The sequence below is a fragment of the Serratia sp. Ser99 genome (assembly GCF_024519545.1).
GTDB lineage: Bacteria > Pseudomonadota > Gammaproteobacteria > Enterobacterales > Enterobacteriaceae > Serratia > Serratia liquefaciens.
Window position 1 is genome coordinate 227,847 of record NZ_JALJRT010000004.1, and the last position, 56,098, is coordinate 283,944.

The following is a 56,098-nucleotide window of genomic DNA, read 5'->3' on the forward strand; positions in this document are numbered from 1 at the left end:
GCCAAGATGCTCCGCCAGGGCGTTGGCGAAATCCACCTCGAAGCCGGTCAATTTACCGTCTTCCCCCTGGAAGCTGAACGGCGGATAAGTGCCTTCCAACCCGACAACTAGGGTCCCGTGATGCTTCACCTGCTCCAGCAGGTTATCGGCGGCATAGGTCTGCGTGCTCAAACCGGCGGTCAGCGCAACGCTCATCACGCCCAGCAGCAATTGACGACGAACTTTGGAAAAGATCATAAACACCCCATCTGTTGTTTATCTTTTTTGATATCAGCACTTTAACAGTGTGACCGCCTGCTTGAAGGAATATAACCTTATAAATATAGTTCAAAATGGAATAACAAAGTGCGCTTACACCTGTGGATGATAGGCGAACAGCGCCGGCGCACCGCCGGTATGGATAAACAGGACCGGGCCCTCGTCACGGAAGCGCTGCTGGGCTACGCCGTCGATCAGACCGGCCATCGCCTTGCCGCTGTAAACCGGATCCAACAACACCCCTTCCTGCTGCGCCAAAAGCTGTATCGCCGCCGTGCCTTCTTCGTTTGGCATACCGTACTGCGGCGCAAAATAGTCGTCCCACAGCGTAATCGGTGCCAGTTGGTCAATATCCAATGAACAGGCCAGCGCTTTTTGGATCAGCTCCACCTTGGGCAACTGGTCGATCACCTTGCGTGAAACAGTTACACCAATCAGTTGCGTTTCCGGCAGCAACTGCTGCAGGCCAACGGCCAGCCCGGCATGGGTCCCGGCGCTGCCGGAGGCCACCACTACTGAGCTGAATGCAACGTTGCTGCGCTGGCTCTGCTCGGCAATTTCCAACGCACACTGCACGTAACCCAGCGCCCCCAGCGCATTGGAGCCTCCTACCGGCACCACATAAGGCCGGAAGCCTTGCCCTTCAAGACGGGTCGCCAGATCGGCCAACTGCTGTTGCGGGTCATGCAGCGCGTCACACATCACCACTTCCGCGTTAAACAACCCGAGCAGCAAGCGGTTACCGTTGGTCAGGTAGTTTTCTGCCTGAGTGTCGATTGGGTTTTCCAGCAACGCTACGCAGTGCAGACCCAGCTTGGCCGCCACTGCAGCCGTTTGGCGCACATGGTTGGATTGGATGGCACCGGCGGTGACCAGCGTGTCCGCGCCTTGACGCAGCGCTTCTGCGGCAAGAAATTCCAGTTTTCTCAATTTGTTACCGCCCATCGCCATCGGCGTGACGTCGTCACGTTTGATGTAAATTTCGCGGCCAAGGTAGTCTGAAAGGCGAGACAGTTTTTCGAGCGGAGTGGCAGAGCCCACTAAATCGAGGCGCGGGAATTGCGCCAGTTTGTGTTGCAGATTCACAACTTCCCCCAGGGAATCAGGTATCAACATCTAAACGATAGATTTAGCAGATGTGAACCTAATAATCACTCTTTATTCGTGACGGGGAAAGGGTAAGATCCCCGGCTGGCGTGCCGGGGAAGCCAGATCAGTAGCTTTTTTGCCAGGCAAGGTACTGGTCATATTTGCGCAGCGCGATACGGTAATTGTTGTGCGCCGCAGAAGGCAAGTCTTCGATAATACGCTGATGGCTGGCGTTACTGGCGAATTTATCCGCCGGATAGTTGCGTTCCACCAGCATTTCATCCAGCCGACGCAGGCGCACCACGTATTCACGGATGGTGCTATGGCTCATTTCGGTTTGCTCAAACAGATATTGCTTGAACGACATAATATCGAAATAGCTCGGATGGCTATTGCAGGAGATCTCACTGCAAAAGCGGCACAGCGCCGTCAGCTCATTTTGCACATTCAGCCAAACGTGATCGTCAATCGGCTGATCCATGCGCGCAATGGCATCTTTGTTGATGATCTTGCCACGAAACACCAACGCCATGCGATCCAATAGCTTACCGCACTGAGAGCAATGGGTCTGGCTGTGTTTGTAATCTTTCAAATAACGACTCAGCGGCCGTTTTTTCAATAATATTCCTGGCATAGAAGCAGTCCGATTATCGCAATGGTGATCAGGTTGAAGGGTCAGAGTTGAGTGCATGTCAGTTCTCGTTCGCCAGGCGGGAGCGCAGGCGTTTTATTGCCTGGCTATGCAATTGGCTGACACGTGATTCCCCTACGTCCAGCACGGCGCCGATCTCTTTCAGGTTCAACTCTTCCTGGTAATACAGCGTCAGCACCATTTTTTCGCGTTCCGGCAACGCCTCAATGGCGTCAATCACCCGTTGGCGTAAATTGCCCTCCAGCAGATGATGTAACGGATTGGCCTCTTCGTGCCCTTCCAGCAGCGGTTCCGCGCTTTCGCCATGCTCTTCCCGCCATTCGTCGTAGGAAAAAAGCTGACTGTTATTGGTGTCCAACAGAATTTGACGGTACTCATCCAGTGGCAGGTTCAGCGTCTGCGCCACTTCCACTTCGCTGGCCGGTCTGCCGAGCCGCTGTTCCAACTGCCGCATCACCTGCGCCACTTCACGGGCATGGCGACGCACGCTGCGCGGTACCCAGTCACGGCTGCGCAACTCATCGAGCATGGCGCCGCGAATGCGTTGCACCGCATAGGTGGTAAAGGCGGTTCCCTGCAGGGCGTCATAACGCTCAACGGCGTTTAACAACCCAATTCCCCCGGCCTGCAGCAGATCGTCGAGCTCCACGCTGGCGGGCAGCCTGACCTGCAGGCGCAACGCCTCGTGGCGCACTAACGGAACGTAGCGCAGCCAGAGAGAATTTTTGTCCATCACGCCTTCGGCGGTATACAGATCGCTCACTATGTCTAAAACCTGCGGATAAGAGAGTCAGCGCTATTATCCGTAGGGGGCAAAATGCCAATCGGCTGAACAGTCGTACAAAACAGGCCTTATTTGCGCCATGCATTAGCTGAGCGGTGCGCGACCATAAAAAAACCCCGCCGAAGCGGGGTTCTTTTGCGACAGGTTAATCGGGGAGAGTCGATTAACGCAGCAGGGACAACACGTTCTGAGTAGACTGGTTAGCCTGTGCCAGAACAGAGGTGCCAGCCTGTTGCAGGATGTTGGCACGGCTCATGTTAGACACTTCGGTCGCGTAGTCAGCATCTTGAATACGAGACTGAGAAGCAGACAGGTTGTTCACGGTGCTGTTCAGGTTGTTGATAACAGAATCGAAACGGTTCTGTACCGCACCCAGGGAAGAACGCAGACCGTCAACCTGAGCCAATGCTTTGTCCAGGGTTGCCAGTGGATCGGCAGTTTTAGGCTCAGTGCTCAATTCTTCGCCACGTGTAACCTTGCCATCGTTAGCAACTGCCGCTTTAAAGAATTTGCCGCCGTCTTCGATTACAAAAGATTTGCCGCCATCGTAAGCTTTCAGGTTGTCGGTATCAGCTTTAGCGCCTGATACTGCGACTTTTTCCTGCACGCTGCTGATGCTTGCTGAACCATCCAGGCTGGTTTTCAGTGCGCCAGTTGCAACTTTGGTGGTATCGATAGAGGTAACTTTACCGTCCTTGTCTACGGAAGCCTTATAGAAGTCACCGGCAGTATCCGCAGCATAAATGTCGCCAGTTTTATCATCTTTAACATATTTAGCCGGGTCATCGGCACCCGCTTTCTTACCGTTAGTATCAATTGCAACGCTTTTGCCGGTAGGGGCTTCAGTCACAACTGCGCCAACTTTAGTTTTATCAATACCGCCGCTTACGCTGAAAGTTTCCAGACCCAGCTGCTTGGCATCGATTTTTTGCAGGTCGATATCGATGGTTTCGCCATCGTTAGCGCCAACCTGGATAGTCAGTTTCTGATCGCTGCTCAGCACTTTCACGCCGTTGAAGTCAGTTTGTTCGGAGATACGGTTGATCTCGGACAGACGCTGGGTGATTTCGTCCTGGATAGATTTCAGGTCGCTGGAAGAGTTAGAACCGTTCTGAGACTGTACGGTCAGACGACGGATGTTTTGCAGGTTGTCGTTAACTTCGTTCAGTGCGCCTTCAGTGGTCTGCGCCAGAGAGATACCGTCGTTGGCGTTACGGGAAGCCTGAGTCAGGCCTTTGATGTTAGCGGTGAAACGGTTAGAGATCGCCTGACCCGCGGCATCGTCCTTGGCGCTGTTGATACGCAGACCGGAAGACAGACGCTCGATCGCAGTACCCAAAGAAGACTGAGATTTGTTCAGGTTGTTCTGCGCCATCAGCGACAGGCTGTTGGTATTAATTACTTGTGCCATTGTATGCTTTCCTTACGTGTCAGTTGCGATCTTCGCAACGTAGTTAAAAGGTTCGGGCTGCTTTGCCCACGGCGTCAACCACCGTCCCATCAGGTATCGGCCCCCCCCCTGCAACCTTTAGAAATTTTTTGTTTTTTTTTCGCTTCGCCGCAATGGCAGAAATAACGCGATTTTTCCTTCCTCTATTGCGCCATCGGTTTTTAAACTTTTCGGTAAACTTTTTCTCCGCTGGGCCGATAAACGCGTAAAGCGAATAAAGTCATTATTAAGGAGAATTACGAATGGCATCGATCAGTTCATTAGGCATCGGCTCAGGACTCGACCTCAACGGCTTGCTGGACAAGCTGACCAAAGCGGAACAGCAGCGTCTGACCCCGTACACCACCCAGCAGACCAGCTACAACGCCCAGTTGACCGCCTACGGCACCCTGAAAGGCTCGCTGGAAAAGTTCGATAACCTCAGTAAAGAGCTGGCGAAACCGACGTTTTTCAATAACACCACCGCCAGCAAACACGATCAGTTCGCCATCACCACCACCGATAAGGCCGTGGCGGGTAACTACATTGTCGAGGTTCAAAAGCTGGCACAGCCGCAAACGTTGACCACTCAAGCTTCGATTACCAATCAGACGGAAAAACTCGGCACGCCCGGCAGCATTGACCGCTCAATCACCATCACCGCAGGAGACCCGCAGAAAGAAGTGAAGATCCCGCTGAGCGATGATCAAACCTCGCTGGTGGAAATGCGCGATGCGATTAACAATGCCAAAGCCGGCGTCAACGCCAGCATCATGCGGGTGGGTGACAACGACTATCAATTGGCGATCAGCTCCACGGCCACCGGCGAGAAAAACACAGTCTCGGTACAGGTCAGCAATGACGATAAGTTGGGCGCCATCCTCAACTACGACCCCGCGGCCAAAAGCAACGCAATGAAGCAAACCGTGGCCGGTCAGGATGCTGAAGTGCTGGTTAACGGCACGAAAATCAAACGTAGTACCAACTCAATTGCCGATGCCCTGCAGGGCGTGACCATCGATCTGAAAACCGTCACCAAGAAAGATGAGCCGCAGAACCTGGTGATCAGCACCGATAAAACCGGCACCGCCGACAAAATAAAAAGTTGGGTCGACAACTATAACTCGCTGCTGGATACCTTTAACTCGCTGACCAAATATACCCCGGTCAAAACCGGCGAGGCGCAGAATGCCAAAAACGGCGCGCTGCTGGGGGATAACACCCTGCGCGGTGTTCAGTCTTCGATTAAAAGTGCGCTCAGCGGCGCGCAGGACAACCCGGAACTGAAGGGGCTGGGTAATCTGGGGATCACCACCAACACCAAAACCGGCAAGCTGGAGATCGACAGCACTAAGCTCAACAAAGCCATCGATGAAAAACCGGAGCAGGTTGCCAACTTTTTCGCCGGCAACGGCAAAGATACCGGTATGGCTACCGAGATCCACAATGAGATCCAAAGCTACATCAAGGCCGGCGGCATCATTGAGAACTCGACAAAAAGTATCAATACCAGCCTTGACCGCCTGAACAGCAAGATCACCACCGTGACGGCCAGTATTCAAAGCACTATCGATCGTTATAAACAACAATTCGTCCAACTGGATACCATGATGTCCAAACTGAGTGGCACCGGTGATTATTTAAAACAACAGTTCAAGTAAGAACTTTTTAACCAGGTAAAAAATCACATGTATAACCGTAGCGGAACTCAGGCCTACGCCCAGGTCAGTCTGGAAAGTGGCGTAATGAGCGCCAGCCCGCACCAGTTAATCGTGATGTTGTTCGACGGGGCGCTTAGCGCCCTGTTACGCGCACGGATACTGATGAATCAGGGTGATATCGCCGGCAAAGGACTGGCACTGTCTAAAGCCATCAATATTATCGATAACGGCCTGAAAAGCGGTCTCGACCACCAACAGGGCGGTGAAATGGCCGATAACCTGGCAGCGCTGTATGACTATATGAAGCGACGCCTGATGCAAGCCAACCTGCACAATGACGAAGCGGCGATTACCGAAGTGGTGAAGCTGCTGGAAAATATTGCCGACGCCTGGCGCCAGATTGGCCCCAATTATCATCCCTCTCAGGACGCCGTATAATGGAACGTCAACAGCAACTGCTAGCCGCATATCAGCAAGTGTTTAGCCTGAGTAGCCAGATGATCGCCCTGGCGCAGACGGAAAGATGGGAGGATCTGGTTGAGCTGGAACTGTCCTACGTGACGGCGGTGGAAAGAACCGCCGCCTTTACCGGGCAGGCCGGTCCCTCAATGGCACTACAGGAATTGCTGCACCACAAGTTGCAGCAGATCCTGGATAATGAAACCGAACTGAAGCGCCTGCTGCAACAACGTATGAATCAACTGAAAGAATTAATCGGTCAGTCGACGCGGCAAAACGTGGTCAATAATACTTATGGCCAGTTTCACGATCGCGCCCTGTTGTTGGGAGACCCACAAGTCAGATGAGTTCGCAGCAATAACGACGAAGGCAGAATAGATAGCAGCATGTACTATTACTCCCTGGTTAAGTCAGGATATTAATCCATGGCATTTGAATTATTCAGATAATGGGTAATTAGAAAAAATGCACAATTCGAGCCTTGCTCTCACTTTAATGGATAAATACCATTCCGACACGGACGTTTTCTGTTCAGCAGGAAATTGATTTTTGATAGATAAAACACGTCGTTGTGTTTCACAACCTATGGAAAGATGTTGCTCCAACGCCAATCAAAGCGTAAAGATATTCATAGATAATGGCTGCGAAATGAATATCGATGGAACGTACAATTAATCTTTGTCCAGGAATTGGTGCATCGGCACACATCATTCAGCATACTGAATTATTATTTCCTTCAGTCTATTTTGAGCAACCGCATCTGTATCTGGTACAGCAAGGCCACAAACGCGTGCGTTGGCAACAGCATGAAGTGGTGGCACATGCGGGTGAGCTGTTGATTATCGACGGAGGGCAAACCGTGGATATTATCAACGAGCTTTCCGAGGAGGGGGTATTCAGCTGCCAGCTATTGGCCTGCGATCCGCAGTTACTCAGCATACCACCGACCCAGGCTGTAAGTGCGCCACTGAACCCCTTCGACGCGGTGATGGCGTTACGTAACCTGCCCTGCGCGCTGATACACAGTTTCGAGACCACCAGTTTGGCGCTGACGCTTAAGCATCGTTTCCCCACGGTCATCATTCGCCACAAAATGCTGGAAATATTGCTGTGGTTAAAACAATTCAATATCAACTTCATTCATAACGAGGCCAGAAATTTAACCCAGCGAGTACGCCGCTGTCTGGCAACCGATCCGCATAATATCTGGACCGCTGCCGAGGTGGCGGAAACCCTTTCGATGAGCGAAGTCATGCTGCGACGCAAACTGTCGGCGGAGAATACCGCGCTGCGTAATCTAATGATCGACGTGCGTATGAGCAGCGCACTGACCTTGCTGCAATCTACCGATTGGCCAATATCCGCCATCGCTCAGCACGTGGGCTATGAAAGTTCTTCGCGATTTGCCGAGCGCTTTCGCAAACGCTTCGGTTTTGCCCCCACCGCCATTCGTGGGCACCAGCGAGCCATGGAACCCCAGGCCATTCGCCCCGATCCTTTCAGCATGATGCAAGCCCAGGAGTGATGACCTTCGGGATAAATTAAATCGTTGAACAATGAAAGCGTCGTTTATACAGGCAATATTGGCGCAAAACAGGCGGGTGGGATAGCATCGGCGGGCATTCAGTCATCGGAAGAGAATAAACCATGCTCAACGAAAAACTGCTGTTTTCCCTGGTTGTGTTGTTGCTCGGCATGTGGCTGCTGGGTTTGGTGTATGAAGAAGACGCCATGCGGCTGCTGGCGGGAAAATAAAGCGGCAGGGCCACCCAACGTGGCCCGGGTTATTTTAGCTTTCTTTAATTAAAACGCTTATTAATACAACCAAAACGATCAGAATTAAAATACTGAACAACCGCCATCTGCGTTCACTTTTGCTACACATTATCTTATCCGGTAATTGAAACGACCTTAACCCGGAAATTATAACCCCGTGAATACCATGGCAATGTGAGTTTAACCGGGGTTTCTGCCCTGCTACTCCAGCGATTGATGTTCCCGGCCAGGCACTTGTCTCGGCTTTAGAGAAGCTCTACATCTCAGAATCCGGAACCGATACTTACCTTTCGCTAAAAAGCAAAAACCCACCGTCGGTGGGTTTAGGCCAGTTCTTAAGCTGACGTTGCCTGCCCAGCAGAGAATCCAGGCTTTCAATTCTGGCCGCGGGTATGAGGCCAGACTCATCACACCGGCATATTCATCACTTCTTGATAAGCCGAAACCAGCTTATTACGCACCTGCACCCCTAACTGCAGCGAGATGGACGATTTTTGCAGATCGACCATCACGTCATTCAGGCTGATGCCCGGCGCACCGACCTCGAAATCCTGTGCCTGCTTGCGCGCAGCCTGCTGGGTATCGCTGATCTTGCCGATCGCCGCCTTCAACTCACTGGCAAAACTGACGCCCTGCGCGGATGCGCCTTGCCCCATCTGCCCTGCCTGAATCGCCGTGGCCTGCAACTGCTGCAAAACCCCTTCAATACCCTGAATTGCCATTATGACCTCAATAAAAACGCTGCTGCCGGACGTTGTTGCATCAGGCACTACTTTGATGCTGAACACCCTAACACAGCATTTTCATCCTAAAGCGGCTAATTAACTGCAAAAAACCCGGCTTATCGGGCCATCGAAATGGGCCCTAAGGGCGAATAATAACATGCCCAGAAATGGGAGCGCCGCTATACCCGTCGCTTTTCAAGTTGCAGCGTTGTTGTCTGCCCGCGCTCATCCCAATCACTGTAGGGGGCGAATAAAATCGCCCCGATTAACTCAGGCGCAGCATGCCGCGCCCCTACAAGACCCCGGGATGAGCGAGCGGGTCGCCTGGCAGCAACTTGAAAGGCATAGGGTATATTTATATGTGTATCAGGGAGTCTGTTTTGTCACACAACGCTAACCACACCGTTCATCAGCCTGGCAGGGAGCTACGCCGTGGCCCGCACCGGATCCTGAGCGTCATTGAAGGACTCGGGCTAAAATGAATGCTTCAATCTCCGCTACCGAAAGCCGCGATAATGGCCTGCTGGCCATGTGGAACCGCCTGCGCGCCAACCCCAAAGTCCCGCTGCTGATTGCGGCCTCCGCGGCCATCGCCATCGTGGTCGCGCTGCTGTTATGGGTGAAAAGTCCAGACTACCGCGTGCTGTACAGCAACATTAACGATCGCGACGGCGGCGCCATCGTCACCCAGCTGACGCAGATGAACATCCCCTACCGCTTTGCCGAAAACGGCGCGGCGTTGTTGATCCCAGCCGAAAAAGTCCATGAAACCCGTCTGCGTTTGGCGCAGCTCGGCCTGCCTAAAGGCGGTGCCGTGGGCTTCGAACTGCTGGACCAGGAAAAATTCGGCATCAGCCAGTTCAGCGAGCAAATCAACTATCAGCGCGCGCTGGAAGGTGAATTGTCCCGTACCATCGAATCACTGGGGCCGGTACAAAACGCCCGGGTGCATTTGGCTCTGCCCAAGCCTTCGCTGTTTGTCCGCGAGCAAAAATCCCCTTCCGCTTCCGTGACCCTGACGTTGCAACCGGGTCGGGCCCTGGATGACGGCCAGATCAACGCCATCGTTTATATGGTCTCGAGCAGCGTAGCCGGTCTACCGCCGGGCAACGTGACGGTGGTCGATCAGGCCGGCCGCCTGTTAACGCAGTCCGACGGCACCGGACGCGATCTGAATGCCGCACAGCTTAAATACGCCAGCGAAGTGGAAAACCGCTACCAGCGCCGTATCGAAGCGATTTTGGCCCCGATGGTCGGCAGCGCTAACGTACGCGCTCAGGTCACCGCACAGATCGACTTCTCCACTCGCGAGCAAACTGACGAACAGTACCAACCTAACCAAGAGCCAAATAAGGCCGCCGTACGCTCACAGCAAATGAGTCAAAGCGACCAAATTGGCGGGCCATTGGTCGGCGGCGTGCCGGGCGCATTGTCCAATCAGCCGAGCGCACCGGCTGCTGCCCCGATTGAAACCGCCCAACCGGCCACCGCCGGCAATAATGCCGACGCAGCTAAAACCGATACGGCCACGGCGCGCAGTTCGGCAGCCAAGGGCAGCGGGCCGCAAAACTCCCGCCGCGATGAAACCATCAACTATGAGGTCGATCGCACCATTCGCCATACCCAGCATAAAGCCGGGACGGTACAGCGCCTGTCGGTCGCGGTGGTCATCAACTATCGCGGCACCGATAAGGACGGCAAACCACTGCCGATGAGCAAAGAGCAGCTGGCGCAGATCGAATCGCTGGCGCGTGAGTCCATGGGCTTCTCCAGCGCCCGTGGCGATACCCTCAACGTGGTCAACACGCCGTTTACCGATAACGAAATTACCGGCGGCGAGCTGCCGTTCTGGCAGAGCCAGTCGTTTATCGATCGTCTGATCGATGCCGGTCGCTACCTGCTGATCCTGCTGGTCGCCTGGGTGCTGTGGCGCAAACTGGTGCGTCCGCAACTGCAAAACCGTCAGGCGGTACAAAAGGCCGCGCTCGCCGCCGCCGCTACGCCAATGGCCAAGCCGGCTGACAGCAGCAAACCCAGCAATGAGGAGCTGGCGCAGCACAGGAAATCCCAGCAGCGCGTCAGTGCAGAAGTCCAGAGCCAGCGGATCCGCGATTTGGCTGATAAAGACCCACGCGTGGTCGCTCTGGTAATCCGCCAATGGATGAGTAACGAACTATGAGTCTGACCGGAACCGAAAAAAGCGCCATCCTGCTGATGACGCTGGGCGAAGATCGCGCCGCCGAGGTGTTCAAACACCTTTCCTCGCGTGAAGTGCAGCAGCTGAGTGGCACCATGGCCAGCATGAGCCAGGTGTCGCACAAGCAGCTCAATGAAATACTGCGCGAATTTGAAGACGACGCCGAACAGTATGCCGCGCTGAGCGTCAACGCCAGCGACTACCTGCGTTCGGTGCTGGTCAAGGCGCTGGGCGAAGAACGTGCCGCCAGCCTGCTGGAGGACATTCTCGAATCTCGCGAGACCACCACCGGCATGGAAACGCTCAACTTTATGGAACCAATGAGCGCGGCCGATCTGATCCGCGACGAACATCCGCAGATCATCGCCACCATCCTGGTTCACCTCAAGCGTGGCCAGGCAGCGGACATTCTGGCGCTGTTCGACGAACGCCTGCGCAACGACGTGATGCTGCGTATCGCTACCTTCGGCGGCGTGCAGCCAGCGGCGCTGGCGGAACTGACCGAAGTGCTGAACAACCTGCTCGACGGTCAGAACCTCAAGCGCAGCAAAATGGGCGGCGTACGCACCGCAGCCGAGATCATCAACCTGATGAAAACGCAGCAGGAAGAGGCGGTTATCGACGCCATGCGCGAATACGACGGCGAGCTGGCGCAGAAGATCATCGACGAGATGTTCCTGTTCGAGAATCTGGTGGAAGTCGACGATCGCAGCATCCAGCGCCTGTTGCAGGAAGTGGAAGGCGAATCCTTGCTGGTGGCGCTCAAAGGCGCGGAACAACCACTGCGCGAGAAGTTCCTCAAAAACATGTCGCAACGCGCCGCAGATATCCTGCGCGACGATCTGGCCAACCGTGGCCCGGTGCGCATGTCGCAGGTGGAGAACGAGCAGAAGGCTATCCTGCTGGTGGTCCGTCGTTTGGCCGAGAGTGGCGAAATGATTATCGGCGGTGGCGAGGACACCTATGTCTGATCGCATTAATACCCTGCCCTGGCAGCCCTGGTCGCTCAACGATCTCAACGAGCCCAAACCGGTGCTCGACCCGCTGCCGCTGCCGGTGGAAATCACCGACGGCGCACCGCTGGACGACAGCCTGGTTCGGGAACAACAGCTCACTCAGCTCCGCCTGCAGGCCGAGCAGCAGGGCCAGCAGTTGGGCTATGCGGACGGGCAGCAAAAAGGCTACGACGCCGGCTTCCAGGCCGGCATGGAAGAGGGTCGCCAGCAGGGCTTGCTGGAAGCTCAGCAACAGCAACAACCGCTGACCGCGCACTGGCAGCATCTGGTGACGGAATTCCAGCACACGCTGGACGCTCTCGACAGCGTGATTGCCTCGCGCCTGATGCAGTTGGCCCTGACTGCCGCCAAACAGGTGCTGGGCCAACCGCCGGTGTGCGACGGCACTGCCCTGCTGGCGCAGATCCAACAGTTGATTCAGCAAGAGCCGATGTTCAGCGGCAAGCCGCAATTGCGCGTGCACCCGGATGACTATCAGCGAATCGAGCAACAGTTGGGTGCCACGCTCAGCCTGCACGGCTGGCGGTTGCTGGCGGATGGTCAGTTGCATCCTGGTGGCTGCAAGGTCAGCGCCGACGAAGGCGATCTTGACGCCAGCCTGGCAACCCGTTGGCATGAACTCTGCCGTCTGGCCGCTCCGGGAGACGTGTAATGACCCTGCGCCTCGGCCGCTGGCTGACCTCACTGGATGCGCTGGAAAAACGCATCGCACACGCCCCGACGGTACGCCGCTACGGCCGCCTGACCCGCGCCACCGGTTTGGTGCTGGAAGCCACCGGGCTACAGCTGCCGATCGGTGCCACCTGCCTGATCGAGCGTCACGACGCCGGTGAGGTCCAGGAAGTAGAAAGCGAAGTGGTCGGCTTTAACGGCCAGCGGCTGTTTCTGATGCCGCTGGAAGAAGTGGAAGGCATCGTGCCCGGCGCCCGGGTTTACGCCCGCATCTCGCCGGAAGGCCAAAGCGCCAGTAAGCAGCTGCCGCTCGGTCCTGCCCTGCTGGGCCGGGTACTGGACGGCAGCGCCAAGCCGCTCGACGGCCTGCCCGCACCGGAAACTGGCTACCGTGCGCCGCTGATCACCGCCCCATTCAACCCGCTGCAACGAACGCCGATCGAACAGGTGCTGGACGTCGGCGTGCGCACCATCAACGGCCTGTTGACCGTCGGTCGCGGTCAGCGCATGGGGCTGTTTGCCGGTTCCGGCGTCGGTAAAAGCGTGCTGTTGGGCATGATGGCGCGCTACACCCAGGCCGACGTGATTGTCGTCGGTCTGATCGGCGAACGTGGCCGTGAGGTGAAAGACTTTATCGAAAACATCCTCGGCCCCGAAGGCCGGGCGCGTTCGGTGGTGATTGCCGCACCGGCGGACGTCTCGCCGCTGCTGCGCATGCAGGGTGCGGCCTACGCCACACGTATCGCTGAAGATTTCCGCGATCGCGGCCAGCACGTGCTGTTGATCATGGATTCACTGACGCGCTACGCCATGGCGCAACGTGAGATAGCCCTGGCCATCGGCGAGCCGCCGGCCACCAAAGGCTATCCGCCTTCCGTCTTCGCCAAGCTGCCGGCACTGGTCGAACGCGCGGGCAACGGCATCAGCGGCGGCGGGTCCATTACCGCCTTTTATACCGTGCTGACCGAAGGCGATGACCAACAGGATCCGATCGCCGACTCGGCACGCGCCATTCTCGACGGCCATGTGGTGCTGTCGCGACGCCTGGCGGAAGCCGGCCACTATCCGGCCATCGACATTGAAGCCTCCATCAGCCGCGCCATGACCTCGCTGATCGACGAAGAGCACTATCGTCGGGTGCGTAACTTCAAACAGATGCTGGCCAGCTACCAACGCAACCGCGATTTGATCAGCGTAGGCGCTTACGTCGCAGGCAGCGACCCGCTGCTGGATAAGGCCATGACGCTGTATCCGCAGATGGAAGCCTATCTGCAGCAAGGCATTTTCGAACGCAGCGGCTATCAGGACGCCTGCCAGCAGCTACAGCAGTTGATCGTTTAACGTCACCAAAGGCGCAAACCCGATGAAACCACAGTCCCCCCTGATTACCCTGCGCGATCTGGCGCAGGATGCAGTAGAACAGGCGACTCGCCAACTGGGCCAGGTGCGCAAAGCTCAGCAAGCCGCTGAACAGCAACTTTCCATGCTGCTCAACTATCAGGATGAGTACCGTCAGAAGCTGAATAATCAACTGAGCGGCGGTATGGAATCGTCCAACTGGCAGAACTACCAACAGTTTATCGGCACGCTGGAACAGGCGATCGCCCAGCACCGCCAGCAGTTGATGCAGTGGGGAGAGAAAGTAGACCACGCGATGAAACAATGGCAGGACAAACAGCAACGGTTGAACGCTTTCGAAACCCTGCATACCCGAGCCCAGAGCGCGGAGTTGCAGTTGGAGAACAAACGGGATCAAAAACTGATGGATGAGTTCGCTCAACGCAGTGCACAAAGGAATATACATCAATGAACCTGAACGCTTTGCCGGGCCTGTCGCTGCCGGGCGACTCCGGCCTGCTGCCGGACGCGCAGCTCCCGCTGGATGAGTCATCGCTCTCTTCCGCTTTTGCTCAACTGCTTGGCGCGCGCGTGCTGCCGGCCGACAAGTCCGCAGGCAAACTGTCACCGATAGCGTTGAGCGCAGAAGAAGACTCTGCGCCGCTGAGCCGCAACCAACTGACGCAATTACTGGCCGCATTCGGCGAACGCGATGGGCTGTTAGCGCCTTCGCTGTTAACGCAAGGCCAGCCAGCCGCCATCAGTAACGACGAAGAGCCGACGTTGAAGCAACCGTCGCACGACGCCGCGCTGCGGCCTGCCGGTGAGATCGACGCCGCTACGCTGCAAGCGCTGTTCGCCATGCTGCCAATCGCTATTCCCCCAGCAATGCCTGATGCAGGTACCGGCGCGGCGGAACTGAGCCTTGAAGGCGATCAAGATACCCCTCAGGCTGCAACGCTCCTCGGCGCTTCACTGGGGCGCCAGACTGAGGTAACCGGCACGCAAAAGGCACCAACGCCGGTAACCCCAGCTTCGCTCGACAGTGAAAGCCGTGCCGACATCCCACAGCAAATTGCAATTGCGCACGAAAAACCGGATGCAGCGGCGTTGAAGCTTGGCGCCGATAGCCAATCGCCAACGCCAAACGTCCCTCTGATGGCCCCACCGGTCTCCAGCCCAACGATCGCTGCAGCGCCAGGCGCTGCGTTGGTCACTGCCCCGCCTACGCCGCAGCTAAACGCCCAGTTGGGCAGCCCGGAGTGGCAGCAGGCGTTGAACCAACAGGTGCTGATGTTCCATCGCAACGGTCAGCAAAGCGCCGAGCTGCGTCTGCATCCGCAGGAGCTGGGGGCGCTGCAAATCACCCTCAAGCTGGATGACAACCAGGCACAGCTGCACATTGCCTCGGCACACGGACAGGTTCGTGCCGCCGTGGAGGCCGCGATGCCGCAACTGCGTCACGCGCTGGCTGAGAGTGGCATCAATTTGGGACAAAGCAGCGTGGGCGGCGACCAGATGCCGCAGTGGCAACAGGCGCAGCAGCACAATGGCGGGCAGCAGGGCCGCCCGGATTATCGCGAGCGTCAGGGTGACGGCGATTTGTCCGCCGATGCCCACAGCGCACCGCTGGAATTGCAGGCGATGGCCCGCGCCGTCAGCGGCGTTGATATTTTCGCCTGAGTGGCCGCAAACGCCCAAGCTGGCACGCTTTTCCCTGCCTATTCTGGCTATTGCGTGCCGGAATAGGCGCGATAATACCGCTATCCTTCATACTTGAAGCTGCATCATTGTTGGCTGCATTTGCGCGCCCCGGTCACATAGTTATCTATGCTGCTGAGGACTTACAAACTTGCCGTCGCGATGCAACTCCAAATATTTTGGGTAAATAATGTCATGCGTGCGGCTTTTACACGCGCTATATACCCGCGAGATCTTAGGTTGCAGCTTGAAAAATGAAGGGCATATACCCTATGGATTTCAAGTTGCAGCCAGGCGCCCAGCTCACTCATCCCCAGGGGCTTACTCAAGTAAGTGACTGGGGGGGTGAGTGCAGGGAACAACGCTGCAGCTTGAAAGACGACGGGTATAACAACAGGAATTTGATTTAGCTATGTCTCAAAATACCCTACCGGCAGCACCGAAACGCTCCCTTCTGGTCATACTGCTGGTGCTGATAACCCTCGTCGCCTGCGGCGCGGCCGGCTACAGCTGGTGGCAGCTCAAGCAGCACCAGGAGGGCGCGCAGCCCGTAGCCAAAGAACTCCCCCCGGCCGCACCGGTGTTTATGCCGCTGGACACCTTTACCGTCAATCTGCTGACGCCCGATAACAACCCGGATCGGGTGTTGTATATCGGCCTGACGTTACGCTTGCCGGATGAAAGTACCCGCCGCCAACTGAATGATTTCCTGCCGGAGGTGCGCAGCCGTCTGTTGATGCTGCTGTCTCGTCAGGAAGCGGGCCAGTTGAGCAGTGAACAAGGAAAGCAGCAACTGGTGGCGCAGATTAAGGACGTGCTTAGCCCGCCGCTGGTTAAGGGACAACCGAAGCAGGTGGTCAGCGACGTGCTGTTCACTGCCTTCATATTGCGGTAATCACTATGGGCGACAGCATTCTTTCACAGGCAGAGATCGACGCCTTGCTCAACGGCGACAGCGCGGGTGATGAACCCGAAGCGATTGCCCTCAACGAGAGCGAGGTCAAGCCGTACGATCCGACCACCCAGCGCCGAGTGGTGCGCGAACGGCTGCACGCGCTGGAAATCATCAACGAACGTTTTGCCCGGCAGTTCCGCATGGGGTTATTCAACCTGCTGCGCCGCAGCCCGGACATTACCGTTGGCCCGATCAAGATCCAGCCGTACCACGAATTTGCTCGCAACCTGCCGGTGCCCACCAACCTGAACCTGGTGCACCTGAACCCGCTGCGCGGTACTGCGCTGTTCGTGTTCGCACCGAGCCTGGTGTTTATCGCCGTCGATAACCTGTTCGGGGGCGACGGTCGCTTTCCCACCAAAGTGGAAGGCCGCGAATTTACGCCAACCGAACAGCGGGTGATCAAGCGCATGCTGCGGCTGGCGCTGGACGCCTACGGCGACGCCTGGAGCGCAATTTACAAGATTGACGTGGAATACGTGCGCGCTGAAATGCAGGTGAAGTTCACCAACATCACCACGTCGCCAAACGACATCGTGGTCACCACCCCTTTCCAGGTGGAAATTGGCGCGCTGAGCGGTGAGTTCAACATCTGCATTCCGTTTGCCATGATCGAACCGCTGCGCGAACTGCTGACCAACCCACCGCTGGAGAATTCGCGGCAGGAAGACAGCCACTGGCGTGAAACGCTGGTGAAGCAGGTGCAGCATTCCGAGCTGGAGCTGATTGCCAACTTCGTCGATATCCCGATGCGCCTGTCGAAGATCCTGAAGCTGCAGCCGGGCGATGTATTACCGATTGATAAACCGGATCGCCTCATCGCCCACGTCGACGGCGTGCCGGTTTTGACCAGCCAATACGGCACGTTAAACGGGCAGTACGCCCTGCGTGTTGAACATTTGATTAACCCTATTTTGAATGCTCTGAGTGAGGAACAGCCCAAATGAGTGATCCTAAGCAACCGTCTGGCGAAGGAAAGGAATCCGTGGACGATCTGTGGGCTGATGCGTTTAACGAACAGCAAGCAACCGAAAAGACGTCTGCCAGCGATGCGGTGTTCAAATCGCTGGAGCCGCAGGATACCAGCGGCAGCCTGCAGGATATCGATCTGATCCTCGACATCCCGGTCAAATTGACCGTTGAACTGGGCCGCACCAAGATGACCATCAAGGAACTGCTGCGCCTGTCGCAGGGCTCTGTCGTGGCGTTGGACGGGCTGGCGGGTGAACCGCTGGATATTATGATCAACGGTTATCTGATTGCCCAGGGCGAAGTGGTGGTGGTGGCCGACAAATTCGGCGTGCGCATTACCGATATCATCACCCCTTCCGAGCGCATGCGCCGCCTGAGCCGCTGATGAACCCAAGCGCCGCCGCGCCCACCGCGGGCACCTTGCAATCCACCGAGCCGGCACTGCCGGCCGGTTCAGTGCTGACGCAGGTCAGCAGCGCACTTGGCGGCATTTTGCTGCTGATCCTGCTGGCCGGCTGGCTGTTTCGTCGCCTGGGGTTTGCCCCGCAGGCACGCAACAGCAAACTGCTCAATCTGCGCGCCAGCTGTCAGGTTGGACAGCGCGAACGCGTGGTGGTGATCGAAGTGGATAACACCTTGCTGGTGTTGGGCGTCACCGCCCAGCAAATCACCCCGCTGCATAGCCTGCCCGCGCCGGTGCAGGACACCGACGCCGCCGAAGTGACCACGCCGGCGGATTTTCGCCAACTGATGCAAAAAGTTCTCAAACGTCCGGAAAAATCGGCATGAAATCCCTCGTTCAGTGTGTCGCCTTCTGTGGGCGAGGCAAAATACTTCTGCGCGTATTGGCAGCGGCTTTACTGTTGCTCAGCCCCACCGCCTTCGCACAACTTCCCGGTCTGATCAGCCAGCCATTAGCCAACGGTGGCCAAAGCTGGTCGCTGCCGGTGCAAACCCTGGTGTTGCTGACCTCGCTCAGTTTCTTGCCGGCCATGCTGCTGATGATGACCAGCTTCACGCGCATCATCATCGTACTGGGTCTGCTGCGCAATGCCCTCGGCACCCCCTCCGCCCCACCCAACCAGGTGATGCTGGGCCTGGCGCTGTTCCTGACCTTTTTCATTATGTCGCCGGTGTTCGACAAGGTTTATCAGGACGCTTATCTGCCGTTCAGCCAGGACAAAATCAGCCTGGATATCGCGCTGGATAAAGGTTCACAGCCGCTGCGCGAGTTTATGCTGCGCCAAACGCGTGAAACCGATCTGGCGCTGTATGCCAAGCTCGCCAACCAGCCGCCGCTGGCCGGGCCGGAAGCGGTGCCGATGCGCATCCTGCTGCCGGCCTACGTCACCAGCGAACTGAAAACCGCGTTCCAAATCGGCTTCACGGTGTTTATTCCGTTCCTGATTATCGATCTGGTGGTCGCCAGCGTGTTGATGGCGCTGGGGATGATGATGGTGCCACCGGCAACCATCTCGTTGCCCTTCAAGCTGATGCTGTTTGTTCTGGTGGACGGCTGGCAACTGCTGCTGGGCTCGCTGGCGCAAAGTTTCTATTCGTAATTCGCGGCATACCTGCCGCCACTGAGGGATCCATAATGACACCAGAATCGGTTATGGCGCTGGGCACCGAGGCGATGAAGGTGGCGTTGGCCTTGGCCGCGCCGCTGTTGCTCGCCGCGTTGGTCAGCGGCCTGGTGGTCAGCCTGCTGCAGGCCGCGACCCAGATCAACGAAATGACGCTGTCGTTCATTCCCAAAATCCTGGCGGTAGTCGCGACCATCGTGATTGCCGGACCGTGGATGCTGAACCTGCTGCTGGATTATATGCGCACGCTGTTCACTAACCTGCCCAACCTGATTGGTTAACCATGCTCACATTTGACAGCGCGCAGTTCGGCGTCTGGCTCAGCCAATATTTCTGGCCACTGCTGCGTATTTTGGCGCTGATCAGCACCGCGCCGGTATTCAGCGAAAAGCAGATCAGCAAGAAGGTGAAAATTGGCCTCGGCGGGCTGATCGTGATACTGATTGCCCCCGGGCTGCCCACCAGCACCGTGCCTATTTTCTCTGCGGCCGGTTTGTGGCTGGCGGCCCAGCAAATCCTGATCGGTGTCGCGCTGGGCCTGACCATGCAGTTCGCCTTCGCGGCGATACGGCTGGCCGGCGAAGTGATCGGCATGCAGATGGGTTTGTCGTTCGCCACCTTCTTCGATCCCAGCGGCGGGCCGAACATGCCGGTATTGGCACGGCTGCTCAACCTGCTGGCGATGCTGCTGTTTCTTAGCTTCAACGGCCATCTGTGGCTGATTTCTCTGTTGGTGGACAGCTTCCATACCCTGCCGATCCAGGCCGAGCCGCTTAACGGCAATGGCTTTCTCGCCTTGACCCAGGCCGGTTCGCTGATTTTCATCAACGGCATGATGCTGGCACTGCCGCTGATCTGCCTGTTGCTGACGCTGAACATGGCGCTCGGCCTGCTTAACCGCATGACACCGCAGCTGTCGGTGTTCGTCATCGGTTTCCCGGTGACCATGACCATTGGCATTATGACCATCGGCATGATGATGCCGATGCTGGCGCCGTTTTGTGAGCACCTGTTTGGCGAGTTCTTCGATCGCCTGGCCGATGTCGTCGGCAGCATGACCCCCTAGCGTTACCCTCACTGAGCGGTTTAACGGTCGCCTGACGCCGGATAAAGTGGCAACAAATTCCCTTTCTCAGTATAAAAAATTGGAAAAAGCAAATTATCACTATTTGCCTTCAATTACGCTTATTGGCTTGAATAATAAAATACCCACCCTAGAATGTCCTTATTAAATAAAAACATCAAAAAAATAAATTCAATAAATAAGGAGTGGGACACACTGTAAAAAACAGAGGCGTGATAATAAAAGCATCCATTTAACGCTCGTTATAATTAAAAAAACATCACCGGCATGCCCGGCGAAGCTGGCACATTTATTTTCTACGGAATTATTACTTACCCTACAAAAGGAATATAAAAATGAAAGCTAAAACCAACCGAAGAGCACGCAGAGCCTTAGGCCTTGCACACTGGGCCACCAACCGTTCTCAGATTGCCTTGTCACCCAGTGGTGAAAAATGGCTTGTGGTAAAAAAGAAAAAATAACCACGGGGCCACCCCAAAAATATATAATTTGCGTTCTTATCTCTGCACTCACCCTTGAATATTCTAACGCTTCCCGCCGTTAAATTCAGGCAGATATAAGTGCACATAATTTCGGGTAGCCGAAAAAAAGGCACGTCACGCCAAACCTGTGTGGGGGAAGCGTGACGTGCCAAACAAGTGCGCCCGGTTTCAAGAATTCCCTACCGCTGCTACGCAGCAATAACGTCTTCTAAGCACACCCAAAGAGATTGCCCGCCGTGACTTCACGGCAGGCTAAGAGCTATTTATTACCCTGTACTATGGATTTCGAGTTGCAGCCAGGCTCCCGCGCCCCACCCCAGCTAGCGTAGGGGCGCGGTATGCTGCGCCCGTATCAACGAACCCGGAGTGAATTTATCGGCCCCGCACAGCAAAGGGGATTAGCGATTCAACTGGAACAGCGACATCCCCTGCATATCCCCGAAGGTTTTGTATGACGCCTGCAAGGCCGCCTGCTGCATGAAATAACTGGAAATCGACTCGGCCAGATCGGCATCAACCAGCGCGCTCATTTGCGTTTTGTTGATCATGTCGCGGTCCTTGCCGATACTGTCCAGCGTATCCATTTCCTGCAGTTGGCTGCCCAGCTCCGCGCGCACGCTAAGCACTCTGTTATAAGAGTTGTCCAGGCCGCGGTTGGCTTTGGCCAGCGCATCGTTCACCTGCTGCTTGGTGGCATCATCCGCATCTTTCTGCGGTGTTTTCAACGCCTTCAGCGCGATATCAATGCTTTCAAACACGTTAGCGACAGAGGCGCTGCCATCCGGTTCCGGCTTCGGGTTGCTGGTCAATGCCATGAAGACCTTATCGCCGGTATGCCCAATGGTCATGGTGCGGTTGGCATCCACTTTCTGCTCGACCGGCGTGTTACCGCCGACATAGCTGACCGATCCGCCCTTGTCTTCAAAGGGAGGCTTGTCGTTCACAAAACCGCCAAACATATAGCGGCCGTTGCCGTCGGTGCTGTTGGCCTGGTTGAGCAACTGATCTTTCAGCCCCTGCAGCTGGGTCGCCAGCGAATCGCGGTCGTCGTCGCTTTTGGTGCCGCCGGCGCTGACGATCAGCGCTTTCATATCGGAGATGGTGCTGGTCACCCCGGACAGCACAGTCTCTTCCATCGACACGCTTTGACGGGCAAAGGTCCGCGCCAAGGCATATTGGGTGTTTTCCGACTGTGATTGAGCCAGCATCACCGCCTGCGAAGCCGCCAGAGGATCGTCGGACGGATTGCTGACTTTTTTGCCGGTGGAAAGCTGCTCGGCGGCTTTCATAAACAGCGACTGATTGCCGGTAATGCCGGACATGTTCTGTTGGTACATCATGCTGGTGGACATGCGCATGGTGCGGGTTCCTCAAAATCAGCGACCGGAACCGCCAAGGCTCCGGTCAAAGTGGAAATCAACGGATATTCAGCAGTGCGTCAAACATTGAGCTGGCGGTTTGAATGACCTGTGCATTGGCCATGTAATATTGCTGAAAACGCAGCAATTCACCGTACTCTTCGTCCAGGTTGACGCCGGAGATCGACTGCTGCTGAATGGTCAGCTGCTTGACGATATTGGCCTGAGAAGTCGCCGAAATCTTGGCCGATGCCGTCTGGTTACCAACGCTGCTCACCATGCTGGCGTATGCGCCGCTGAAGGTGGCTTTGCCGTCGACCAACTTTTTGGTCTGCAGATCGAGCAGCTTTTTGGCGTTTTCGTTATCGCCGCGGCCACTGTCGTCTTTGCCGGCGGCTGCGATGTTCGCCGAATCGGTAATCGCGACTTTCAAGCTGCCCGCCACGTCGCTGACCGGCTTCACGGTAAAGCTGTCGTTCTTTTGTGCCGTGCCGTCGATGTCGACCTTCAGGCCGTCAAAGCTCAGCGTCGGTTTGCCGGTGGTGGCATCGACGCTCGCCGTGGCGTTGACCTTCACGTTGTCCGGCAGGCGGCTGACCTGCCAGTTGCTGCCATCGAACTCCACCCGGTAATCGTTGGCCTTCACCTTGCTGGTATCGGTGTAGGACACCGACAGCGCCGCATCGCCGGCATTGCGGCTGTTATCCACCACGCGCCCACCACCGAAGCTGAAGAAATCGGTGCCTGCGTCGCCGTTGAGATCGAACCCGGCACGGTGCTGCTGGTTAAAGCTGTCCGCCATCGCCAGCGCCAATTGCCCCAACTGGTTGCGTGCGCTATCCAGCGATTCGCTGCGGAACTTCAGTACGCCGCTAACGCTGCCGCTGGTAATTTGCCCTTCCGGCACTTCGCTGACGCCGTTGCCGCGGTTATAGCCGATGGTCAGGCGAGAAGGATCGCCGCTGGAAGGCACTGCCTCCACCTGGTAGGCATTGCTCCCCTGCACCAGCGTCAGGCCGTTGGCGAAAGACACGGTATAAGCGTCGCCGTCTTGCTGCATCACCTGCACGCCCACCACCTGGTTTAACTCAGTCACCAGTTGGTCGCGCTGATCGAGCAAGGCATTCGGCTCACCGCCGCTGCCGCGCAGGCGGGTAATTTCATCGTTCAGTTTGGCGATTTGCTGGCTGTAGCTGTTGATCTGGTTAGCGCTGTCGCTGAGCTGTTGGTTAACGCCGCTGTCCATATCGCGCAGGTATTTGTCGGTGTTATTGAACTGATTGACCAACCCATTGGCCTTGCCCAGCACCGTTTGGCGCGCGGCGTCATCGCCGGCGTTGCTGACCAGGTTCTCTAGGTTGCTAAAGAAATCCTGCATATTGGTCGACAAGGTATTGGTTTTGCTCGCCAGCAGGTTATCGATCTGCGAGATTTTCTCGAAGTAGGCGTTCTGTGCCCCGGCCTGGCTCTGTGCTCCGCGCAACTGATTGGTGATGAACTGGTTGTACTCGCGGTTAACGCTGGTCACGGTGACCCCGTTGCCAATGAAGCCACTCATGGTACTCATACCGCCGTTCTGCGCCAGGATCGCAGTCTGTCGGTTATAGCCCGCCACGTTGTAGTTAGAGATGTTGTTACTGACGGTGCTGAGCGCCACCTGAGCCGCATTCAGCCCGCTCATCGCGGTATTGATTAAGCTGTTGGACATAGAAGTTCCTTTTGCTGCGGCGCCGGTGGCCCACAGGAGTCAATTAATCTGCTGAGCCGTTCACTCAGCCTGTCTTGGTTATCGGCAAAAACGGGGGAAACTTGAGGGAAAAATCCGGGTCCAGCATGCTGGCCCCCTACATTTAAATTCGGCCTATTGCGTAGGGGCGCTGCATGCTGCGCCCAGTGGCTAAAAAAGATCCTTCAGGTCGTGGGTATACGCCTTCACCACCTGCTCGCCGGCGTTTTTCATCTGCTGTATCACGCTGACCAACTTGCTGGCATATTGCGGATCGGTGGCATAACCGGCCTGTTGCAGCGCCTGCGCCGCCTGCTCCGGGCTGCGGGCGTTGGCCACCCCGGCGTAGCGTGGGTTATTGGTCAACAGCTTGACGTAGTCGGCCATCGCCTCGACGTAAGAACCGTAAACCCGGAACTTCGCCTTGATCTTCTTCGCCGCACCCTGCTCGAACTCGGTGGTGGTGATCTCGGTCACCGGCCCGTCCCAGCTGCCGCCCGCCTTGATGCCAAACAGGTTGTAGCTCGGCGAACCGTCGGCGGCCGGGATCTCACGCTGACCCCAGCCGGATTCCAGTGCGGCCTGTGCCACAATCAGCTGATGCGGAATGCCGCTCTGCTGGCTGACGACGCGCGCAGGAGTAGACAGCCGGGCAACAAAGTTGCCGTTGTTGAGCGACAGCGGGGCCGCGCTCGGCGCTTTTGGCACCGCGCGGCGGATCATCTGCTCCAGCGCCTGATTCGGCAGCGTTCGCAACACCTCATCGTCCAGCGCCATCGGCGACGTGCCCGCCGTTTCGCTCGGCACCGCGTTGGCGTTGCTCATCTGCTTCACCATCATGTCGGCCAACCCCAGGCCTTTCTGCGACATCTGCTGGGCAATTTGCTGGTCATACATTGAGGTGTAGAGCCGAGACTGATCGCTGCTCAAGATCCCATCCTGCGGCAGCGCGGCACGCATGCTTTTCAGCATCATCTGCACGAACATGCCTTCAACCTGCTGCGCCACCTGTTTCAGGTTGCCCTGCGGATCGCTCGCCGCATCGCGTTTCAGTCCATTAAGCGCCTGCGCATCATAGGCGGCGCCCGACATTGCCATCAGATCGCCGGCCATCAGATAATTTCCAGCTTGGCGCGCAGACAGCCGGCGCTTTGCATCGCCTGCAGGATAGACATCAGATCGATCGGCGTTGCCCCCAACGCGTTAAGCGCGCGGATCACGTTGTTCAGATTGGCGCTGGCGTTAACCTTCTGCAGCGAGCCGCCCTGCTGTTGCACCGAAATCTGGGTGTTCGGCGTCACCACCGTTTGCCCGCCGCCAAACGGGGTATTTGGCTGGCTGACGGTATTTTGCCGATCGACCACCACCGACAGGTTGCCTTGCGCCACCGCGCAGGAATCCAGGATCACGTCGCGGTTCATTACAACTGAACCGGTGCGTGAGTTGATGATCACCTTGGCGTCGATCGCCCCGACGCTAACGTTAATGTTCTGGATCTCCGCCAGGAAGCGCACCTGCGAACTGTTGCCCTGTGGCACCAGCACCTGAATGGTACGGGCGTCCAACGGTGAAGCCGTGCCACCGCCGCGTTGACGGTTGATGGCGTCGCTGATCTGTTGTGCCAGCGTAAAGTCCTCATCGTTGAGCTGCAGGTTAATCACTCCGCCGGCCCCGAAGGTGGTCGGCAGCTCGCGCTCAATGGTGGCGCCGTTGCTGATGCGCCCGCCGGCCAGTTGGTTAACCTGTACGCTGCTGCCACCGGCCGAAGCGCCGGCTCCGCCGACCAGCACGTTGCCCTGCGCCAGCGCGTAAACCTGATTATCTACCCCTTTCAGCGGCGTCATCAGCAAAGTACCGCCACGCAGGCTCTTGGCGTTACCCATGGAGGACACCACCACGTCGATATTCTGCCCGGTGCGCGAAAACGGCGGCAGCTTGGCGGTGACCATGACCGCCGCCACGTTTTTCAACTGCATGTTGGTGCCCGGTGGCACGGTGATACCCAACTGCGACAGCATGTTGCTCAGGCTCTGGGTGGTGAACGGGGTCTGCATGGTCTGGTCACCGGAACCGTCCAGCCCCACCACCAGTCCGTAACCGATCAGCGCGTTATCGCGTACGCCCTGCACCGTGACCAGATCGCGAATGCGCTCCGCCGCGGCCGGCAGGCTCAGCGCACTAATCACCAGCGCCATTAGAAATTTCTTTAACATTGGAACCTCATTCGCCTTACCCACAAGGCGTTATTGTCGCAGGCAGCTCGGGGGCGGGCGGCGCACAGGGAATGGAGCGTACACGCAGTACGTGACTGCCCCGAGCACTGCCCAACCTCAAAATGGCAAGTAAAATAGCCTGTACTCAAAACGGTGAGACATTTAAGAAGAAGCGCTGTAACCACCCCATGGTCTGCGCTTCGTTGATATAGCCGTTGCCGACATATTCAATGCGCGCATCCGCCACCTGGGTGGAGGTAACCGAGTTGCTGCCGCTGATGGTGCGCGGGTTGACGACCCCGGAGAAACGGATGAATTCGGTGCCCTGATTAATGGCGATCTGTTTTTCCCCCACCACGTGCAGGTTTCCGTTCACCAGCACCTGATTGACCGTCACGGTAATGGTGCCGTTAAAGGTGTTGTTGGCGTTGGCCCCGCCCTTGCCGCCGAAGGTGCTGTCACCGGAGATATCCATGTCGGCACGCGCATTGCCCAGCAAGCCATCGAGGTAGCGTGGCGAGGTGGCTACGCCGAACTTGCTGGCCCCGTTGCGGCTAGCGTTGGCAGAAGAGCTTTTGCTGGCGCTGACGTTTTCCTGCAGCACGATCGTCAGGGTATCGCCGACGTTGCGCGGACGACGGTCTTCAAACAGCGGCTGATAACCGTAGTTCATCGGCTGCACCGTCTGGAAAATGGAACCGTTCGGCACGGGCGCGCCCGCCGGCGCCGGCTGTGCCGTGGTAGCCCCGTCAACCAGGGGTTTATGTGGAATGTAAGCGCAGCCGCTCAGCGTCAGCATCACCATTGCCGCCAGCCAGCGTTTTCCTTGCGGCGGATTTTCCATCAGAGTTGTGGTTACCACGGGTATCGCCTTTGTTTCACAAAATAGGGTTACGGGCGCTGCAGCGCCCGTCAATTACAGTTGCGTCAGCTTTTGCAGCATCTGATCGGACGTCGATACCGCTTTGCTGTTGATTTCGTAAGCACGTTGGGTCTGGATCATGTTGACCAGCTCTTCCGCCACGTTGACGTTGGAGGTTTCCACATAGCCCTGATACAGCAGACCTGCACCGTTTAGCCCAGGCGTGCTCTCGTTCGGCGCGCCGGAACTCTCGGTTTCCTGGTACAGGTTCTCGCCCATGCTTTCCAGGCCGCTGTCATTGATAAAGGTGGTCAGCGTCAGTTGGCCCACCTGCTGGGCGGCGGTCTGCCCCTGCAGGGTGGCGCTGACGATGCCGTCGCGGCCGACGGTGATGCTCAGGGCATTGGCCGGAATGGTGATCGCCGGTTGCACCTGGAAGCCGCTGGCGGTCACCAGTTGGCCGTTCTGATCTCTCTGGAACGAGCCGTCGCGGGTATAGGCCAGGGTGCCGTCCGGCATCATCACCTGGAAAAAGCCCTGCCCCTTGATGGCGATGTCCTTGCTGTTGTTGGTCTGCGACAGGTTGCCCTGGCTGTGCAGACGCTCGGTCGCCACCGGCCGCACACCGGTACCGATCTGCAGCCCGGACGGCAGCGTCGTCTGCTCGGAGGACTGCGCCCCCGGCTGACGCATGGTCTGGTACAGCAGATCTTCGAACACTGCACGCTGGCGTTTAAAACCGTTAGTGCTGACGTTGGCCAGGTTGTTGGCGATCACGTCCATATTGGTCTGCTGCGCATCCAGACCGGTTTTGGCAATCCATAAAGATGGGATCATGGGTTATTTCCTTGCTAATTAACTCATTGATAACAATGAATTGGCGCGCTGTTCATTTTCATCCACGCTGTGGATGACCTTCATCTGCATTTCAAAGCGGCGGGCGTTGGCAATCATGTCGACCATGGTTTCCATCGGTTTGACGTTGCTGCCTTCCAGCACGCCCGGCATCACCTGCACCAGCGGATCGTTCGGCAACTGATTGCCGCGCTGCCGTTGGGTTTCCGGCGTCAGGCGGAACAACCCGTCATCGCCACGCATCACTTCGCGCGCGTCGGCCTTCACCAGTTTCAGCCTGCCGATCTGTGCAATGCTGTTCGGTGGATCGCCCGCATTAAGCGCCGAGATGGTCCCGTCGGCGGCAATGGTGATCTCTGCCGACGGGGGTACCTCAATCGGTCCGCCGTCGCCCATCAGCGGCACGCCCTGCACCGTCAACTGCCCGGTGGAGGAGATCTGGATGTTACCGTTACGGGTGTAGGCTTCGCCGCCGTCCGGCAGGCTGACGGCCAGAAAGCCGTCCTGCTGCAGCGCCACGTCCAGCGGGCGTGCGGTGTAATTCAGCGCCCCCTGACTCATGTCCGCGCCCGGCGTTGACGCGGTAACCAGCGTTCGCGTCGGCAAGCTTGGCCCATCCACCGGCACGGCACGCAGCGCCGACAGCTGGGCGCGAAAGCCCGGTGTCGATGCGTTGGCCAGATTATTAGCGGTGACAGACTGCTGCTCCAGCGTCTGTCGCGCTGCGCCCATCGCGGTATAAATCGCGTGATCCATAAATCAGTCCTATTAGCGCAGGCTAACCAGCGTTTGCAGGATCGAGTCCTGCGTTTTGATGGTTTGGGCGTTCGACTGGTAGTTACGTTGTGCGACGATCATGTTCACCAGTTCCTGGCTCAGATCGACGTTGGAGGCTTCCAGCGCGCCGCTGGTCAGTTTGCCCAAACCGCCGTTGCCCGCCAGGCCTACGCGTGGCTGACCGGATGCGCCGGTTTCCTGCCAAACGTTATCGCCCTGAGAAGACAGGCCTTCCGGGTTGGAGAAGTTGGCCATGACGATCTGACCCAGCACCTGAGTCTGCTGGTTGGAATAGATGCCCATCACCGTGCCATCGTTGTTGATCTGGAAGTTGGTGTATTCACCTGCGCCATAGCCATCCTGCGACACTTTGCTGACGGAGTCGGCGCTGACGCTCTGCTGCATGCTCTTGGCGAAGTTCAGGGTGAAGTTCTGTGCCGGCGCGCCATCTTTGGCTTCCATCGGGATCAGCATGCTGAATTCGCCGACGGTGCCTTGTTTGCTGGTGGTGCTGGCCAGATTGCCGCTGGTGTCGAACGTCATGGTACCGGCATCTACCGGAGCAGCCGTTCCATCCTGGGTATAAACCTGCCACTTGTTCTCGTCGGTTTTTACAAAGTAGGCGTTGATGTTGTGCGCGTTCCCTAACGAGTCATAAGTGGTGATGGTGTTGACGTAGTTGTAAGAATCCTTCTTGGCGGGATCGAAGGTGTGGTTATCCGGAACCTTATGCGTGGATTTAAGGTTGGCGACCATGTTGCCGGAGGTTGACGCCTTGGCGTTCATCATGCCTTCCGGAATGCTCAGCGGCACCGGGTTCGCGCCCTGTTGAATGGTCGGCGGCGTACCGGCAGCCGGGTAGCCGGTCAGTTGCAGGCCCTGCATGTTGGTCAGGTTACGGTTTTCATCCAGCTTGAACTGGCCGTTACGGCTGTAGAAAATGCCGCCGTCCTGATCCTGCAGACGGAAGAAACCGTTGCCGGAAATCGCCACGTCCAGCGCACGGCTGGTGCCGGTGGTGGTGCCGCCTTTAAAGTTCTGGGTGATCCCCGCCACCTTAACGCCCAGGCCAACCTGTGAACCGGCGAACATGTCAGCAAAGGAAACGCTGCCTGATTTAAAACCGGAAGTGGCGGAGTTAGCGATGTTGTTACCGATCACGTCCAGATTGGTTGCTGCCGCGTTTAAGCCGCTTACTGCCTGAGAAAAGGCCATGTCATTCTCCGAATAGTGGTCAGGCTATCGTCCGATAACGCCTGATAGTGTTTTGAGATACCCAATGGCTTTCATGTTGCAGCAGGGCGGCAAGCGCAGGAGTCCCCAGGAGCTTACTCACGTAAGTGACTGGGGTGAGTGCGCACAGCCAACAACGCTGCAGCCTGAAGGATGAAGGGTATTGGGTTAAAGGATCTGCCGGACATCCTCCAGCGTGGCGCTGCCCGCCAGGCCCAGATCCAGCTTCGCGCCGTTCGCGTCGCGGATGACGCCGTTGACCATGCCAAAATGCAGGTTGCGCGCCACCAGCTGTTCGCCGTTGGCTTTGGCGTTGATCGTAAAGCTGTAGGCACCGTCCGGTGCGGTGGTGCCGTCCGTCATCGATCCGTCCCAACTGAACGAATGCACGCCAGCGGTCAGGCCGCCGAGATCAATGGTGCGTACCGCTTTGCCGGTGGCGTCGGTGATGGTGGCGGTCACCGAGTCGGCCGCACGCTCCAGTTCCAGACCAAACGGCGTAGTGCTGACCTTGCCGTCTTTGCTGCCAGCCAGAATATTGCTGCCCGGGACCATCACGCCGTGGCCGATCAAAGCGGTAGCCTGCAGCGATTGATTGCTGTTGATCTGCCCGGAGATCGACCCCAGCGTGGTGTTGAGTTTCTCGATGCCCTGAACGGTATTGATCTGCGCCAATTGGCTGGTCAGTTCATTGTTCTGCATCGGGTTGGTCGGATCCTGATTCTTCAACTGCGCCACCAGCAGCGTCAGGAAGCTGTTGTTCAGATCCTGGCTGGTGTTCTTTTTTGCGTTGGCACCGATGACGCTGTTATCCAGCGATTCAGTGGTGGTTGCGGCAATCGCCATGGCAAGCTCCGGTTATTGACCCAGCGTCAGGGTTTTCATCATCATCGACTTGGTGGTGTTGAGCACCTCGACGTTGGCCTGATAGCTGCGGGAGGCGGAAATGGTGTTGACCATCTCACCCACCACATCCACGTTAGGCATGCGCACATAGCCCTTGCCGTCCGCCAGCGGGTTACCCGGTTGGTAAACCAGACGCTCCGGCGCCGGGTCGTCAACCACCTGCGCTACGCGTACGCCGCCGGTGGGTTGTCCGGCCGCGGCGGCAACTTCAAACACCACCTGCTTGGCGCGGTAGGGTTGGCCGTCCGGCCCGGTGACGCTGTCGGCATTGGCCATGTTGCTGGCGCTGACGTTCATGCGTTGCGACTGGGCAGACAGCGCCGAGCCGGAGATATCAAAAATATTCAGTAGCGACATGCGCCTTATCCTTGTTGTAACACTGACATCATCCCTTTGATCTGACCGTTGATCAGCGTCAGGTCGGTCTGATACTTCAGGCTGTTATCGGCGAAGTTGGTGCGTTCGCGATCCATGTCAACCGTGTTGCCGTCCATGGAGGGCTGATCCGGCACGCGGAACAGCAAGTCGAGCTGTGGCGGCTGCATGTTCTGCGCCGGAATATGGCGCGATGACGTCATGTTCAGCGCAATGCCGCTGCCGCTGGCGCGACCTTGTTCCAGCACCTTGTTCAGTTGGCCGGCGAAATCGATATCCCGCGCCTGATAACCCGGGGTGTCTGCGTTGGCGATGTTGGCGGCCAGAATTTCCTGCCGCTGGGCGCGCAGGTTCAGCGCCTCTTGACCAAAGCGCAGAGCAGCGTCCAGTTTGTCGATCATGCTCCCTCCGCGAGGTTAGAATTTGGAGCCGACAGCATAAACGTCCCTTCCGCCAGCCTATCGTGGGAATAAGGGCAAAATGCGTCGCTATTTATCTGCTTAGCCTGCGCGCACTCCGGGTACACTTACGCGCACCCTGAGGCTTTTTGAGGAAGAAACGGAGATGAAAGCGAAAATGCTGTTGTTGGCAGCCCTGCTGTGCAGCCTGAACGCACGGGCCGAAGATCTGGCGGCGCAGATCGATCGCTTCATCAGCAGCCAGTTCAGCGGTAGTCCGGTGCAGGTTAAAGTGCTGGTGCGCACGCCCGCCACCCAATGGCCACAGTGCGAATTCCCGCAGCTCTCTTTGCCGCAGAATGCGCGGCGTTGGGGTAATATCAGCGTTTCGGCACGCTGCGGCCAGGAACGGCGCTTTATCCAGACCCAGGTTCAGGTGATCGGCCAGTATCTGGTGTCGGCCCGCGGCATCAGCGCCGGCAGCAAGCTGACGGCGGCGGACATCAGGTTCAAAAGTGGCCGGCTCGACACCTTGCCACCGCGCACGCTAAGCGAAACCGGCAAAGCGCTGGGAGCCGTCAGCCTGCGCAATATCAGTCCCGGTCAGCCACTGACCTTCGCCATGCTGCGTCGCGCCTGGGTGATCAAGGCCGGTCAGGCGGTACAGGTGACCGCGCAGGGAAGTGGATTTAACATCAGCGGTACGGGCAAAGCCATGAACAATGCCGCCGCCGAAGACAACGTCCGCGTGCGTATGGCTTCCGGACAAATCGTCAGCGGTATAGCCAGTGATGACGGTACGATCCGTATTGGGTTAAATACCCTATAGCTTTCAAGTTGCAGCTAGGCGCCCAGCTCACTCATCCCCAGGCGCTTACTTTAGTAAGTAACTGGGGTGAGCGAGTGCAGGTAACAACGCTGCAGCTTGAAAGATGACGGGTATAAAAGGGTAAAGGTTTATCAAACCTTGCCGATAAGAAAATCATAAGCAGACTTTTATTGGCCGCCAGGGCCACAAAATATCAGCCATTGCCTTCGCGGCGACGGCATCGATGGAGATTGACCATGAGTATCGATCGCACCCAGCGGCTGCAACCCGTTCCAACGGTGCAACCTCGTGAAACCGCGACTGAAAGCCCACTTCAGCCGCGCAAAGCTGCCCAGACGGAAAGCACCGTCAGCGGCACCCAGGTAAAATTGAGCGACGCGCAAGCGCGCCTGATGCAGCCGGGTACGCAAGATATTGATATGAATCGGGTGGACGCCATCAAGCAGGCGATCCGCAACGGCGAACTGAAAATGGATGCCGGGAAAATTGCCGATGCGCTACTGAAAGACGCGCAAAGCGATGCCCTGTGGATGGCTAACGGCCAGCAAACGCCGGAGGCTTAACCCTCGGGTTAAACACCAAGGAATTCTTTGACAGGTGGTTATTCGTAATGGAAAGTCTGGCGCAACTGATTGATAAGCTGTTGGAAACCCTGAATGCGCTGAGTACGGTGCTGACGGAAGAACATCATCTTCTCTGTTCGGGACAATTACCGGGCGTGGCGCTGCAACGCGCTACCGATGCCAAGAGCCAATTGCTGGCCACGGTAAACTATCTGGAGCAGCAGCGGCTGAACCTGGAGCGCGCACAGGGGCAACAGGCACCCTATTCCGCGCACCCGCGCCTGGCGGACGGCTGGCAACGAGTACAAACGCTCAGCCAGCAGCTGCGGGAAAAAAACCAGCATAACGGCATGCTGCTCAATCAACAGATCGATCACAACACTCAGGCGTTGGCGATCCTGAGCAAGCAAAACAAATCGCTCTACGGCCCGGATGGCCAGTCGCGCAATGCCAGCCTGCTGGGGCGAAAAATCGGCGTTTAATCAAAGAATGATTGTTGATCCACCTGAGCGGCTCAACCGGTGGATGATAAGACCCCAGGGCTATTTGACGAACGGCAGATCCGAGTACCTTGTGGTATAGCTGGGGGACAGCATTTCGCGTTTCATCGCCCAGCTTTTTTGGATCCCCTGCCCGGCAAACCACACCGTGCCCCGACCGGACTGATTAAGCCGATCAAGGGTCTGCATTAACTCACTGCTGTTAGGCCTGGGCTGGTGTTCATCAAACAAATTAAGCTGCGCCACCCCCTGGCTAAAGAAATCACTCAGCATCACACCGGCTTTCATATAGCGAAAATCGTCTTTCCAGATACGGTCAAGCGCACTGACAGCAACGCGAATAATGTCACGCGTATCGTTGGAAGGGATCGCCAGGCGCCCGCTGGCCTGAGGGCCGTAAAATGTTTCATTTTCGGCATGGGGACTGGTCCGCATAAAGACGCTGATCACACAGCAGAACTGCTTCTCTGCCCTGAGCTTTTCGGCTGCGCGTTCCGCATAGGTACAAATGGCCTGGCGCATATCTTGATAAGCCGTGATGCGGCGACCAAATGAGCGGCTACAGATGATCTGCTGTTTGGTGGGCGCAAACTCATCCAAGGCCAAACAGGATTCGCCGCGCAATTCACGAACCGTACGTTCGAGTACCACATTAAAGTGTTTACGGATCACCCAGGTTGAACAGTCAGCAAGCTGTAGCGCCGTTTCGATCCCCATAAAGCTGAGCTTCTTGCCGATGCGGCGGCCCACGCCCCACACCTCGTCCACCGGCACTAACGCCAGCAGTTTTCGCAGACGCTCAGGATCGGACAACTCAACAACGCCCCCCGTTTGACGCCACTTCTTTGCCGCAAAATTGGCGATCTTCGCCAGTGTCTTGGTTTGCGCGATCCCCACGCCAACGGTTAACCCGGTATTCTTTAACACCCGATCGCGCATTTGATGGCCAAAGGTGCTCAGCGGAAGGCTGCTACTCAGGCCAGACACATCGATAAAAGCTTCATCGATGGAGTATATCTCTACGACAGGGGCCATCTCGATTAGCGTCAGCATCACCCGATGGCTGAGATCGGCATAAAGCGTATAATTCGAGCTGAAAACGCTGACCTGCTGGCGCCGTAATTGCTCTTTGATTTTGAAGTAAGGCGCCCCCATTTTGATGCCCAGCGCTTTGGCTTCCGCCGAAAGTGAAATAACGCATCCGTCATTGTTTGAAACGACGACGATCGGTTTGCCCTTAAGATCTGGCCGAAAAACAGTCTCGCAGGACGTGTAGAAGCTATTAACGTCAACAAGTGCGAACATGTCGGTTTGATTTCAAGGTAAATGTCACAACGCCAAAGATTTCCAGCTCTTCTTCGGCCTGGAAAACGATCGGAGAATAATCCGTATTATGAGGCACCAGCTGAATACGTGGATGGGTTTGCAGCTCCTTCACGGTAAATTCGCCGGCCACTGCCGCTATGACGATGTCGCCATGAACGGCGGTCAAGGAACGATCAACCACCAGTAAGTCACCGTGGCTGATACCTGCGCCGATCATCGAATCACCACTGACCCGGACAAAGTACGTCGCACTGGGGTGTTTCACCACCAGCTTATTCAGGTCGAGACTGTCTTCGACATAGTCCTGAGCCGGGCTGGGAAAACCGCAGGGGACTCGCTCCATAAAGAGGGGAAGTAATAAACCGGGAGTGAGCTGACTGGGGTGAATAAACTGCATAATGGCCGATCCGAATAACTGTATTTATATACAGTATCCATGATCGGCAGCAACGATCAAGCGGCGTATAATAAAATTCCTGAAAGCAGTTGAAGCATCAGGCAATTTAAATTGGCTTACCTGCCCCGTGGCTAAACACGCTTTGGGGCAACGGAATACAACCAGGTCGAAGGCAACGGCCTGAGGAGCCTGGCTTGTGTCGTTTTAGTTTTACTCGTAATTCACAATCACCTGATTGCTGATCACGCGCAGCGGCGGATTCAGGCTGCCGCGCGCCTGCACGTAATAAACAAAGCGCAGCTCGGCGTTCGCCGGTTCCCCTTTCAGCCCGGTGCTGCTACCGCTGCCGCCGCCCAACACAATGCAGCGCGTCAGGGTGCAAAGCTGCGCCTGCATGCCCGCCGGCTCATCGGCCAGCAGCCGGTAACGCCAGCTTACGCTGGTGATGCGAGCATTGGCGTCCGGCAACGCATTGGGGGCGCGTAACCCCGGCGATTCTCCCCGCTCACCACCATATTCCAGCGTTGCGCCGACGCTGTCGGCTACCCAAGAACCGGATGCTGCCTGCACGCTCAACGGCGCTAACAGGCAAATTAACGCCAGACGGTGTTTCATTATGCGGCCCCAATGGTGGAGGTCATGCGGATTTGGCGGTCGTCATTGATCTCCAGATTCGACAACACCACCATCTGCGGCAGGCTGCGACGCAGGAAACGCGCCAGCAAGGCCCGCAGTGCGTGATTCACTAACAGTACTGGCGGCGCGCTGAGCATTTCCTGCCGCTGCAACGCCTGTTTGGCCTGATCCAACAAACGATCCGCCAGGCCCGGTTCCAAACCGCCGCCGCCCTGCAGCGCTTGCAGTAACAGACGCTCGAGCTGGGTATCCAGGCCAATCACCTGAATTTCACCGTTGCCCGGGAACCACTGTTGGGTGATCGCCCTTCCCAGCGCCACGCGCACCACGGTGGTCAGCTCATAAGGGTCGGTTTGTGATGGAGCATGCTCCGCCAGCGTTTCAATAATGGTGCGCATATCGCGGATGGAAACCCGTTCCGCCAGCAGGTTCTGCAACACCTTGTGCAGCGTGGTCAGGCTTACCACGCCCGGCACGAAATCTTCGGTCAGCTTCGGCATGTCCTGTGCGACGCGATCCAGTAATTGCTGCGCTTCCTGTCGGCCAAACAGCTCACTGGCAAACTGGCCAATCAAATGATTAAGGTGCGTCGCGACCACCGTGCTGGCTTCCACTACGGTGAAGCCCTGGATCTGCGCCTGCTCGCGTAGCGCGCTGTCAATCCATACCGCTTCCAGCCCAAACGCCGGATCGGTGGTTTTATCCCCCGCCAACTCGCCCACCGCATTGCCTGGGTTAATTGCCAGCCAGCGGCCCGGTTGCGCTTCGCCACTGCCGATTTCTACGCCCTTCATCAAAATACGGTAGCTGGCCGGCGGCAGTTCCAGGTTGTCGCGGATATGCACCACCGGTGGCAAATAGCCCATCTCCTGCGCGAATTTTTTACGGATGCCGCGGATACGGCCCAGCAATTCACCATTCTGTTGGAAATCCACCATCGGGATCAGCCGGTAACCGACCTCCATCCCCAACGGATCTTCCAGCTGCACGTCAGACCAACTGGCTTCCACCGCCTGCGGATTATCCTGCGTGACCGGCACTTCCTGCACTTTGGGCGCTTGCTGATCGCGCCCGCGCAGCCACCAGGCCAACCCTAACAGAGCGGCGGTAAACAGCAGGAATACCAGGTTCGGCATCCCCGGGACCAGCCCAAGCAGGCCGAGCACCGCGGCGCTGAGTAGCATAACCCGTGGGTTGTTGAACAGTTGGCCAACCATCTGTTCGCCAACGTCCTGATCGGTCGCCACGCGAGTCACGATCACGCCGGCGGCGGTCGAAATCACCAACGCCGGGATCTGCGCCACCAGGCCGTCACCGATGGTCAGCAAGGTGTAAGTTTCCGCCGCCGTGCCCAGTTCCATTCCGTGCTGGAGCACGCCGACCAACAGACCACCGACCACGTTTAGCATCATGATCATCAGACCGGCGACCGCATCGCCACGGACGAACTTACTGGCACCGTCCATCGAACCGTAGAAGTCCGCTTCCTGCGTGACCTCAGAGCGACGTTTTTTCGCCTCTTCTTCACCGATCAAACCGGCGTTGAGATCGGCATCGATCGCCATCTGCTTGCCCGGCATGCCATCCAGCACAAAGCGTGCGCCCACTTCGGCAATACGCCCGGCACCCTTGGTGATAACCATAAAGTTGATCAGCACCAAAATGATAAACACCACGATACCGATGGCGAAGTTACCGCCCACCAGAAAGTGACCGAAGGCCTCTACCACGCGACCTGCGGCGGCAGATCCGGTATGCCCTTCCATCAGGATGATGCGCGTCGAAGCTACGTTGAGCGACAGGCGCAGCAAGGTTGAGAACAGCAAAATGGTGGGGAATGCGGCAAATTCAAGCGTACGCTGGGTAAACATCGCTACCAGCAACACCATGATCGACAAGGCAATATTGAAGGTGAACAGCAGATCGAGGATAAATGCCGGCAACGGCAGCACCATCATCGACAGGATCATCAGGATCAGTATCGGGCCGGCCAGCACCTGCCACTGCGTATCTTTAAAACTGCCCGGCAAACGAAGCAAGGCGGCCAAATTAGCCATTTGTATTACTTTCTCCAGCAAAATCCAGTGCTTCCGGCACCGGTAAACGTTCAGGTTTTTTCGGGATCAGCCCCCCTTCGCGCCGCCAGCGTCGCAGCTGGTAAACCCAGGCCAATACTTCGGCCACGGCGGCATACAGGGTGGCGGGAATGTGTTGCCCAATCTCGCTGTGTCGATATAGAGCACGTGCCAGCGGCGGTGCTTCGAGCATGGGAATACGGTGTTCCGCCCCCAGTTCACGAATGCGCAGCGCAATTTCGCCGGCCCCCTTGGCCAGCACCTTCGGCGCACTCATGTTTTTATCGTTGTACTGCAGCGCGACGGCGTAATGCGTCGGGTTGGTCACAATGACGTCGGCCTTGGGGACGTCGGCCATCATTCGCCGCCGTGCAACGGCACGCTGTTGCTGTCGGATGCGCCCTTTAACGTGCGGGTCACCCTCCTGCTCCTTGAACTCGTCGCGGATGTCCTGCTTGGTCATCTTCAGCTTTTTGAAGTGGCTCCACAGTTGGTAAAACACGTCAAACGCCACCATCGGCGTCAGCCCGAGTACCACCAGCAGGCCGCAAAAGATGATCATTCGCAGCGCGTTACCCAGCGCATCGAGCGGCTGTTGCGTCACCAGATGCAGCATCGCCGCCCAGTTGTGCCACAGGTATAAACCGGTAATCCACCCTACCAGCGTCGCCTTCAGGATGCCCTTCAACAGCTCCGCCAGCACCTGGCTGGAAAAGATGCGTTTCAGCCCGGACAGCGGGTTCATGCGCTTGAGATCGAACTTGAGCGATTTACCGCTCAGCAGCAGGCCGCCCAGCAGCATCGGCGCCGTCAGCGCGACCAGCGCCAACCCGGCCATGATCGGCAGCAGCGCCCATACCGCCTGGCGTAACAACATCGCCAACTGGCGCAGCATCTGCTTGTCGTTACTGACCATGCCGTGGTCGAAATTCAGGCCCTGGGTCAGCATCGCCGCCAACTGTTGCGCCATGTTGCCGCCGGAAACCCAGATGATCGACAAGCCTGCCACCAGCATCAGCACCGACGTCAGCTCGCGGGAACGCGGGATCTGGCCATCTTCACGCGCCTTCTCCACCCTATGGGGCGTGGGGGCCTCGCTCTTTTCCAGATCGCTGTCTTCAGCCACGGGGCGGTTCCTGTGCCGGAGGGAATAAAATTGCGGTCAGCATGCCAAAAAAATGCTGATTTCATTGGTGGAACAACGGGAGAAAAGGACGGTTATTTGCGGGATGGGGAAGATTGGGGACGCAGGAGCAGTGCTGCCTGTCTGGGGCGCAACAAAATGCGCCCCAGGAGCTATCAGAAACCCAGGCTGTCCAGAAGATCGTCCACCTGCGCCTGATTGGCGATAACGCCGGCGCCATTCTGGTCGAGCTGCGGGCCATTGAGCAGGCTGTCGTTCGGTTTTTTCTCTTTCGCCGGTTGCTCAGGAATATTTTCCATCAGCACCATCAGCAGCTGCTTTTCAATCTCCTGCACCACGTCCATCATGCGTTTGATCACCTGGCCGGTCAGATCCTGGAAATCCTGCGCCATCATGATTTCCAGCAGTTGGGCATTGGTGAACGCCGTATGTTCCGGCACCTGATCCAGGTACTGACGGGTATCGGTAACCAATTCACGGGCGTCGTCCAACTCTATCGGGTTGGCGAACCACTCGTCCCAACGGCCTTTCAATCCTTTGGCTTCGGACTCCAGCTGTGCCTGGCGCGGCTGCGCCGCTTCCACACAGTTCAACGCCCGTTCCGCCGCCTGCGCCGTCATGGTGACCACGTAATCAAGACGATCGCGTGCATCCGGGATTGCCTCTGCCGCCTGGGCGATCGCCTGATCGAGCCCCAGTTCGCGCATGCTGTCGCGCAGCATCCGCGTCAGTTGGCCAATGCGCGAGATGATCTCCCCCGCGGTTGCCGCATCGCTGGCAGGCATTGGAATGTCTCTCATCGCCCTCTCTCCTTACATGCCCAGTTTTTCAAAAATCTTATTGAGCTTTTCTTCCAGCGTCGCCGCCGTAAAAGGTTTCACCACGTAACCGCTGGCACCGGCCTGCGCCGCCGCGATAATGTTTTCTTTCTTGGCTTCCGCCGTCACCATCAGCACTGGCATCGCCGCCAATGCGCCATCGGCACGAATGGTTTGCAACAGTTCCAGGCCGTCCATATTCGGCATGTTCCAGTCGGACACCACGAAATCGAAGCCGCCGGCACGCAGTTTGTTCAGCGCATCCGCACCGTCCTCGGCCTCTTCTACGTTGTTGAATCCCAACTCTTTCAGCAAGTTTCTGACGATGCGACGCATAGTGGAAAAGTCATCCACCACCAGAAATCTGAGACTCTTATCTGCCATATATACTCCCAAGGTTTACCTAATCCAAACAACAGCCAGCCTCACGGCAGCTGTTCGCTATAACCCCCTATATACCCTATGAATTTCGAGTTGCAGCCAGGCGACCAGCTCGCTCATCCTCAGGAACTTACTCAAGTAAGTGACTGGGGTGAGCGACAAATCTGTCGGGAACAGATTTGAACGCTGCTTGCAGCGGCCCTGAAAGGGCAAGGACCATGGATGGGCCTTGTAAGCAGGTAACAACGCTGCGGCTCGAAAGGCGACGGGTATAATTAAGGGTAAAAATCAAATACGCAGCGCCTGGCCACCGGCAATTTGCGCCAGCATGCGTTGGCTCATGCGCTCCAGTTCGACAACTTCATTCACCCCACCGGTGGCGATCGCCTCACGCGGCATGCCGAACACCACACAGCTGGCCTCGTTTTGCGCCAGGGTATAGGCACCGGCACGATGCATTTCCAACATGCCCGCCGCGCCGTCATTGCCCATGCCGGTCAGGATCACGCCAACTGCATTTCGGCCGGCGTACTGCGCAACCGAGCGGAAAAGCACGTCTACCGATGGCCGGTGACGGTTGACCGCCGGGCCGTCGTGCAGCTTCACCTGATAGTTGGCACCGCTGCGTGACAGTTCCATATGGCGATCGCCCGGTGCGATGTAGGCATGGCCCGGCAGCACGCGTTCGCCGTCCTCGGCCTCTTTCACCGTAATCTGGCACAGCTTGTTCAGCCGCTCGGCGAACGAGCGCGTAAACCCCGGCGGCATATGCTGGGTGATCAACAACGCCGGGCTGGTGGCCGGTAGCGGTTGCAGCACCTGCCGAATGGCTTCGGTGCCGCCGGTAGAGGCCCCGATGGCAATCAGTTTTTCGCTGCTCAACAGCGGCGTATGGCTGAGGATCGCCGGTGCCGGGCTGCTAGAGCGTTGCGGCAAGCGCGCCTTGGCCGCGGTGCGAATTTTTTCGGCTATCAGCTCGCTGTAGGCCAACATGCCTTCGCGGATGCCAAGCTGCGGTTTGGTGACAAAATCCACCGCCCCCAGCTCCAGCGCGCGCAGCGTGATTTCCGACCCCTGGCCTGTCAGCGACGACACCATCACCACCGGCATCGGCCGCAGACGCATCAGTTTTTCGAGGAAGTCGAGGCCGTCCATGCGCGGCATTTCGACGTCCAGCGTCAGCACCTGCGGGTTAAACTTTTTGATCAGATCGCGCGCGACCAGAGGGTCGGGCGCGCTCGCCACCATCTCCATATCGGGATGGCTGTTGACAATTTCGGTCATCAGCTGCCGCATCAGGGCCGAATCGTCTACGCTCAATACTCTGATTTTATTCATTACCTCTCCTTGGTCAGGCCATACACGGTCTGCCCACGCAAGTAGAAATCCCGGCTGATCTGGCTGAAATTCTCGGAGTGGCCGGCAAACATCAGGCCCCCCGGTTTAAGCAAGGGCACGAAGCGGCGCAGAATGCGCTCCTGTGTCGCCTTATCGAAATAGATCATCACGTTGCGGCAGAAAATAGCGTCGAATTGCCCCGGCAACGCCCACTCTGGCGCCAGCAGGTTGAGCGCCTGAAAATTCACCCGCCCCGCCAGCTCCGGCCGCACCCGCACCAACCCCTGATGCGGACCGGTGCCGCGCAGGAAATAACGCTGCATTTGCGCCGGCGTCAGGGTACGCAAATCTTCCTGGCGATAAACGCCCGCTTCCGCTTTCTCCAGCACCTGGGTATCGATATCGCTGGCCCATACCTGGCAGCCGGTGGCGCGCTGCCCGAGCACCTCACTTAAGGTGATGGCAATCGAATAAGGCTCTTCGCCGGTCGAGGCCGCCGTGCTCCACACGCTGTAGCCGTTCGGCCGCTGACGCGCGTGCTCCGCCAGGATCGGGAAGTGATGCGCTTCGCGGAAAAACGCCGTCAGGTTGGTGGTCAGGGCATTGATAAACGCCTGCCATTCGGCGCTGTTAGGATCGCTTTCCAGCAGCGCCAAATAATCGCCAAAGTCGTTCAGGCCCAGCAGCCGCAGGCGTCGCACCAGGCGGTTATAAACCATCTCGCGCTTGTGCTCTGCCAGCACGATGCCGGCACGCTGATAAATCAGTTGGCTGATGCGACGAAAATGCACGTCCAGCAACGGCAGGCGCTGCACCATCTGCGTCAACAATGTCGCAGGGTCTCTGTTAGGGTTCGACGGCGCCGGCTTCATGCCATATCACTCAAAAAAAACGGGCTGCTTATGCGGTTTGACAATCTGGGGCTTCCTTTACCACGGGTGAAACTGCGTCTTGATGGTTGGCCTGCGCGGTGAAGTTATCGTCCGCCAGGCGGAATACCGATACCGCATCGGCCAGGGTAATCGCCTGATCCTCCAGTGCGGTGGCCGCCGAGGCGGCTTCTTCTACCAGCGCGGCGTTCTGCTGGGTTACCTGATCCATTTGGGTCACGGCCTGCGTGACCTGTTCAATGCCGCGGCTTTGTTCGTCGGACGCCGAGGCGATTTCGCCCATGATGTCGGTAACCCGGGTGACCGAACGGACGATGTCCTGCATGGTGGCACCGGAGTTTTCCACCAGCACCGAACCTTGCTTGACCCGGCTGACCGATTCGTCGATCAGGCCTTTGATTTCTTTTGCCGCCTGGGCGCTGCGCTGTGCCAGATTACGCACTTCACCCGCCACCACCGCAAAACCTCGCCCCTGCTCACCGGCACGCGCCGCTTCGACCGCCGCGTTCAATGCCAGGATATTGGTCTGGAAGGCAATGCCATCGATCACGCTGGTAATAGCGCCAATCTTCTGCGAACTGTTGGCAATGTCATGCATGGTGGTCACCACGTCGCCCGCCAGTTCGCCGCCCTTGGCTGCGGTGGTAGAGGCGTCACGCGCCAGCTGAGAGGCCTGACGTGCGTTATCGGCGTTCTGTTTCACCGTCGCGGTCAACTGCTCCATGCTGGCGGCCGTCTCTTCCAGCGAGGCGGCCTGCTGCTCGGTGCGGGAAGAGAGATCGTTGTTGCCTTCAGAGATTTCCTGCAGGCCAATCAGGATCGACTCTGCACCGTCACGCACCGCACCAACGGTGCCGATCAGCGACTGCTGCATGCGCTGTAAACTGGCGAACAGCTGGCTGATCTCATTGCGGCCATACACCTGAATCGGCGTGGCCAGATCGCCGGCTGCAATGCGGTCAAAATGACTGCGCATAATGTTCAGCGGCTGCACCAGCATATTGCGTAACCACCACATGGCGCTGCCGGTCACCACCAGCAACATCAGTACCGCACCGGCCACCAGCCAACCGGACAGGGTGAAGGATTGCTGATTCGCCGCATTGGCTTCGCTCACGTTGGCGTTTACCAACTGCAGGTACTGGACAAAATCCGCTTCAAACAGATCCTGAGTTTTCTGCGTCGGCTGGTCCATAAAGGCCTGCAGCCGATCGTTTTCCAGGAAACCGATCAGCTCACGTAACGCGCTGCGCAACCGGTCGTAACTGGCTTTGGTGGTTTCGGTCAGCTGCTGTTCCTGCTCGCTGTTACGCGGCACGGCCAGGAACTGGTTGAAATAGAGGTCGGCTTTCTGCAGCGAACTGCGCGCGTTGCCCATCAAGGCATTGACCTGATCCTGCGGCAGTTTGAGCGCCGCACGGGTCCCGGCACGGTTCAGCGTATTGCGGGCCTGCAGCAGGGAAACCCAGCTCAGGCTGAGGGCGTCGCGCTGTTGGCTGCCGAGGGTGATCAGGTTCAGATTGTGGTTATCGGAACGGAAAGCGGTGTACGACAAGCCGCTGGTGGCCAACTGCATAACACAAAAAGTCATCAACAACAGAAACAAGCTGGTAGAGACGCGGATTCGGTTAAACACTATGAACCTCCTTGCAGCCGGCCGAGGGCCAGCTTACGACGGGGAATCGGCCTCCCCCGGGAATGCAGGGAGGCCCAATGCCGGTTAGAACGTTTCCCAGTTATCCTGCGGATCGCTGGCGTTCATTTTTTTATGATTGAGTACCGGTGTTACTGCCGCCTTGCTGCTGACGGGCATTTTGAACTCTTCCTGACCTGCCGCTTTCAAGCGGAATACCGCCACGGACTGGGTCAGCATGCTGGCCTGTTCTTCCAGCGCCGCTGCCGCAGACGCGGACTCTTCTACCAACGAGGCGTTCTGCTGAGTGACGCGGTCCATTTCCGCCACCGCCTGGCCGACCTGATCGATACCGCGGCTCTGTTCGTCCGACGCCGAAGCGATTTCACCCATGATGTCGGTAACGCGGGTCACGGCATTGACGATATCGCCCATGGTTTCCCCGGCGCTTTCTACCAGTACCGAGCCCATATCGACGCGATTGACGGAGTCTTCGATCAGGCCTTTGATTTCTTTCGCCGCCTGGGCACTGCGCTGCGCCAGGTTACGCACTTCACCGGCCACCACCGCAAAGCCACGGCCCTGTTCACCGGCACGCGCCGCTTCGACCGCCGCGTTCAGCGCCAGGATATTGGTCTGGAAGGCAATGCCGTCGATCACGCCGGTAATGTCGGCAATTTTCTGCGAACTGCCGGCGATGTCGTGCATGGTCTGCACCACGTTAGCCACCACCTTGCCGCCTTTCTGCGCGGTTTCGGAGGCGCTCAATGCCAGTTGGCTGGCCTGACGGGCATTTTCGGCGTTCTGTTTCACCGTCGCGGTCAGCTGCTCCATGCTGGCGGCGGTTTCTTCCAGCGAGGCAGCCTGTTGTTCGGTACGTGAAGAGAGATCGTTGTTGCCGGCGGCAATTTCGGAAGCGCCGCTGTAGATGGCGTCGGCACCCTGACGCACGCCGCTGACGGTGTCGATCAATTCGCTCTGCATATGCTTGAGGCTGGCTGCCAGCACGCCCATTTCATTGCGGCTGGTCACGGCGATCGGCTGAGTCAAATCGCCGGCGGCAATCATCTTGATGTGTTCGATCATTCGGTTCAGCGGGCGCACCAGAATGTGGTGAATACCGCTCCACACCAGCACAATCACGGCCAGTACCACCAGCAGCACCACCACCAGCGTCCAGATGGCGAAGCTGAATGACTTATTGCTGTCTTCAACCGCGGTCTGGTAAAGCTTGTCGTTTTGCGCCAGATAGATGTTGTAGATGTCTTCGAACGCGTCCTGATAGCTTTGCGTCGGCTGATCAAAGAATGCGTTGATTTTGCCTTCACCCAGCAGTTGGGTCAGTTCGGTCAGCGCGCCCTGCAAGATGCCGTATTGCTGTTTCAGCTTTTCGGCCGATTGCGCGTCCTGGCGGGCGTCGAGAGGAATTTTGTCATAGGCGGCATAGTGCTGTTCCGCAACCACCAGGTTGCTCTTGGCGCGAGCCAACAGTTCGGTGACGCTGGCGCCGCTGCCGATGTTATTGGCGTCCATCATGTGACGAATACCGGCACGGTTCAGCGTGTTGCGAGCCTGCAGCAGGTTGACCCAGCTTTCGTTCAGCTCGGACTGCTGCTGGCGAATGGTCTGCAAAACGGCGAAGTTTTCTTTGTCATTCTTCAGTGAGGAGAAAAAGAGCCCGCCTGAAACCAGCTGCAAGGCGCCAAATAACACCAGCACCAGTAACAGGCTGGTGACCACCTTCATACGATTAAACATGTTTTCCCTTGTTGAACGCCCGCGCGGACAGGCCCTGATTACGTTGATTGACAGAGTTATCGGCGCGGCGGGGAAGAACTTTATGAGAAGAGGTAACTATTTTGTGCAGAGTTTGGGTTTGTCCGGTTTTCGAATCAGGGCGCGGCATGCCGCGCCCCTACGGGGAGCTGATCAGGCGCTTTTCGCTACGCTGTCGACCAGTGACATCTCTTCGCTGCTCAGCAGCTTTTCGATATCGACCAGGATCAGCATGCGTTCCCCCAACGAGCCCAGCCCGGTGAGGTATTCGGTGGCCAGCGTCACGGCAAACTCCGGCGCCGGGCGGATCTGTTCGGTGGTCAGCGACAGCACGTCAGACACGCCGTCAACCACAATACCCACCACCCGCTGACCAAAGTTCAACACGATCACCACGGTGTTTTCATCGTAGGACACGTCCTGCTGGGCGAACTTCACCCGCAAATCGATAATCGGCACAATCACGCCGCGCAGGTTGGTGACGCCCTTGATAAAGGCCGGAGTATTGGCAATGCGCGTAACCTGATCGTAACCGCGGATCTCCTGCACCTTGAGGATATCAATGCCGTATTCCTCGTTACCCAAGGTAAAAATCAGGAACTCCTGCCCTACCGTTTCGCCAGCCAGTTTGCTGACGGTTGCCAGTCCTGCCATGTCATTCACCCTTTAAATCAATAGATTAATTATTATGCAGCCGCGTCCGTCTGACGCTGCTCGCGGTTCAGGGTTTGCAGCGCCGAGACATCGACAATCAGCGCCACGCTGCCGTCACCGAGAATGGTGGCGGCGGAAATGCCCGGCACCTTGCGATAGTTGCTTTCCAGATTCTTCACCACCACCTGATGCTGGCCGATCAGTTGATCCACCAACAGCGCATAGCGGCGGCCGGCGCTTTGCAGGATCACCACAATGCCCTGGGTGGCGTCGGTTTTGGCCCCCGCCACGTCGAACACTCGGAACAGCTCCACCAGCGGCAAATATTCCCCGCGCACCTGCAACACCCGCTCGCCACCGGCCAACGGATGCAGATCTTCAGCCTGCGGCTGCAGCGATTCCATTACCGCGTTGAGCGGCAGGATAAACACTTCATTGTTCACCTTGACCGACATACCATCGAGGATCGCCAGCGTTAACGGCAGCAAGATCCGGATAGAGGTCCCCTTGCCCGCCTGGGAATGGATTTCGACGTGCCCACCCATTTCCTGAATATTTCGCTTCACCACGTCCATGCCGACGCCACGGCCGGAAACGTCGGTCACCTGCTCGGCGGTAGAAAAGCCCGGCGCGAAAATCAGCATGCCGACGTCTTCGTCGCTCATGCTGTCGCTGACCGCCAGCCCTTGTGAAGCCGCTTTGGCGAGAATTTTCTCGCGGTTCAGGCCGGCGCCGTCGTCGGTGACTTCGATACAGATATTGCCGCCCTGATGCTCTGCCGACAGGATCAGGTTCCCCACCTCCGACTTGCCCGCCGCGAGGCGCGTGGCCGGATCTTCAATGCCGTGATCCAGGCTGTTGCGCACCAGGTGCGTCAGAGGATCGATAATGCGTTCAATCAGGCTCTTATCCAGTTCGGTAGAACTGCCCTGCAGCTGCAATTCCACCTGCTTGTTCAGCTTGCTGGCCAGATCGCGCACCAGACGAGGGAAGCGGCTGAATACGTATTCCATCGGCATCATACGGATCGACATCACCGACTCTTGCAGGTCGCGTGCGTTGCGTTCCAACTGGCTCATGCTGTTGAGCAGATCGCCGTGATTCACCGGATCCAGACTGCCGGAGCGCTGCGCCAGCATCGACTGGGTGATCACCAACTCCCCCACCAGGTTGATCAATTGGTCCACTTTTTCTACCGCTACGCGGATGCTGGTGGATTCGCTGGCCTTGGCGCGCGGTTTGGGCGTTTCCGCCACCGTCGGCGCCGGTTTGGCGGCCACGGGCGCAACGGCAACGGCAGCGACCGGCTCGATCGCTACCGGCGGCAGCTCAGCCTGAGGCGGCGTGGTGAAACTGATTTGCTCCGGCTCCAGTACAAAACACAGCACCGCGCTGATGTCATCTTCGCTGGCGGAGGTCAGCAGCGTCACTTCCAGGCTGTTTTCGGTCTGATGCGGGTTTTTCACCTCACCCAGGTTGCCCAACTCTTCCAGCATCAACGGGACTTCGTTCGGCTTCAGACCACACAGGCAAACCCGCATGCCGCCTTCGATGGCCGCCGGTGCTGCGACGGCGTGTTGCGCGACGGCAGGTGCTGCGGGGGCATCTTGCTGCTGTGCGTCCAACGCAAGCTGCCGCAACGCCTGACAGATGTATTCAAAGCTGTCGACGTCAGGCTTTTGCGAAGTTTTATAAGCGTCCAGTTGCTCCTGCATAATGTCTTTGGTTTCCAGAAACAGGTTTATAATCTCGGTGCTCAGGCTCATTTCCTGACGCCGCGCACCGTCCAACAGGTTCTCCAGCAGGTGGGTGGTTTCCTGCAGCACCGAAAAGCCAAAGGTCGCCGCACCGCCCTTGATCGAGTGCGCTGCGCGAAAAATGGCGTTCAGCGGCTCAATGTCCGGAGCCAGCGGATCCAGCTCCAGCAGGTGTTGCTCCATGTCGGCCAGCAACTCGTCTGCTTCATCAAAAAAGGTCTGATAAAACGCACTAATATCCATGCTCACGGGGTCACCTCTGCTGTGAGTCGCTGTTAGTCGGTGCAGGGACAGCCGCCGGCTGCTCCGGTGCAATGAGGGTGGCCGGAGCCGTCGCCGACGGGGCCAACGGTTTTAAATCGACCGGCTGGGCAATCTCCATCGCGTTGCTTTCGCCATTTTCATGTTCAATGCCCTGCTGGGTTTGTTTGTTGAGCACCAGAACGGTAATGCGACGGTTGATGGCATCGTCGGCGCCGTGTTGTTTCAGGCTCATGGTGGCGGCCATGCCGACCACCCGCAGGACCTTCCCTTCCGACAGCCCGCCGGCAATCAGCTCGCGCCGCGACGCGTTGGCACGATCGGCCGAAAGCTCCCAGTTGCTGTAACCGCGCTCGCCGGTGGCGTAGGGAATATCGTCGGTGTGGCCGGACAGGCTGATTTTGTTCGGCAGGTCATTGAGGATCGGCGCAATCGCCCGCAGGATGTCGCGCATGTAGCTTTCTACCTGCGCGCTGCCGGTTTTGAACATCGGACGGTTTTGACTGTCGATGATCTGAATGCGCAAGCCTTCATCCATCATGTTGATCAACAGATGCGGCCGCAGCGCTTTCAGGCGCGGATCGGACTCAATCAGTTCGTCCAGTTTTTCCCGCAGCTTGTTCAGCCGCAGCTCTTCGTCACGCTTCTCGAGCGTATCAATCTGCTTTTTCACCAACCCGTCTTGCTGGGTAGGATCGTCGCCGCCGCCGGGGATCGGGCTGCTTTCAGAGCTGCTCTTGTCGCCGGAAGTCAGCGCCACCTTCAGCGGCGTGCGGAAGTATTCGGCGATTTGCGTCAGTTCCTGCGGGCTGGCGATTGCCAGCAGCCACATCACCAGGAAGAAAGCCATCATTGCCGTCATAAAATCGGCGTAGGCAATCTTCCAGGAACCCCCATGATGGCTGGCGTGATGCGACTTGCGTTTTCTGACCAAAACAACCGGGTGATTCTGTTTCATGCCTGTTCTTCTTCCGTCGCCTGCTGTGCCGGCGCCTTCACGCGACGCACATGTTCTTCCAGCTCAACAAAGGAGGGACGTTCGGTGGTGTACAGCGTTTTACGGCCGAATTCGACCGCAATCTGCGGCGCGTAGCCATTCAAACTGGACAACAAAGTGACCTTGATGCACTGCATCATTTTGACGTTTTCGGCACTCTTTTGTCGCAACAGGGTCGCCAGCGGTGAGATAAAGCCGTAAGCCAGCAAAATGCCCAGGAAGGTGCCGACCATCGCGTTGGCGATCAACGCCCCCAGTTCGGCTGCCGGGCGGTCGGCCGAGGCCAGCGCATGCACCACCCCCATCACCGCCGCAACAATGCCGAAGGCCGGCAAGGAGTCACCGACCATCGCCAGGCTGCCTGCCGGCACCTCGCTTTCCTGTTCAAAGGTTTCGATCTCTTCGTCCATCAAGGCTTCGATCTCAAAGGCATTCATGTTGCCGCTCACCATCAGCCGTAAGTAATCGGTAATAAACTCCACCAGGGTGTTATCGGCAAGAATGCGGGGATAATTAGAGAAAATTTCACTTTCCTGCGGATTATCAATATCGAACTCGAGGGAAAGCATGCCTTGTTGACGGGATTTGGCCAGCAGCCGGAACAGCAGCGCCATCAGATCCATGTAGAGATCTTTGCTGTATTTCGAACGACGCATCAGCTTGGGAATGGCGCGCAGGGTGGATTTTATCGCCTTACCGTTGTTGCCCACGATAAAAGCGCCGATACCCGCGCCGCCGATAATCAGAAATTCTGCCGGCTGATAAAGCGCGCCCAGATGGCCCCCCACAATCAGGTAGCCCCCAAAGACCGCACCCAATACCACGAGATAACCCAAAATAACTAACACACGCATTCCTTAAATTAACAATGTGGATGGAAGGTGGGCTAAGCACGCATATGAGCCGCACAGGCACAACAGGCTGAGCTGCGCCTTTGGGTTCGGCACGCCGAACCCTGCATTTCACCAATCGGTTTAAATCTGGATAAACCGGCGCTGCCGCCGGCTCAAATTGCGCGTTTAACCTGCTCGTCCAGCAGTTGAGGAATAATATCGGCCAGTTGCGGCGAAAGTTTACGTCTTTTTACTGCGCGGGATGGGGGTTGGCATAAACTGCAAACAAAATTGTTCAACGGTTGGTGCGCGTGGGTGATAAAAGTGCCACCGCAGCAGTTGCAGGCAGAAAGCTGCAGCATGCCGCTATCGACGAAGCGCACCAGCGTCCAGGCTCGCGTCAGCGCCAGCAACGGCGGCTCACCCGGCTGGTGCGGGCACTGTTCCAGATACAGGCGATAGGCTTTAATCACTGCTTCAACGCCCGTGCAGTGCCCGCTTTTCATCAGGAAACTGTAGGCGTTGTAGAACATCGATGAATGGATGTTCTGTTCCCAGGTCATAAACCAGTCCGTCGAGAACGGCAACATCCCTTTCGGCGGTGGACTGCCGCGTAACTCCTTATAGAGCTTGATCAAACGCCCACGGCTGAGCTGCGTTTCGCTTTCCAACATCTGCAAACGCGCACCCAGTGTAATCAGCTCCATGGCCAGCTGAATATCCTTGGCTTCCTGAACAATACTTTTCTCTGCCATCATCAAGCTCTTTTCTTCGTCGCACTGCCGTCTTTCGCCGACAGTTCTTGCAGTAAATGGCTTGAGAGCAAAATACCGGTATGGATTTGCTGCAGATCGTCCACGCGAGACTCTTTCGTCAGACGCTCGATGGTTTGGTGATCGTTAAAGCGGAAGTGACAAACCAGCTGGTTGGTTTCAGCCAATTTGACCATTTGCGGTAACGTAAGTTGAACAAGCGCATCGGCCATGGTTTCGTCGATACCCAGACGGAACATTGCCGATGCTTTTTCATCATTAATCAGACGCTGTGCTAAAAGTAAATACGACAAATTGATGTCATAAATATGCTTAAGTAATTCAGACGTACCCATATTCCCCATCCCGACAGACTATGTTTAAAAACATACGCTGGGTGATAATTTTTATCGCCCGTGACCTGGGTTTGTTCCCTAAGTTGGCAAATGAAACCCTGAATAACGACCGTTATAAATTTTTCAACATCACTAAATTCGGACCATCATTCAGTATTTGATACGTGCGTAAACCAACGTGTATGGATGTACAGCATTTTGCTTCAGCAGTGTTTAATCACCGTGAAACTATTTTTACAAAATTAATAAGATTATTCCTAATGCAGCGCAACTCTACCCCTGAACCATTAGCACACACAATGTAAGTGAGAGGCAATTTTAAATACAATGTGATCTAGATCACAAAAATAAAAAATAATTAAGCCAAATAGCCCGTTACCAGTATGGTTTTTAACCGCATTTTCGCTCACAAAACAAACATAAGTAAAAAAACGTCTTAAAAACAATGTATATAAGCCAAAAAAATATCTTTTTTAGATCAATTCGAACAAAAGCATCACCAAACTAAAATAACAGAACAAAAATCTGCTCGTAGCCGATAAAGACAGTATAAATAACCGTTTAATAAACAATAAACTATCCGCATTGAAATATAACGCATGTAAACTATAAGGTTATTAGGTTTCGGATTTGACTTAAGCTCGCGAGAAATTCCTGTTTTATTTTTCAACGAATGCTTCCATTCGGTTAACAATGACTCGCTTAGGTTGTGAACAAGAAAACAGAGGTAACCATATGTTTCATGGTAAATAGAATGAAAGCGGGAGGTTTCGCATGGTTTTTTGGCGTGAGTTATGCCAAAACGATTTATCGGCAGTATTAATTAAAACTTTAATAAATTTTCTATTCGATTGAAAAAATGAGATCTCCGCTGATGTTTATTGTTCAATAATACCCATCCCCCCCTACCCGTTGTGCAAATAAAGTAAAACGCGGTTTCGTTTTATTCTCCATGAGGGTTTCATTTATCTCATACAGATTGCAAATTCCAGCCTGACGAAGCCTTGGCTCACTTACGGGGTTGGCAGGCAAAGGAGCTAGCGGCTGAACATACGCATTAACCGTGGAAAAAATATCCAACGTCAGACATAACTGACTACGCCTGGGCACTAACGGGAAGGCGACATCTGTTCAGCGCCATCAACTGGCGAGGAGTTTCCCCTCCTTTAGCCTGAGGCTTTCCCTATTTTGCATGTTGAACGGCAGGATGGCATTGCCGCCGGCGCAACGGCATATTATTATTCTCACTGCAGCGGCACTCACGCGCAGCCAATTATTACCGTATCGCAATTTATTTATTTGAAATTAATTTTTCAGGTCGCACATCACACCTTTGCTGCTGTCACGATGACAGGGTGATGTTTCTTCGTTCGGCTACAACTCTTAACAGGCTATATTTTAATCATGACCGATACCCTTGATTATCTGATGACATTCCGCAAATGCACCAGCTTGGACAGCGTGGAGAAAGTGTACGACAAGCTTAACTACTCCATCGATAATGACATTGAAATCAGCAACATGTACCGTGCAGCGGATCACCGCCGCGCCGAACTGGTGGCGGGGAAATTGTTCGATTTGGGTAAGGTGCCAAAAACGCTGTGGGCGCAGGTGCTATAATTTGCATTAATTACGCGCGCATGTACTTTATCTTTTATTGCTAAATAACGGCAACTTCCTCGGATTTATTGGCGCGCGTGATACAAACCACATTTATTCGCTTCACCAGGCTCTACCCTTTTACCCTATCAACAGGAAACAGGAGTGGAAGATGGGATATCAAAACGTTTTGGTTACCGTCGCCGTGGCGGCAGACAGCCACCGCCTGGTTGAAAAAGCCGTCTCCATCGTGCGTCCTTACAACGGCAAAATCACCCTGCTTAGCACCATTGCCAATCCGGAAATATACAATAACTTCGCCGGACCGATGCTGGGCGATCTACGTGCGCTGATGGAAGAAGAAACGCTGCTGTTTCTGGAAGAACTTCGCCTGCGGGCGGATTACCCGATTGCCGACACGCTGATTGTCCACGGTGAACTGGCCGACAGCCTGAACTATGCCAGCCAACGGCAACCTTTTGATCTGGTGGTTTGCGGTAATCACAGCGACGGCATGATGAACAAAATCTCCTGCTCTGCCGCGCGCTTTATCAACACTAGCCGTATCGACGTGCTGATAATCCCACTGTAACGCTGAGCACATTAGGCCATTCGCTCTTTTCGATGATTGACTAGACTTAGGCTCTCTGTCCGCATAAGGAATGCCTGATGTCTCAGTCTACACAACAAAACCGCCGTTTTCTGTTGGCTTCTCGCCCGCACGGCGAACCTGTCGCAGACAACTTCCGTATGGAAACCGTCGCTACGCCGCAGCCCGCCGCCGGCCAGGTGTTATTGCGCACCGTCTACCTGTCGCTCGATCCTTACATGCGTGGCCGCATGAGCGACGCGCCCTCTTATGCTCCGCCGGTGCAGATTGGCGAAACCATGGTGGGCGGCACGGTCTCACGGGTCGTGACATCACAGCACCCCGATTTCAAACCCGGCGACTGGGTATTAGGCTACGACGGCTGGCAGGATTATGCGCTGTCTGACGGAGGCGGCTTACGTAACCTCGGCCCTCATCAGGCGCATCCTTCTCGTCTGCTTGGCGTCCTGGGCATGCCGGGCTTCACCGCTTATATGGGCCTGCTGGAGATCGGCCAGCCGAAACCCGGTGAAACCCTGGTGGTCGCCGCCGCCAGCGGCGCCGTCGGTTCGGTCGTCGGGCAGGTTGCCAAACTGAAAGGCTGTCGGGTAGTCGGCGTGGCGGGCGGTAAAGAGAAATGCCGCTATGTGGTGGAAGAGCTGGGCTTCGATGCCTGTGTCGATCACCGAGCCCCAGACTTCGCTGAACAACTGGCCGCCGCCTGCCCGCAAGGCATCGATATTTATTATGAAAACGTCGGCGGTGCGGTGTTTGATGCGGTGATCCCACTGCTGAATACCCAGGCACGTATTCCGGTCTGCGGGATTATCGCCCACTATAACGCCACCGACCTGCCCGCCGGGCCGGACCGCTTGCCGATGCTGCAGGGCTTGATCTTACGCAAGCGCATCCGCATGCAAGGCTTCATCATTTTCGATGACTTCGCGGAAGGTTTTGATGAATTCCTGCAGCAAATGAGCGAATGGGTCGATCAGGGGAAAATCAAATTCCGTGAAGACCTGGTCGACGGACTGGAAAATGCACCGCAGGCATTCATTGGCCTGTTGCAGGGCAAGAACTTCGGCAAATTGGTGATCCGCGTCGCCGACGAGTAATCCCCACTGGGCGCGGTGATGAACTGCCGCGCCCTGCTATGTCTTCAATGCAACGCACCGCCACTGATGGATAAATCCTCATCGACCGTCAGAGTGGTATGCACAATACTGCGTACCGCCTCAATCATTGCGGCTAACGCCAGGCTGGGTTTTCCCGGATGATTGACCGCCAGCTCATGACTGTAAGGGATGTGGATAAACCCACCTTTAATCGCCAAATTTTGGCTGGCGATATGATGGCTCAGCCCGTAGAAAAGCTGGTTGCAATTATAAGTGCCTGCCGTATGCGACACCGCCGCCGGAATGCCTGCCTGGTGTAAATGATGCACGATCGCCTTCACCGGCAGCGTGGAAAAATAGCCCACCGGCCCCCCTTCCACCACCGGGATGTCTATCGGTTGTTTTCCGGCGTTATCGGGAATGCGGGCGTCAATCAGGTTGATGGCAACCCGTTCAACGGAAATTTCGCCGCGCCCACCGGCCAGCCCCAGGCAGATCACGGCTTTGGGCCGCAGCTCTTCGATGGCGGCAATCAGCTGCTGGTTGGACACCCCCAGCACGCAGGCCAATTGACGCACCACCACTTCTGCGCCGGCGATCCGCTCTCCCGCCAGCGCCTGCGCTACCTGCCAAGAAGGGTTAACCTTATCCCCGTCAAACGGCTCAATGCCGGTCACCAATACCCTTTCCATCATCGCACCTCAGGTTGTTATTGAATCCGCGTGCTCTCAGCCTAAACAACGCGCTATGATTCTGGAAATGGATTATCTGTATATAGAGTATTCATAAAATGAATTTATCCAGCGTCGATCTCAATCTTCTGGTGGTGTTTGAGGCGTTATACCAAACGCGTAACGTCACCGCTGCCGGCGGACGTCTGAACCGTGCCCAACCGTCGGTCAGCAATGCGCTTTCGCGCTTGCGGCTGTTGTTTGACGATCCGCTGTTTACCCGCAGCGGCGGCGGCATGTTGCCAACCGCGCGTGCTCACCAACTGATGCTGCAAATCCACCCGGTACTGGAACAAATCCACCAGACGCTGACGCCGCCGACGCGCTTCGATCCCGCGACGGCTAGCCAGCGCCGCTTCAGGCTAGCCGCAGGCGACTACGCCGATATCACGCTGCTGCCTACCATTATCAGCCGACTGCGGCAGGATGCGCCAGGCATCGATATCCGGGTTTCCCGGCTCGATCGCCGCAATGTAGTGCAACAGCTTGAGAGTGGCGAAATAGATGTGGCATTGGGCGGGCATATCGAGGCGGTGAAGGGCATGCTGGTGCAGCCGTTGTTTACCGAAAGCTTTACCTGTATCGCCAGCCGACATCATTCGCGGTTAG

Annotated in this window: 60 protein-coding genes (2 of these 60 only partly in view); 25 read left to right on the forward strand and 35 right to left on the reverse strand. The window is 56.8% G+C overall.

The genetic code is table 11. The features are described 5' to 3' along the window. The 5 genes from tcyJ to NR114_RS10835 all read right to left on the reverse strand — a co-directional run. Positions 1-237 carry the 5' portion of a cystine ABC transporter substrate-binding protein gene (tcyJ, locus tag NR114_RS10815; RefSeq protein ID WP_046373262.1) on the reverse strand. 564 nt of this gene lie to the left of the window's left edge, so 237 of the gene's 801 nt are visible here — the first part of the coding sequence; it begins with the start codon at positions 235-237; its stop codon lies off the left edge, out of view. Positions 238-351: 114 nt separating this feature from the next. After that, the gene (locus NR114_RS10820; protein ID WP_256813557.1) at positions 352-1,344 is read right to left on the reverse strand and encodes a D-cysteine desulfhydrase; all 993 of its coding nucleotides are present in this window, start codon (positions 1,342-1,344) and stop codon (positions 352-354) included. 127 nt (positions 1,345-1,471) lie between these two features. After that, a complete protein-coding gene (gene fliZ, locus NR114_RS10825; RefSeq protein ID WP_041414695.1) occupies positions 1,472-1,981 on the reverse strand; it encodes a flagella biosynthesis regulatory protein FliZ in 510 nt (169 codons plus the stop codon). 58 nt (positions 1,982-2,039) lie between these two features. Next, positions 2,040-2,762, reverse strand: a complete 723-nt coding sequence (locus NR114_RS10830) for an RNA polymerase sigma factor FliA (protein WP_020827491.1) — start codon at positions 2,760-2,762, stop codon at positions 2,040-2,042. Positions 2,763-2,946: 184 nt separating this feature from the next. Next, the gene (locus NR114_RS10835) at positions 2,947-4,194 is read right to left on the reverse strand and encodes a FliC/FljB family flagellin (protein WP_256813556.1); all 1,248 of its coding nucleotides are present in this window, start codon (positions 4,192-4,194) and stop codon (positions 2,947-2,949) included. A gap of 281 nt (positions 4,195-4,475) precedes the next feature. Between NR114_RS10835 and fliD the strand changes: the two genes are divergently transcribed. The 4 genes from fliD (at position 4,476) to NR114_RS10855 (ending at position 7,857) form a co-directional block, all read left to right on the forward strand. After that, a complete protein-coding gene (gene fliD / locus NR114_RS10840) occupies positions 4,476-5,873 on the forward strand; it encodes a flagellar filament capping protein FliD (protein WP_256813555.1) in 1,398 nt (465 codons plus the stop codon). Positions 5,874-5,900: 27 nt separating this feature from the next. Next, positions 5,901-6,311: a flagellar export chaperone FliS gene (fliS, locus tag NR114_RS10845; RefSeq protein WP_012145664.1), complete on the forward strand. Its 411-nt coding sequence runs from the start codon at positions 5,901-5,903 to the stop codon at positions 6,309-6,311. Then, a complete protein-coding gene (fliT, locus tag NR114_RS10850; RefSeq protein WP_048760249.1) occupies positions 6,311-6,679 on the forward strand; it encodes a flagella biosynthesis regulatory protein FliT in 369 nt (122 codons plus the stop codon). Before fliS ends, fliT begins: the two co-directional genes overlap by 1 nt. Positions 6,680-6,990: 311 nt before the next feature. Continuing rightward, positions 6,991-7,857, forward strand: coding sequence for an AraC family transcriptional regulator (locus NR114_RS10855; RefSeq protein ID WP_256813554.1), 867 nt, complete (start codon positions 6,991-6,993; stop codon positions 7,855-7,857). A gap of 658 nt (positions 7,858-8,515) precedes the next feature. Here the strand turns inward: NR114_RS10855 and fliE are convergent. Beyond that, entirely contained in the window at positions 8,516-8,830 is a 315-nt protein-coding gene (gene fliE, locus NR114_RS10860) for a flagellar hook-basal body complex protein FliE (RefSeq protein ID WP_044552041.1), read from the reverse strand. A gap of 481 nt (positions 8,831-9,311) precedes the next feature. Here fliE and fliF point away from each other — a divergent pair, with 481 nt between their 5' ends. From fliF to sra, 14 genes are all read left to right on the forward strand, one after another. Next, positions 9,312-11,012: a flagellar basal-body MS-ring/collar protein FliF gene (gene fliF, locus NR114_RS10865; RefSeq protein ID WP_116690263.1), complete on the forward strand. Its 1,701-nt coding sequence runs from the start codon at positions 9,312-9,314 to the stop codon at positions 11,010-11,012. Continuing rightward, positions 11,009-12,001 (forward strand): flagellar motor switch protein FliG, encoded by a 993-nt coding sequence (fliG, locus tag NR114_RS10870; RefSeq protein ID WP_012145670.1) that lies wholly within the window; start codon positions 11,009-11,011, stop codon positions 11,999-12,001. Before fliF ends, fliG begins: the two co-directional genes overlap by 4 nt. Further along, entirely contained in the window at positions 11,994-12,698 is a 705-nt protein-coding gene (gene fliH / locus NR114_RS10875) for a flagellar assembly protein FliH (protein ID WP_116690262.1), read from the forward strand. Before fliG ends, fliH begins: the two co-directional genes overlap by 8 nt. Further along, entirely contained in the window at positions 12,698-14,059 is a 1,362-nt protein-coding gene (gene fliI / locus NR114_RS10880; protein WP_020827501.1) for a flagellar protein export ATPase FliI, read from the forward strand. The genes fliH and fliI overlap by 1 nt, the downstream gene beginning before the upstream one ends. 22 nt (positions 14,060-14,081) lie before the next feature. Further along, the gene (fliJ, locus tag NR114_RS10885) at positions 14,082-14,528 is read left to right on the forward strand and encodes a flagellar export protein FliJ (protein WP_234530366.1); all 447 of its coding nucleotides are present in this window, start codon (positions 14,082-14,084) and stop codon (positions 14,526-14,528) included. Next, positions 14,525-15,739, forward strand: a complete 1,215-nt coding sequence (locus tag NR114_RS10890) for a flagellar hook-length control protein FliK (protein ID WP_256813552.1) — start codon at positions 14,525-14,527, stop codon at positions 15,737-15,739. The genes fliJ and NR114_RS10890 overlap by 4 nt, the downstream gene beginning before the upstream one ends. Positions 15,740-16,169: 430 nt before the next feature. Beyond that, entirely contained in the window at positions 16,170-16,652 is a 483-nt protein-coding gene (gene fliL, locus NR114_RS10895; protein WP_020827504.1) for a flagellar basal body-associated protein FliL, read from the forward strand. Between the two features lie 5 nt (positions 16,653-16,657). Next, complete coding sequence (gene fliM / locus NR114_RS10900; RefSeq protein ID WP_234530370.1) at positions 16,658-17,659, forward strand: flagellar motor switch protein FliM; 1,002 nt, start codon at positions 16,658-16,660, stop codon at positions 17,657-17,659. Then, positions 17,656-18,069 (forward strand): flagellar motor switch protein FliN, encoded by a 414-nt coding sequence (gene fliN, locus NR114_RS10905; RefSeq protein ID WP_020827506.1) that lies wholly within the window; start codon positions 17,656-17,658, stop codon positions 18,067-18,069. The genes fliM and fliN overlap by 4 nt, the downstream gene beginning before the upstream one ends. After that, on the forward strand, positions 18,069-18,473 hold the full coding sequence (gene fliO, locus NR114_RS10910) for a flagellar biosynthetic protein FliO (RefSeq protein ID WP_234530372.1): 405 nt from the start codon (positions 18,069-18,071) through the stop codon (positions 18,471-18,473). Before fliN ends, fliO begins: the two co-directional genes overlap by 1 nt. Continuing rightward, positions 18,470-19,246, forward strand: coding sequence for a flagellar type III secretion system pore protein FliP (gene fliP, locus NR114_RS10915; RefSeq protein WP_046373249.1), 777 nt, complete (start codon positions 18,470-18,472; stop codon positions 19,244-19,246). Before fliO ends, fliP begins: the two co-directional genes overlap by 4 nt. Positions 19,247-19,281: 35 nt before the next feature. Then, complete coding sequence (gene fliQ, locus NR114_RS10920) at positions 19,282-19,551, forward strand: flagellar biosynthesis protein FliQ (protein ID WP_041414697.1); 270 nt, start codon at positions 19,282-19,284, stop codon at positions 19,549-19,551. 2 nt (positions 19,552-19,553) lie between these two features. After that, a complete protein-coding gene (gene fliR, locus NR114_RS10925) occupies positions 19,554-20,336 on the forward strand; it encodes a flagellar biosynthetic protein FliR (protein WP_020827510.1) in 783 nt (260 codons plus the stop codon). Between the two features lie 353 nt (positions 20,337-20,689). Then, on the forward strand, positions 20,690-20,815 hold the full coding sequence (gene sra / locus NR114_RS10930; RefSeq protein WP_020827511.1) for a stationary-phase-induced ribosome-associated protein: 126 nt from the start codon (positions 20,690-20,692) through the stop codon (positions 20,813-20,815). Between the two features lie 419 nt (positions 20,816-21,234). On the opposite strand, the gene flgL is transcribed toward sra, so the two are convergent. The 11 genes from flgL to flgB all read right to left on the reverse strand — a co-directional run bounded on the left by flgL (position 21,235) and on the right by flgB (position 31,542). Further along, positions 21,235-22,194, reverse strand: a complete 960-nt coding sequence (gene flgL / locus NR114_RS10935; RefSeq protein WP_020827512.1) for a flagellar hook-associated protein FlgL — start codon at positions 22,192-22,194, stop codon at positions 21,235-21,237. Positions 22,195-22,252: 58 nt separating this feature from the next. Continuing rightward, positions 22,253-23,902 carry a flagellar hook-associated protein FlgK gene (flgK, locus tag NR114_RS10940; protein ID WP_234530374.1) on the reverse strand — a complete coding sequence of 550 codons (1,650 nt, stop codon included), beginning with the start codon at positions 23,900-23,902 and terminating at the stop codon, positions 22,253-22,255. A gap of 189 nt (positions 23,903-24,091) precedes the next feature. Continuing rightward, the gene (gene flgJ, locus NR114_RS10945) at positions 24,092-25,033 is read right to left on the reverse strand and encodes a flagellar assembly peptidoglycan hydrolase FlgJ (protein WP_020827514.1); all 942 of its coding nucleotides are present in this window, start codon (positions 25,031-25,033) and stop codon (positions 24,092-24,094) included. Then, a complete protein-coding gene (locus NR114_RS10950) occupies positions 25,033-26,133 on the reverse strand; it encodes a flagellar basal body P-ring protein FlgI (protein WP_046373247.1) in 1,101 nt (366 codons plus the stop codon). Before NR114_RS10950 ends, flgJ begins: the two co-directional genes overlap by 1 nt. A gap of 145 nt (positions 26,134-26,278) precedes the next feature. Beyond that, positions 26,279-26,977, reverse strand: a complete 699-nt coding sequence (gene flgH / locus NR114_RS10955; protein WP_020827516.1) for a flagellar basal body L-ring protein FlgH — start codon at positions 26,975-26,977, stop codon at positions 26,279-26,281. A gap of 72 nt (positions 26,978-27,049) precedes the next feature. Then, the gene (flgG, locus tag NR114_RS10960) at positions 27,050-27,832 is read right to left on the reverse strand and encodes a flagellar basal-body rod protein FlgG (protein WP_020827517.1); all 783 of its coding nucleotides are present in this window, start codon (positions 27,830-27,832) and stop codon (positions 27,050-27,052) included. Positions 27,833-27,850: 18 nt separating this feature from the next. Next, the gene (locus NR114_RS10965) at positions 27,851-28,606 is read right to left on the reverse strand and encodes a flagellar basal body rod protein FlgF (RefSeq protein WP_020827518.1); all 756 of its coding nucleotides are present in this window, start codon (positions 28,604-28,606) and stop codon (positions 27,851-27,853) included. A 12-nt stretch (positions 28,607-28,618) separates the two neighbouring features. Then, the gene (gene flgE, locus NR114_RS10970; protein WP_234530376.1) at positions 28,619-29,842 is read right to left on the reverse strand and encodes a flagellar hook protein FlgE; all 1,224 of its coding nucleotides are present in this window, start codon (positions 29,840-29,842) and stop codon (positions 28,619-28,621) included. Positions 29,843-30,028: 186 nt separating this feature from the next. Continuing rightward, complete coding sequence (gene flgD, locus NR114_RS10975; protein WP_048760261.1) at positions 30,029-30,706, reverse strand: flagellar hook assembly protein FlgD; 678 nt, start codon at positions 30,704-30,706, stop codon at positions 30,029-30,031. 12 nt (positions 30,707-30,718) lie between these two features. Beyond that, complete coding sequence (gene flgC / locus NR114_RS10980) at positions 30,719-31,123, reverse strand: flagellar basal body rod protein FlgC (protein WP_020827521.1); 405 nt, start codon at positions 31,121-31,123, stop codon at positions 30,719-30,721. Between the two features lie 5 nt (positions 31,124-31,128). After that, entirely contained in the window at positions 31,129-31,542 is a 414-nt protein-coding gene (flgB, locus tag NR114_RS10985; RefSeq protein WP_020827522.1) for a flagellar basal body rod protein FlgB, read from the reverse strand. A 163-nt stretch (positions 31,543-31,705) separates the two neighbouring features. Here flgB and flgA point away from each other — a divergent pair, with 163 nt between their 5' ends. From flgA to NR114_RS11000, 3 genes are all read left to right on the forward strand, one after another. Continuing rightward, the gene (gene flgA, locus NR114_RS10990; RefSeq protein WP_048760264.1) at positions 31,706-32,368 is read left to right on the forward strand and encodes a flagellar basal body P-ring formation chaperone FlgA; all 663 of its coding nucleotides are present in this window, start codon (positions 31,706-31,708) and stop codon (positions 32,366-32,368) included. A gap of 236 nt (positions 32,369-32,604) precedes the next feature. Beyond that, complete coding sequence (gene flgM / locus NR114_RS10995) at positions 32,605-32,931, forward strand: flagellar biosynthesis anti-sigma factor FlgM (RefSeq protein ID WP_048760265.1); 327 nt, start codon at positions 32,605-32,607, stop codon at positions 32,929-32,931. 47 nt (positions 32,932-32,978) lie between these two features. Next, the gene (locus tag NR114_RS11000; protein WP_116690257.1) at positions 32,979-33,413 is read left to right on the forward strand and encodes a flagella synthesis protein FlgN; all 435 of its coding nucleotides are present in this window, start codon (positions 32,979-32,981) and stop codon (positions 33,411-33,413) included. Positions 33,414-33,473: 60 nt separating this feature from the next. Here NR114_RS11000 and umuC read toward each other — a convergent pair whose 3' ends face one another. The 17 genes from umuC to flhD all read right to left on the reverse strand — a co-directional run bounded on the left by umuC (position 33,474) and on the right by flhD (position 51,455). Continuing rightward, positions 33,474-34,736 carry a translesion error-prone DNA polymerase V subunit UmuC gene (gene umuC / locus NR114_RS11005; RefSeq protein WP_129940781.1) on the reverse strand — a complete coding sequence of 421 codons (1,263 nt, stop codon included), beginning with the start codon at positions 34,734-34,736 and terminating at the stop codon, positions 33,474-33,476. Then, positions 34,720-35,154, reverse strand: a complete 435-nt coding sequence (gene umuD, locus NR114_RS11010; protein ID WP_041414703.1) for a translesion error-prone DNA polymerase V autoproteolytic subunit — start codon at positions 35,152-35,154, stop codon at positions 34,720-34,722. The genes umuC and umuD overlap by 17 nt, the downstream gene beginning before the upstream one ends. Positions 35,155-35,364: 210 nt before the next feature. After that, a complete protein-coding gene (locus NR114_RS11015; RefSeq protein WP_020827528.1) occupies positions 35,365-35,769 on the reverse strand; it encodes a flagellar protein FlhE in 405 nt (134 codons plus the stop codon). After that, the gene (flhA, locus tag NR114_RS11020) at positions 35,769-37,847 is read right to left on the reverse strand and encodes a flagellar biosynthesis protein FlhA (RefSeq protein WP_020827529.1); all 2,079 of its coding nucleotides are present in this window, start codon (positions 37,845-37,847) and stop codon (positions 35,769-35,771) included. Before flhA ends, NR114_RS11015 begins: the two co-directional genes overlap by 1 nt. Beyond that, complete coding sequence (flhB, locus tag NR114_RS11025) at positions 37,840-38,991, reverse strand: flagellar biosynthesis protein FlhB (protein WP_020827530.1); 1,152 nt, start codon at positions 38,989-38,991, stop codon at positions 37,840-37,842. The genes flhA and flhB overlap by 8 nt, the downstream gene beginning before the upstream one ends. A gap of 173 nt (positions 38,992-39,164) precedes the next feature. Further along, positions 39,165-39,809 carry a protein phosphatase CheZ gene (cheZ, locus tag NR114_RS11030; protein WP_041414707.1) on the reverse strand — a complete coding sequence of 215 codons (645 nt, stop codon included), beginning with the start codon at positions 39,807-39,809 and terminating at the stop codon, positions 39,165-39,167. A gap of 12 nt (positions 39,810-39,821) precedes the next feature. After that, on the reverse strand, positions 39,822-40,211 hold the full coding sequence (gene cheY / locus NR114_RS11035; RefSeq protein ID WP_020827532.1) for a chemotaxis response regulator CheY: 390 nt from the start codon (positions 40,209-40,211) through the stop codon (positions 39,822-39,824). 285 nt (positions 40,212-40,496) lie between these two features. Then, positions 40,497-41,546, reverse strand: a complete 1,050-nt coding sequence (locus NR114_RS11040; protein ID WP_020827533.1) for a chemotaxis response regulator protein-glutamate methylesterase — start codon at positions 41,544-41,546, stop codon at positions 40,497-40,499. Beyond that, positions 41,546-42,418, reverse strand: a complete 873-nt coding sequence (gene cheR / locus NR114_RS11045; RefSeq protein WP_046373240.1) for a protein-glutamate O-methyltransferase CheR — start codon at positions 42,416-42,418, stop codon at positions 41,546-41,548. The genes NR114_RS11040 and cheR overlap by 1 nt, the downstream gene beginning before the upstream one ends. A 28-nt stretch (positions 42,419-42,446) precedes the next feature. Beyond that, a complete protein-coding gene (locus NR114_RS11050; RefSeq protein WP_020827535.1) occupies positions 42,447-44,072 on the reverse strand; it encodes a methyl-accepting chemotaxis protein in 1,626 nt (541 codons plus the stop codon). Positions 44,073-44,156: 84 nt separating this feature from the next. Beyond that, positions 44,157-45,827, reverse strand: a complete 1,671-nt coding sequence (locus NR114_RS11055) for a methyl-accepting chemotaxis protein (RefSeq protein WP_046373238.1) — start codon at positions 45,825-45,827, stop codon at positions 44,157-44,159. A gap of 171 nt (positions 45,828-45,998) precedes the next feature. Next, entirely contained in the window at positions 45,999-46,499 is a 501-nt protein-coding gene (gene cheW / locus NR114_RS11060; RefSeq protein ID WP_020827537.1) for a chemotaxis protein CheW, read from the reverse strand. Positions 46,500-46,531: 32 nt separating this feature from the next. After that, complete coding sequence (cheA, locus tag NR114_RS11065) at positions 46,532-48,505, reverse strand: chemotaxis protein CheA (protein WP_116690253.1); 1,974 nt, start codon at positions 48,503-48,505, stop codon at positions 46,532-46,534. 4 nt (positions 48,506-48,509) lie between these two features. After that, positions 48,510-49,475 carry a flagellar motor protein MotB gene (gene motB, locus NR114_RS11070; protein ID WP_020827539.1) on the reverse strand — a complete coding sequence of 322 codons (966 nt, stop codon included), beginning with the start codon at positions 49,473-49,475 and terminating at the stop codon, positions 48,510-48,512. Continuing rightward, the gene (motA, locus tag NR114_RS11075; protein WP_020827540.1) at positions 49,472-50,362 is read right to left on the reverse strand and encodes a flagellar motor stator protein MotA; all 891 of its coding nucleotides are present in this window, start codon (positions 50,360-50,362) and stop codon (positions 49,472-49,474) included. Before motA ends, motB begins: the two co-directional genes overlap by 4 nt. A 158-nt stretch (positions 50,363-50,520) precedes the next feature. Further along, on the reverse strand, positions 50,521-51,105 hold the full coding sequence (flhC, locus tag NR114_RS11080; RefSeq protein WP_020827541.1) for a flagellar transcriptional regulator FlhC: 585 nt from the start codon (positions 51,103-51,105) through the stop codon (positions 50,521-50,523). Continuing rightward, complete coding sequence (flhD, locus tag NR114_RS11085) at positions 51,105-51,455, reverse strand: flagellar transcriptional regulator FlhD (protein ID WP_020827542.1); 351 nt, start codon at positions 51,453-51,455, stop codon at positions 51,105-51,107. The genes flhC and flhD overlap by 1 nt, the downstream gene beginning before the upstream one ends. A 1,404-nt stretch (positions 51,456-52,859) precedes the next feature. On the opposite strand from flhD, the gene ydgT reads away from it, so the two are divergent. From ydgT to NR114_RS11100, 3 genes are all read left to right on the forward strand, one after another. Further along, a complete protein-coding gene (gene ydgT, locus NR114_RS11090; RefSeq protein WP_012145712.1) occupies positions 52,860-53,075 on the forward strand; it encodes a transcription modulator YdgT in 216 nt (71 codons plus the stop codon). A 151-nt stretch (positions 53,076-53,226) separates the two neighbouring features. Further along, positions 53,227-53,646 carry a universal stress protein UspC gene (uspC, locus tag NR114_RS11095; RefSeq protein WP_020827544.1) on the forward strand — a complete coding sequence of 140 codons (420 nt, stop codon included), beginning with the start codon at positions 53,227-53,229 and terminating at the stop codon, positions 53,644-53,646. Positions 53,647-53,723: 77 nt separating this feature from the next. Beyond that, positions 53,724-54,758 (forward strand): NADP-dependent oxidoreductase, encoded by a 1,035-nt coding sequence (locus tag NR114_RS11100; protein ID WP_234530380.1) that lies wholly within the window; start codon positions 53,724-53,726, stop codon positions 54,756-54,758. Positions 54,759-54,802: 44 nt separating this feature from the next. Here NR114_RS11100 and pcp read toward each other — a convergent pair whose 3' ends face one another. Beyond that, positions 54,803-55,450 carry a pyroglutamyl-peptidase I gene (gene pcp, locus NR114_RS11105; RefSeq protein ID WP_234530382.1) on the reverse strand — a complete coding sequence of 216 codons (648 nt, stop codon included), beginning with the start codon at positions 55,448-55,450 and terminating at the stop codon, positions 54,803-54,805. A 98-nt stretch (positions 55,451-55,548) separates the two neighbouring features. On the opposite strand from pcp, the gene NR114_RS11110 reads away from it, so the two are divergent. Then, positions 55,549-56,098, forward strand: the 5' portion of a protein-coding gene (locus NR114_RS11110) for a LysR family transcriptional regulator (protein WP_234530383.1). 380 nt of this gene lie beyond the right edge of the window; 550 of the gene's 930 nt are visible here — the first part of the coding sequence; its start codon is at positions 55,549-55,551; its stop codon lies beyond the right edge, outside the window.

Coding starts and splice junctions, on each gene's coding strand:
- fliZ (WP_041414695.1), bottom strand. CDS start 1,981: ATGCCAGGAATATTATTGAAAAAACGGCCGCTGAGTCGTTATTTGAAA.
- NR114_RS10835 (WP_256813556.1), bottom strand. CDS start 4,194: ATGGCACAAGTAATTAATACCAACAGCCTGTCGCTGATGGCGCAGAAC.
- fliD (WP_256813555.1), top strand. CDS start 4,476: ATGGCATCGATCAGTTCATTAGGCATCGGCTCAGGACTCGACCTCAAC.
- fliS (WP_012145664.1), top strand. CDS start 5,901: ATGTATAACCGTAGCGGAACTCAGGCCTACGCCCAGGTCAGTCTGGAA.
- fliT (WP_048760249.1), top strand. CDS start 6,311: ATGGAACGTCAACAGCAACTGCTAGCCGCATATCAGCAAGTGTTTAGC.
- NR114_RS10855 (WP_256813554.1), top strand. CDS start 6,991: ATGGAACGTACAATTAATCTTTGTCCAGGAATTGGTGCATCGGCACAC.
- fliE (WP_044552041.1), bottom strand. CDS start 8,830: ATGGCAATTCAGGGTATTGAAGGGGTTTTGCAGCAGTTGCAGGCCACG.
- fliF (WP_116690263.1), top strand. CDS start 9,312: ATGAATGCTTCAATCTCCGCTACCGAAAGCCGCGATAATGGCCTGCTG.
- fliG (WP_012145670.1), top strand. CDS start 11,009: ATGAGTCTGACCGGAACCGAAAAAAGCGCCATCCTGCTGATGACGCTG.
- fliH (WP_116690262.1), top strand. CDS start 11,994: ATGTCTGATCGCATTAATACCCTGCCCTGGCAGCCCTGGTCGCTCAAC.
- fliI (WP_020827501.1), top strand. CDS start 12,698: ATGACCCTGCGCCTCGGCCGCTGGCTGACCTCACTGGATGCGCTGGAA.
- fliJ (WP_234530366.1), top strand. CDS start 14,082: ATGAAACCACAGTCCCCCCTGATTACCCTGCGCGATCTGGCGCAGGAT.
- NR114_RS10890 (WP_256813552.1), top strand. CDS start 14,525: ATGAACCTGAACGCTTTGCCGGGCCTGTCGCTGCCGGGCGACTCCGGC.
- fliL (WP_020827504.1), top strand. CDS start 16,170: ATGTCTCAAAATACCCTACCGGCAGCACCGAAACGCTCCCTTCTGGTC.
- fliM (WP_234530370.1), top strand. CDS start 16,658: ATGGGCGACAGCATTCTTTCACAGGCAGAGATCGACGCCTTGCTCAAC.
- fliN (WP_020827506.1), top strand. CDS start 17,656: ATGAGTGATCCTAAGCAACCGTCTGGCGAAGGAAAGGAATCCGTGGAC.
- fliO (WP_234530372.1), top strand. CDS start 18,069: ATGAACCCAAGCGCCGCCGCGCCCACCGCGGGCACCTTGCAATCCACC.
- fliP (WP_046373249.1), top strand. CDS start 18,470: ATGAAATCCCTCGTTCAGTGTGTCGCCTTCTGTGGGCGAGGCAAAATA.
- fliQ (WP_041414697.1), top strand. CDS start 19,282: ATGACACCAGAATCGGTTATGGCGCTGGGCACCGAGGCGATGAAGGTG.
- fliR (WP_020827510.1), top strand. CDS start 19,554: ATGCTCACATTTGACAGCGCGCAGTTCGGCGTCTGGCTCAGCCAATAT.
- sra (WP_020827511.1), top strand. CDS start 20,690: ATGAAAGCTAAAACCAACCGAAGAGCACGCAGAGCCTTAGGCCTTGCA.
- flgL (WP_020827512.1), bottom strand. CDS start 22,194: ATGCGCATGTCCACCAGCATGATGTACCAACAGAACATGTCCGGCATT.
- flgK (WP_234530374.1), bottom strand. CDS start 23,902: ATGTCCAACAGCTTAATCAATACCGCGATGAGCGGGCTGAATGCGGCT.
- flgJ (WP_020827514.1), bottom strand. CDS start 25,033: ATGGCCGGCGATCTGATGGCAATGTCGGGCGCCGCCTATGATGCGCAG.
- NR114_RS10950 (WP_046373247.1), bottom strand. CDS start 26,133: ATGTTAAAGAAATTTCTAATGGCGCTGGTGATTAGTGCGCTGAGCCTG.
- flgH (WP_020827516.1), bottom strand. CDS start 26,977: ATGGAAAATCCGCCGCAAGGAAAACGCTGGCTGGCGGCAATGGTGATG.
- flgG (WP_020827517.1), bottom strand. CDS start 27,832: ATGATCCCATCTTTATGGATTGCCAAAACCGGTCTGGATGCGCAGCAG.
- NR114_RS10965 (WP_020827518.1), bottom strand. CDS start 28,606: ATGGATCACGCGATTTATACCGCGATGGGCGCAGCGCGACAGACGCTG.
- flgE (WP_234530376.1), bottom strand. CDS start 29,842: ATGGCCTTTTCTCAGGCAGTAAGCGGCTTAAACGCGGCAGCAACCAAT.
- flgD (WP_048760261.1), bottom strand. CDS start 30,706: ATGGCGATTGCCGCAACCACCACTGAATCGCTGGATAACAGCGTCATC.
- flgC (WP_020827521.1), bottom strand. CDS start 31,123: ATGTCGCTACTGAATATTTTTGATATCTCCGGCTCGGCGCTGTCTGCC.
- flgB (WP_020827522.1), bottom strand. CDS start 31,542: ATGATCGACAAACTGGACGCTGCTCTGCGCTTTGGTCAAGAGGCGCTG.
- flgA (WP_048760264.1), top strand. CDS start 31,706: ATGAAAGCGAAAATGCTGTTGTTGGCAGCCCTGCTGTGCAGCCTGAAC.
- flgM (WP_048760265.1), top strand. CDS start 32,605: ATGAGTATCGATCGCACCCAGCGGCTGCAACCCGTTCCAACGGTGCAA.
- NR114_RS11000 (WP_116690257.1), top strand. CDS start 32,979: ATGGAAAGTCTGGCGCAACTGATTGATAAGCTGTTGGAAACCCTGAAT.
- umuC (WP_129940781.1), bottom strand. CDS start 34,736: ATGTTCGCACTTGTTGACGTTAATAGCTTCTACACGTCCTGCGAGACT.
- umuD (WP_041414703.1), bottom strand. CDS start 35,154: ATGCAGTTTATTCACCCCAGTCAGCTCACTCCCGGTTTATTACTTCCC.
- NR114_RS11015 (WP_020827528.1), bottom strand. CDS start 35,769: ATGAAACACCGTCTGGCGTTAATTTGCCTGTTAGCGCCGTTGAGCGTG.
- flhA (WP_020827529.1), bottom strand. CDS start 37,847: ATGGCTAATTTGGCCGCCTTGCTTCGTTTGCCGGGCAGTTTTAAAGAT.
- cheZ (WP_041414707.1), bottom strand. CDS start 39,809: ATGAGAGACATTCCAATGCCTGCCAGCGATGCGGCAACCGCGGGGGAG.
- cheY (WP_020827532.1), bottom strand. CDS start 40,211: ATGGCAGATAAGAGTCTCAGATTTCTGGTGGTGGATGACTTTTCCACT.
- NR114_RS11040 (WP_020827533.1), bottom strand. CDS start 41,546: ATGAATAAAATCAGAGTATTGAGCGTAGACGATTCGGCCCTGATGCGG.
- cheR (WP_046373240.1), bottom strand. CDS start 42,418: ATGAAGCCGGCGCCGTCGAACCCTAACAGAGACCCTGCGACATTGTTG.
- NR114_RS11055 (WP_046373238.1), bottom strand. CDS start 45,827: ATGTTTAATCGTATGAAGGTGGTCACCAGCCTGTTACTGGTGCTGGTG.
- cheW (WP_020827537.1), bottom strand. CDS start 46,499: ATGGCAGGACTGGCAACCGTCAGCAAACTGGCTGGCGAAACGGTAGGG.
- motB (WP_020827539.1), bottom strand. CDS start 49,475: ATGAAACAGAATCACCCGGTTGTTTTGGTCAGAAAACGCAAGTCGCAT.
- flhC (WP_020827541.1), bottom strand. CDS start 51,105: ATGATGGCAGAGAAAAGTATTGTTCAGGAAGCCAAGGATATTCAGCTG.
- flhD (WP_020827542.1), bottom strand. CDS start 51,455: ATGGGTACGTCTGAATTACTTAAGCATATTTATGACATCAATTTGTCG.
- ydgT (WP_012145712.1), top strand. CDS start 52,860: ATGACCGATACCCTTGATTATCTGATGACATTCCGCAAATGCACCAGC.
- uspC (WP_020827544.1), top strand. CDS start 53,227: ATGGGATATCAAAACGTTTTGGTTACCGTCGCCGTGGCGGCAGACAGC.
- NR114_RS11100 (WP_234530380.1), top strand. CDS start 53,724: ATGTCTCAGTCTACACAACAAAACCGCCGTTTTCTGTTGGCTTCTCGC.
- pcp (WP_234530382.1), bottom strand. CDS start 55,450: ATGGAAAGGGTATTGGTGACCGGCATTGAGCCGTTTGACGGGGATAAG.